59 protein-coding genes (2 of these 59 only partly in view) are annotated in these 56,582 nt (G+C 45.5%); 25 read left to right on the top strand and 34 right to left on the bottom strand.

Annotation, left to right across the window (positions count from 1 at the left end; genetic code table 11):
- From AC1DCV_RS06495 to AC1DCV_RS06485, 3 genes are all read right to left on the bottom strand, one after another.
- Positions 1-924, bottom strand: the 5' portion of a protein-coding gene (locus tag AC1DCV_RS06495; protein WP_477022421.1) for a SusC/RagA family TonB-linked outer membrane protein. It extends 2,418 nt beyond the left edge of the window; 924 of the gene's 3,342 nt are visible here — the first part of the coding sequence; its start codon is at positions 922-924; its stop codon lies beyond the left edge, outside the window.
- 205 nt (positions 925-1,129) lie between these two features.
- On the bottom strand, positions 1,130-2,101 hold the full coding sequence (locus AC1DCV_RS06490; protein ID WP_477022420.1) for a FecR family protein: 972 nt from the start codon (positions 2,099-2,101) through the stop codon (positions 1,130-1,132).
- Positions 2,102-2,170: 69 nt separating this feature from the next.
- Entirely contained in the window at positions 2,171-2,728 is a 558-nt protein-coding gene (locus tag AC1DCV_RS06485) for an RNA polymerase sigma factor (protein WP_477022419.1), read from the bottom strand.
- Positions 2,729-3,136: 408 nt separating this feature from the next.
- Here AC1DCV_RS06485 and AC1DCV_RS06480 point away from each other — a divergent pair, with 408 nt between their 5' ends.
- Positions 3,137-5,917, top strand: a complete 2,781-nt coding sequence (locus AC1DCV_RS06480) for a T9SS type A sorting domain-containing protein (RefSeq protein WP_477022418.1) — start codon at positions 3,137-3,139, stop codon at positions 5,915-5,917.
- A gap of 35 nt (positions 5,918-5,952) precedes the next feature.
- Here the strand turns inward: AC1DCV_RS06480 and AC1DCV_RS06475 are convergent, their stop codons facing one another.
- From AC1DCV_RS06475 to AC1DCV_RS06435, 9 genes are all read right to left on the bottom strand, one after another.
- A complete protein-coding gene (locus AC1DCV_RS06475) occupies positions 5,953-6,435 on the bottom strand; it encodes an RDD family protein (RefSeq protein WP_441575620.1) in 483 nt (160 codons plus the stop codon).
- A gap of 365 nt (positions 6,436-6,800) precedes the next feature.
- Positions 6,801-7,544 carry a hypothetical protein gene (locus AC1DCV_RS06470; RefSeq protein ID WP_477022417.1) on the bottom strand — a complete coding sequence of 248 codons (744 nt, stop codon included), beginning with the start codon at positions 7,542-7,544 and terminating at the stop codon, positions 6,801-6,803.
- A gap of 403 nt (positions 7,545-7,947) precedes the next feature.
- A complete protein-coding gene (locus tag AC1DCV_RS06465) occupies positions 7,948-8,529 on the bottom strand; it encodes a YdeI/OmpD-associated family protein (RefSeq protein WP_477022416.1) in 582 nt (193 codons plus the stop codon).
- Positions 8,530-8,534: 5 nt separating this feature from the next.
- A complete protein-coding gene (locus AC1DCV_RS06460; protein ID WP_477022415.1) occupies positions 8,535-8,921 on the bottom strand; it encodes a DoxX family protein in 387 nt (128 codons plus the stop codon).
- Between the two features lie 6 nt (positions 8,922-8,927).
- Positions 8,928-9,392 carry an SRPBCC domain-containing protein gene (locus AC1DCV_RS06455; RefSeq protein WP_477022414.1) on the bottom strand — a complete coding sequence of 155 codons (465 nt, stop codon included), beginning with the start codon at positions 9,390-9,392 and terminating at the stop codon, positions 8,928-8,930.
- Between the two features lie 2 nt (positions 9,393-9,394).
- On the bottom strand, positions 9,395-9,724 hold the full coding sequence (locus tag AC1DCV_RS06450) for an ArsR/SmtB family transcription factor (RefSeq protein ID WP_441575625.1): 330 nt from the start codon (positions 9,722-9,724) through the stop codon (positions 9,395-9,397).
- Between the two features lie 101 nt (positions 9,725-9,825).
- The gene (locus tag AC1DCV_RS06445) at positions 9,826-11,016 is read right to left on the bottom strand and encodes an alpha/beta hydrolase family protein (protein WP_477022413.1); all 1,191 of its coding nucleotides are present in this window, start codon (positions 11,014-11,016) and stop codon (positions 9,826-9,828) included.
- An 88-nt stretch (positions 11,017-11,104) separates the two neighbouring features.
- Positions 11,105-11,638 (bottom strand): GNAT family N-acetyltransferase, encoded by a 534-nt coding sequence (locus AC1DCV_RS06440; protein WP_477022412.1) that lies wholly within the window; start codon positions 11,636-11,638, stop codon positions 11,105-11,107.
- Between the two features lie 90 nt (positions 11,639-11,728).
- Complete coding sequence (locus AC1DCV_RS06435) at positions 11,729-12,706, bottom strand: helix-turn-helix transcriptional regulator (RefSeq protein ID WP_477022411.1); 978 nt, start codon at positions 12,704-12,706, stop codon at positions 11,729-11,731.
- 94 nt (positions 12,707-12,800) lie between these two features.
- Here AC1DCV_RS06435 and AC1DCV_RS06430 point away from each other — a divergent pair, with 94 nt between their 5' ends.
- Positions 12,801-13,436 (top strand): hypothetical protein, encoded by a 636-nt coding sequence (locus tag AC1DCV_RS06430; protein WP_477022410.1) that lies wholly within the window; start codon positions 12,801-12,803, stop codon positions 13,434-13,436.
- Here the strand turns inward: AC1DCV_RS06430 and AC1DCV_RS06425 are convergent.
- Both AC1DCV_RS06425 and AC1DCV_RS06420 read right to left on the bottom strand, forming a co-directional pair.
- Positions 13,404-13,673, bottom strand: coding sequence for a hypothetical protein (locus AC1DCV_RS06425; RefSeq protein ID WP_477022409.1), 270 nt, complete (start codon positions 13,671-13,673; stop codon positions 13,404-13,406). The two genes, AC1DCV_RS06430 and AC1DCV_RS06425, sit on opposite strands and share 33 nt — an antisense overlap.
- Positions 13,670-14,209: a hypothetical protein gene (locus tag AC1DCV_RS06420; RefSeq protein ID WP_477022408.1), complete on the bottom strand. Its 540-nt coding sequence runs from the start codon at positions 14,207-14,209 to the stop codon at positions 13,670-13,672. The genes AC1DCV_RS06425 and AC1DCV_RS06420 overlap by 4 nt, the downstream gene beginning before the upstream one ends.
- Positions 14,210-14,303: 94 nt before the next feature.
- Here AC1DCV_RS06420 and AC1DCV_RS06415 point away from each other — a divergent pair, with 94 nt between their 5' ends.
- The 3 genes from AC1DCV_RS06415 (at position 14,304) to AC1DCV_RS06405 (ending at position 17,446) form a co-directional block, all read left to right on the top strand.
- Complete coding sequence (locus AC1DCV_RS06415) at positions 14,304-14,846, top strand: hypothetical protein (protein ID WP_477022407.1); 543 nt, start codon at positions 14,304-14,306, stop codon at positions 14,844-14,846.
- A gap of 166 nt (positions 14,847-15,012) precedes the next feature.
- Positions 15,013-15,318 (top strand): DUF6660 family protein, encoded by a 306-nt coding sequence (locus tag AC1DCV_RS06410; protein ID WP_477022406.1) that lies wholly within the window; start codon positions 15,013-15,015, stop codon positions 15,316-15,318.
- A gap of 85 nt (positions 15,319-15,403) precedes the next feature.
- Complete coding sequence (locus tag AC1DCV_RS06405) at positions 15,404-17,446, top strand: heavy metal translocating P-type ATPase (RefSeq protein ID WP_477022405.1); 2,043 nt, start codon at positions 15,404-15,406, stop codon at positions 17,444-17,446.
- Positions 17,447-17,501: 55 nt separating this feature from the next.
- Here the strand turns inward: AC1DCV_RS06405 and AC1DCV_RS06400 are convergent, their stop codons facing one another.
- From AC1DCV_RS06400 to AC1DCV_RS06390, 3 genes are all read right to left on the bottom strand, one after another.
- Entirely contained in the window at positions 17,502-18,314 is an 813-nt protein-coding gene (locus tag AC1DCV_RS06400) for an SDR family NAD(P)-dependent oxidoreductase (protein WP_477022404.1), read from the bottom strand.
- Positions 18,315-18,422: 108 nt separating this feature from the next.
- Positions 18,423-19,010: a TMEM175 family protein gene (locus AC1DCV_RS06395; RefSeq protein ID WP_441575636.1), complete on the bottom strand. Its 588-nt coding sequence runs from the start codon at positions 19,008-19,010 to the stop codon at positions 18,423-18,425.
- A 71-nt stretch (positions 19,011-19,081) separates the two neighbouring features.
- Positions 19,082-19,969 carry an alpha/beta fold hydrolase gene (locus tag AC1DCV_RS06390; protein WP_477022403.1) on the bottom strand — a complete coding sequence of 296 codons (888 nt, stop codon included), beginning with the start codon at positions 19,967-19,969 and terminating at the stop codon, positions 19,082-19,084.
- 95 nt (positions 19,970-20,064) lie between these two features.
- On the opposite strand from AC1DCV_RS06390, the gene AC1DCV_RS06385 reads away from it, so the two are divergent.
- From AC1DCV_RS06385 to AC1DCV_RS06365, 5 genes are all read left to right on the top strand, one after another.
- A complete protein-coding gene (locus tag AC1DCV_RS06385) occupies positions 20,065-21,042 on the top strand; it encodes a helix-turn-helix domain-containing protein (RefSeq protein ID WP_477022402.1) in 978 nt (325 codons plus the stop codon).
- A gap of 197 nt (positions 21,043-21,239) precedes the next feature.
- The gene (locus tag AC1DCV_RS06380; RefSeq protein ID WP_477022401.1) at positions 21,240-21,650 is read left to right on the top strand and encodes an NUDIX hydrolase; all 411 of its coding nucleotides are present in this window, start codon (positions 21,240-21,242) and stop codon (positions 21,648-21,650) included.
- A 24-nt stretch (positions 21,651-21,674) separates the two neighbouring features.
- On the top strand, positions 21,675-22,607 hold the full coding sequence (locus AC1DCV_RS06375) for a glycoside hydrolase family 43 protein (protein ID WP_477022400.1): 933 nt from the start codon (positions 21,675-21,677) through the stop codon (positions 22,605-22,607).
- Between the two features lie 90 nt (positions 22,608-22,697).
- Complete coding sequence (locus AC1DCV_RS06370) at positions 22,698-23,201, top strand: anthrone oxygenase family protein (RefSeq protein WP_441575641.1); 504 nt, start codon at positions 22,698-22,700, stop codon at positions 23,199-23,201.
- Positions 23,198-23,533 carry a hypothetical protein gene (locus AC1DCV_RS06365; RefSeq protein ID WP_477022399.1) on the top strand — a complete coding sequence of 112 codons (336 nt, stop codon included), beginning with the start codon at positions 23,198-23,200 and terminating at the stop codon, positions 23,531-23,533. Before AC1DCV_RS06370 ends, AC1DCV_RS06365 begins: the two co-directional genes overlap by 4 nt.
- A gap of 98 nt (positions 23,534-23,631) precedes the next feature.
- Here the strand turns inward: AC1DCV_RS06365 and AC1DCV_RS06360 are convergent, their stop codons facing one another.
- From AC1DCV_RS06360 to AC1DCV_RS06350, 3 genes are all read right to left on the bottom strand, one after another.
- Positions 23,632-24,807: an FAD-dependent monooxygenase gene (locus AC1DCV_RS06360; RefSeq protein ID WP_477022398.1), complete on the bottom strand. Its 1,176-nt coding sequence runs from the start codon at positions 24,805-24,807 to the stop codon at positions 23,632-23,634.
- Between the two features lie 190 nt (positions 24,808-24,997).
- Entirely contained in the window at positions 24,998-26,581 is a 1,584-nt protein-coding gene (locus AC1DCV_RS06355) for a flavin monoamine oxidase family protein (RefSeq protein WP_477022397.1), read from the bottom strand.
- A gap of 36 nt (positions 26,582-26,617) precedes the next feature.
- Complete coding sequence (locus AC1DCV_RS06350) at positions 26,618-28,555, bottom strand: thiamine pyrophosphate-binding protein (RefSeq protein ID WP_477022396.1); 1,938 nt, start codon at positions 28,553-28,555, stop codon at positions 26,618-26,620.
- Positions 28,556-28,815: 260 nt separating this feature from the next.
- On the opposite strand from AC1DCV_RS06350, the gene AC1DCV_RS06345 reads away from it, so the two are divergent.
- Complete coding sequence (locus tag AC1DCV_RS06345) at positions 28,816-29,166, top strand: hypothetical protein (protein ID WP_477022395.1); 351 nt, start codon at positions 28,816-28,818, stop codon at positions 29,164-29,166.
- Between the two features lie 26 nt (positions 29,167-29,192).
- On the opposite strand, the gene AC1DCV_RS06340 is transcribed toward AC1DCV_RS06345, so the two are convergent.
- Complete coding sequence (locus AC1DCV_RS06340; protein WP_477022394.1) at positions 29,193-29,726, bottom strand: methylated-DNA--[protein]-cysteine S-methyltransferase; 534 nt, start codon at positions 29,724-29,726, stop codon at positions 29,193-29,195.
- A gap of 147 nt (positions 29,727-29,873) precedes the next feature.
- Entirely contained in the window at positions 29,874-30,233 is a 360-nt protein-coding gene (locus AC1DCV_RS06335) for a hypothetical protein (RefSeq protein WP_441575655.1), read from the bottom strand.
- 175 nt (positions 30,234-30,408) lie between these two features.
- On the opposite strand from AC1DCV_RS06335, the gene AC1DCV_RS06330 reads away from it, so the two are divergent.
- The gene (locus AC1DCV_RS06330) at positions 30,409-30,984 is read left to right on the top strand and encodes a hypothetical protein (RefSeq protein WP_477022393.1); all 576 of its coding nucleotides are present in this window, start codon (positions 30,409-30,411) and stop codon (positions 30,982-30,984) included.
- 82 nt (positions 30,985-31,066) lie between these two features.
- Positions 31,067-31,618: a hypothetical protein gene (locus AC1DCV_RS06325; protein ID WP_477022392.1), complete on the top strand. Its 552-nt coding sequence runs from the start codon at positions 31,067-31,069 to the stop codon at positions 31,616-31,618.
- Positions 31,619-31,676: 58 nt separating this feature from the next.
- On the opposite strand, the gene AC1DCV_RS06320 is transcribed toward AC1DCV_RS06325, so the two are convergent.
- The gene (locus tag AC1DCV_RS06320) at positions 31,677-32,183 is read right to left on the bottom strand and encodes an RNA polymerase sigma factor (protein WP_477022391.1); all 507 of its coding nucleotides are present in this window, start codon (positions 32,181-32,183) and stop codon (positions 31,677-31,679) included.
- Between the two features lie 164 nt (positions 32,184-32,347).
- Here AC1DCV_RS06320 and AC1DCV_RS06315 point away from each other — a divergent pair, with 164 nt between their 5' ends.
- The 4 genes from AC1DCV_RS06315 to AC1DCV_RS06300 are packed head-to-tail and all read left to right on the top strand — an operon-like array spanning position 32,348 to position 39,412.
- Positions 32,348-33,361 (top strand): FecR family protein, encoded by a 1,014-nt coding sequence (locus tag AC1DCV_RS06315; protein ID WP_477022390.1) that lies wholly within the window; start codon positions 32,348-32,350, stop codon positions 33,359-33,361.
- A 44-nt stretch (positions 33,362-33,405) separates the two neighbouring features.
- Positions 33,406-36,828 carry a TonB-dependent receptor gene (locus AC1DCV_RS06310; RefSeq protein ID WP_477022389.1) on the top strand — a complete coding sequence of 1,141 codons (3,423 nt, stop codon included), beginning with the start codon at positions 33,406-33,408 and terminating at the stop codon, positions 36,826-36,828.
- Between the two features lie 24 nt (positions 36,829-36,852).
- Positions 36,853-37,668: a hypothetical protein gene (locus AC1DCV_RS06305; RefSeq protein ID WP_477022388.1), complete on the top strand. Its 816-nt coding sequence runs from the start codon at positions 36,853-36,855 to the stop codon at positions 37,666-37,668.
- A gap of 34 nt (positions 37,669-37,702) precedes the next feature.
- Positions 37,703-39,412, top strand: coding sequence for a hypothetical protein (locus AC1DCV_RS06300; protein WP_477022387.1), 1,710 nt, complete (start codon positions 37,703-37,705; stop codon positions 39,410-39,412).
- Positions 39,413-39,518: 106 nt separating this feature from the next.
- On the opposite strand, the gene AC1DCV_RS06295 is transcribed toward AC1DCV_RS06300, so the two are convergent.
- Positions 39,519-40,403, bottom strand: coding sequence for a PhzF family phenazine biosynthesis protein (locus AC1DCV_RS06295; protein ID WP_477022386.1), 885 nt, complete (start codon positions 40,401-40,403; stop codon positions 39,519-39,521).
- Positions 40,404-40,516: 113 nt separating this feature from the next.
- Here AC1DCV_RS06295 and AC1DCV_RS06290 point away from each other — a divergent pair, with 113 nt between their 5' ends.
- The 4 genes from AC1DCV_RS06290 (at position 40,517) to AC1DCV_RS06275 (ending at position 42,555) form a co-directional block, all read left to right on the top strand.
- The gene (locus AC1DCV_RS06290) at positions 40,517-40,879 is read left to right on the top strand and encodes a winged helix-turn-helix transcriptional regulator (RefSeq protein ID WP_477022385.1); all 363 of its coding nucleotides are present in this window, start codon (positions 40,517-40,519) and stop codon (positions 40,877-40,879) included.
- 86 nt (positions 40,880-40,965) lie between these two features.
- A complete protein-coding gene (locus AC1DCV_RS06285) occupies positions 40,966-41,421 on the top strand; it encodes a YqgE/AlgH family protein (RefSeq protein WP_477022384.1) in 456 nt (151 codons plus the stop codon).
- Positions 41,422-41,445: 24 nt separating this feature from the next.
- On the top strand, positions 41,446-41,751 hold the full coding sequence (locus tag AC1DCV_RS06280) for a DUF493 domain-containing protein (protein WP_477022383.1): 306 nt from the start codon (positions 41,446-41,448) through the stop codon (positions 41,749-41,751).
- Between the two features lie 132 nt (positions 41,752-41,883).
- On the top strand, positions 41,884-42,555 hold the full coding sequence (locus AC1DCV_RS06275; RefSeq protein ID WP_477022382.1) for a YceI family protein: 672 nt from the start codon (positions 41,884-41,886) through the stop codon (positions 42,553-42,555).
- Positions 42,556-42,661: 106 nt separating this feature from the next.
- Here AC1DCV_RS06275 and AC1DCV_RS06270 read toward each other — a convergent pair whose 3' ends face one another.
- The 9 genes from AC1DCV_RS06270 to AC1DCV_RS06230 form a co-directional block, all read right to left on the bottom strand.
- A complete protein-coding gene (locus tag AC1DCV_RS06270) occupies positions 42,662-43,180 on the bottom strand; it encodes a hypothetical protein (protein WP_477022381.1) in 519 nt (172 codons plus the stop codon).
- An 89-nt stretch (positions 43,181-43,269) separates the two neighbouring features.
- The gene (locus AC1DCV_RS06265) at positions 43,270-44,262 is read right to left on the bottom strand and encodes a phosphotransferase (RefSeq protein ID WP_477022380.1); all 993 of its coding nucleotides are present in this window, start codon (positions 44,260-44,262) and stop codon (positions 43,270-43,272) included.
- A gap of 178 nt (positions 44,263-44,440) precedes the next feature.
- Positions 44,441-45,526: an NAD(P)H-dependent flavin oxidoreductase gene (locus AC1DCV_RS06260; RefSeq protein WP_477022379.1), complete on the bottom strand. Its 1,086-nt coding sequence runs from the start codon at positions 45,524-45,526 to the stop codon at positions 44,441-44,443.
- 100 nt (positions 45,527-45,626) lie between these two features.
- Complete coding sequence (locus tag AC1DCV_RS06255) at positions 45,627-46,205, bottom strand: Crp/Fnr family transcriptional regulator (RefSeq protein ID WP_477022378.1); 579 nt, start codon at positions 46,203-46,205, stop codon at positions 45,627-45,629.
- Positions 46,206-46,310: 105 nt separating this feature from the next.
- Positions 46,311-47,153 carry an SDR family NAD(P)-dependent oxidoreductase gene (locus AC1DCV_RS06250; RefSeq protein WP_477022377.1) on the bottom strand — a complete coding sequence of 281 codons (843 nt, stop codon included), beginning with the start codon at positions 47,151-47,153 and terminating at the stop codon, positions 46,311-46,313.
- A 24-nt stretch (positions 47,154-47,177) separates the two neighbouring features.
- Positions 47,178-47,630: a nuclear transport factor 2 family protein gene (locus AC1DCV_RS06245; RefSeq protein WP_477022376.1), complete on the bottom strand. Its 453-nt coding sequence runs from the start codon at positions 47,628-47,630 to the stop codon at positions 47,178-47,180.
- A gap of 1 nt (position 47,631) precedes the next feature.
- Positions 47,632-48,366, bottom strand: a complete 735-nt coding sequence (locus AC1DCV_RS06240; RefSeq protein WP_477022375.1) for an SDR family NAD(P)-dependent oxidoreductase — start codon at positions 48,364-48,366, stop codon at positions 47,632-47,634.
- Between the two features lie 4 nt (positions 48,367-48,370).
- Positions 48,371-48,589 (bottom strand): tautomerase family protein, encoded by a 219-nt coding sequence (locus AC1DCV_RS06235; RefSeq protein ID WP_477022374.1) that lies wholly within the window; start codon positions 48,587-48,589, stop codon positions 48,371-48,373.
- Between the two features lie 27 nt (positions 48,590-48,616).
- Positions 48,617-49,135, bottom strand: a complete 519-nt coding sequence (locus AC1DCV_RS06230; RefSeq protein WP_477022373.1) for a YceI family protein — start codon at positions 49,133-49,135, stop codon at positions 48,617-48,619.
- 294 nt (positions 49,136-49,429) lie between these two features.
- Here AC1DCV_RS06230 and AC1DCV_RS06225 point away from each other — a divergent pair, with 294 nt between their 5' ends.
- The 3 genes from AC1DCV_RS06225 (at position 49,430) to AC1DCV_RS06215 (ending at position 53,594) form a co-directional block, all read left to right on the top strand.
- Complete coding sequence (locus AC1DCV_RS06225) at positions 49,430-51,946, top strand: DUF5686 and carboxypeptidase-like regulatory domain-containing protein (protein ID WP_477022372.1); 2,517 nt, start codon at positions 49,430-49,432, stop codon at positions 51,944-51,946.
- 199 nt (positions 51,947-52,145) lie between these two features.
- Positions 52,146-52,985: a hypothetical protein gene (locus AC1DCV_RS06220; protein ID WP_477022371.1), complete on the top strand. Its 840-nt coding sequence runs from the start codon at positions 52,146-52,148 to the stop codon at positions 52,983-52,985.
- Between the two features lie 186 nt (positions 52,986-53,171).
- A complete protein-coding gene (locus AC1DCV_RS06215; RefSeq protein WP_477022370.1) occupies positions 53,172-53,594 on the top strand; it encodes a VOC family protein in 423 nt (140 codons plus the stop codon).
- Positions 53,595-53,786: 192 nt separating this feature from the next.
- Here AC1DCV_RS06215 and AC1DCV_RS06210 read toward each other — a convergent pair whose 3' ends face one another.
- Positions 53,787-55,733 (bottom strand): acyltransferase family protein, encoded by a 1,947-nt coding sequence (locus tag AC1DCV_RS06210; protein ID WP_477022369.1) that lies wholly within the window; start codon positions 55,731-55,733, stop codon positions 53,787-53,789.
- Positions 55,734-56,505: 772 nt separating this feature from the next.
- Between AC1DCV_RS06210 and AC1DCV_RS06205 the strand changes: the two genes are divergently transcribed.
- A protein-coding gene (locus AC1DCV_RS06205; RefSeq protein WP_477022368.1) for a reprolysin-like metallopeptidase crosses the window boundary here: on the top strand, positions 56,506-56,582 show its start. Its footprint extends 3,115 nt past the window's final position; 77 of the gene's 3,192 nt are visible here — the first part of the coding sequence; it begins with the start codon at positions 56,506-56,508; its stop codon lies off the right edge, out of view.

Here is a 56,582-nt window from a genome sequence, read left to right as displayed (position 1 = left end):
TTCAATATCCTCCGGATTAATCAGGTTTAAATCTCCTGCGCCAATCAATCCATCTATTACATATAGTGGTTCATTGTCTGCATTCACAGAGTTGCCACCCCTGATACGTATAGACGTGCCCGTACCTGGTGCACCACTGATGGACGTAATCTGTACACCGGCGGCCTTACCTTGTAGCATCTGGTCTACACGTGTCACCGGCACATTTTTAAATACATCACTTTTAACGGTAGTTACCGCGCCGGTGAGATCTTTTTTGCGGGTAGTACCATAGCCTACTATTACCACATCTTCGAGGTTGGACACGGCTGCTTCCAGTGTTATCTTCAGGGGACTGCCCGGTGTGGGCTGTATACTGTACGGCTGGTAACCAATCATACTGCAATCCAGTGTTTCGCCTTCATTTACCCGTAACGAAAAACGGCCCTGTGCATCGGTGGTAGTACCGCGACTGGTTTTCTTAACTCCTACAGTAGCTCCCGGCATCGGATGCCCATCTTTATCCACTACGGTACCTTTTACGATGAAAGTATCTGTTACAGCGGCATTTACAATGGGAGCAGGCGCGATATCGGCGTTGTTAAGCGTCGCTTTTGGGAGCGGCTTTACTTTGAGGATAATAAATTTATCATCTACCAGTTCAAAACTAATCTGATCTGCCGGTAGCAGGCTGCTGAGTACCTGTTGCAGGGTAGACTCCCGGAAGGTGGCCGTTACGGGTTTACTTTTTCCCAGCACCTGGTCATTGTATACAAAACGTACACCGGCTTTTTTACCCAGTTGTTGCAGCACGGCCGACAAAGGTTGTTCCTTAAAGGTGGCGCTGACTTTTTTCTCCAATGCACTCTGGGCAGCCAGTGGCGAAGCCCAGCAAAGGGTAGCCGTAATGGTGACCAATAGTAGTTGCAGCAGGCTAACGCGCATAATAGTTTTGATTGATGATGCTAATCCGGAAGAAAGATAATCCGGCTTTTCACTGTCCTGAAATACCTTGCCCGGAAAGGAACAGACATGACATTCCCTTTTACATTTTTTCATGTAACTTTGGTTGAGTTTAAATAATAAATAGCTGTTTGTTGTTTGGACTTATTATACAGGGATGTTCGCGCATCCCTGTTTTTATTTGTATTTATTTACATCCGCTTCCTGTAATCATGATAGTACCGTCGTTAATTTGATACTCCGCATTGATGGCCATGGTAAGGAGTTTTAGAGAATTAGATAATGATTGATCAGTAATATCTGCTGTAATACGGCAGGCTTCAAATGATTGATAGCTGCCGGTAAATTTCACGTCAAATTTATGTTCGACCCGTTTGATGATATCCGGGAATGCTGTACGGTTAAAGTTCATGTCGTATTCCGTACCATTCACTGATTGCGCTCTCTCTGTGCTGCTGGCCTTATTCACGGATGACTGGCGGTTGTTACTAATGAACTCATAATCCGGGGTAATAAGCAATGGAGCTGTATTGTCTTTACTGTTTTTCTTTGCTACCTGTACCTTGCCCGTTAATACCAGCAGGGAGAAGGAGTTGTGGGGTGTTTGTTCTTTTATATTGAAGCTGGTGCCCAATACCCGCGTAGTGTACTGGCCACTTTCCACGATAAAAGGATGGGCCGCATCTTTCTTTATCTCAAATAGCCCTTCTCCTTTTAGTTCTACCTGCCGGTCTTTTTTTCCAAAGCTGGCATGGTAGGAGAGGGAGCTATTGCCTTTCAGCCACACAATACTGCTGTCGGGCAGAATCATTTTTTTAATACCGCCATCTGCCGAAACGATCACCATATTACTTTGCTGCCATTTATGGATGCCTGCCCACCCTGCGACGATGAGTAGTAATACGGCTGCTGCCTGCATCAGTCGTTTACGCAGGTGGCCTTTAACCGGCTGTAAGCGGGGCGATAGCTTATGTTGCAACGCAGCAAACAATCGTTCTTCCATGTCACTTTCATGCGCATCTGCCGAATCCCAGGTAATTTCGGCAGGAGTTTGCTGCGCATACCATTCCAACAAAATGTCTCTTTCTGCTGCGGTGATCGTTCCTCTTATCCATTTATCGGCCAGTTGCCTGATGTTGTCCGGTATTTGTGGCTGCATATCAATGCCCTTTGTTATATAGTGGGTGAAAAAATGTGCTTACCCTTAGTGGTGCAGAAAAAATATTTTTCAGAGAGAATAAAACAGGCAGCGGAAGTGACTGACGGCCCCTCTTAATATGCGCAATGCCTTGCTCATGTGTGATTCTACTGTTTTGTGAGATATCTGCAGGGTGTGTGCAATTTGTTTTTCGGTCAGGCCCTGTTCCCTGCTTAACCGGAATACCAGCTGACATTTTTCGGGAAGTGTACCAATCACGCTTTCTATAGCTGCTTTCAGCGCTTCACCCTCCAGCCATTGTTCGGTAGAATGATCGGAAACAATACAATCGGCGGCATCTTCCGTTACCGGTAGCCGTTTATTGGCAGCTATCCGCTCAAATATTTTATAACGGGTAACGGCAGAGATATAAGTATGGAAGCTGTATTTGATTTGCAGAGATTGGCGGCGGTGCCAGATATTCACAAACACGTCCTGTACCAATTCTTCCKCATCTGCATGGGATTGCAGCTGCGTATAAGCTTTGGCAAGCAGTTTTTTCCAGTATCTTTTGTAGAGTTGGCGAAATGCCACTTCATTGTTCTGCATCAACAGTTGTAGCAGCTCTTCATCCGTGTATTGCTCCATTGCCACCGGAATTACAGTTGATAAGGTGATACGTACGTGCAACCAAATAAACTCCTTTTTTTTCAATTGGCAAATTACCCCCGGCTAAAAGTAGCAGTCAAACAGAAGGTAGGAGAAAATACCAGGGGAATGAGATAAAATACTACTAGCGATACCCTCTGAAAAAAATATTTCCTCCGGGTAAGGGTAAGCAGGAAATTATACCCACTATATAAAGGGAGGCTTTATGGCTTTCCAACTATGAAAACGAATGAACCACGATAGCTGATGATCCCGAAACAGTGCAATGAAAGAAGATTCAACCAAAAAGAAACAAAAAACGTGTAACCGTTAAGGTTACCTCACAAGATATACTGCCGGCCGCTCGGGCGCAGTACTGTTTTCTCTGATCACTAAATACATATTTGTATGCAACTGAATTTTAAAAACAGCCGTGTACCCCTGTGGGGTACCATCGGGTTGCTGTTGCTGGCGGGCAGCTCCCGGTCACAAACCATGACGCGGCAGGACAAAATCTTTATTCAGAAAGGTATTCAGTACCAAAGCTGGATCCGGGTAGATGGCGCCTCCGAAGATCATCCCGTTCCGGCGCTGACAACGATTAATATCAGCAGAACCGGCCGCTATGTAAAGATTCAGCTACCTGCCACGGACCCGCTGAGTCTTGCAGAAGTGCAGGTATTCAGCGGTGGCGTGAATGTAGCGCTGGGTAAAACCACGCAGCAGTCATCTGATAACAGCCCCGGCAGCGGATTGAGCAGCAAGGCGGTAGATGGTAATACCAACGGCAGCTTTGCTGCGGGCTCGGTGACACATACCCTCGACGGTAATGCTGCCATGGAACCCTGGTGGCAGGTAGACCTGGGCAGTATTGTTACCATCGACTCTGTCCGCATCTGGAACCGGACCGACTGTTGCGATCAGCGACTGAAAGGGTTTTATTTGTTTGTATCCAATGCGGCATTTACCAACAACTCCCTGGTCAGCACTTTTGCGCAAAGCGGTGTTAGCTGGTATATGCAGCCGGGAGCAGATCATTATCCAAGTGGCAATGAATTAGCAAACAGCCATTTTGCGCCTACCTATTATGAACGCCCTATGTACAACTACACCATTCATCAGCAAAATCCTACCGCGCAATGGGGACTGGTGAAAGGACCTTTTGGTACACAGGTAAGCCGCGGCCCTACTGCCTTTGAACAGTCGAATGGATTTTTGAATACCCTGCAGGCGGCAGACAGTAACTTGTTATCCAGCATTTGTTTTGGCGATGAAGAAGGTTATAGCACTACAGTACAAAACTATATGCGTGACTGGTTTACGGTGTCCAGGAATAAATACCCCAATGTACTGGTACATAATAATCAGTATACCGGTCAATGGTCTGAAGCCAATCTCCGGACCTATCTGCAAACAGCCAGGCCTGATTTGCTGACCTACGATTATTACTATTTTTATGTAAACAGAAATCCCGCAGCGGGAGGCTCCCAGGCCGCGATCCTGCAGGACATGTACACCTACCGCAAACTGGCATTGGAAGGTTATGATGGCAGTGGTACTTCGCCTATTGCTTTTGGGGCCTATCTGCAGGGATATAAAGGCAGCAGAAACGGTGGTTCCTATAACTACTATCCATCTGAATCAGAATTTAATATCGGCGTATATGCGTTCCTGATTATGGGCGCCAAATGGATGAACAGCTTCCGCTACGTTGGTGGTAATGATACCTTCTTCTGGACAGATCAGAATGGTACGCCTACTGCCCAATACTGGCAAAATGCGCGACTGGGTGATGAAGTGGGGCACCTGTCTCCACATTTATCGCGTTTGCGTACCCGCGATATACGCTTCATCGCCGGGCAACATCTATCCGGCAGCACTGCGGTGAATAATACAGCTCCTGCCAGCATTGCTGCCTGGGATTCAACAGCAGGACCCTATATTACCAGCATTGGCGCTACCAACCTGGTAAGCGCTGCCAACAACGGTTTAAGAGGAGATGTAGCCATCGGGTACTTTAAGCCGGTACCAGGTATCGATAATACCAGTGGTATTACCATGGCGCCTGTGACCAGTACCAGCGCCGCCTATTTCATGATCCTGAATGGCCTGACGGTTTCCAACGGCTGTTGCAATGCTCCGGGCACCACAGGGATCTTAACGGATACTATCCAGGGCAAAGCAAACCTGGCTAAGCAGAAAATTACACTGAGTATTAATTTCGGTACTTATCCTGTAGATACTTTATACCGGGTAAGAAGGAAAGATGGCGTGGTGGAAAAGGTGAACCTGACATTGATCAGTGGCAAAAAATATCAGCTCAATGATACACTGGATGGCGGTTTGGCTGACCTGTTTTACTGGAAAAATGCAGGTGCGGTAGTGGTTCCTGCCAGCAACCTGGCCCTGAATAAGGCGGCTACCCAATCGAGCGATCATAGCAGTACCAGCGGTCTTGCGCCACTGGCAGTAGATGGTAATACCAACGGTGATTACTTCGGCAACTCTGTTACCCATACTGCCGAGTCCTTAACCAATCAGCCCTGGTGGCAGGTGGATCTGGGCGCTTCCGCCAACATCCAGACTATCAGTATCTATAATCGAACGGACTGTTGTGGTAGTCGTCTTGCTAATTACCATATTTTTATTTCCGATGTTCCCTTTACCTCCTCCACGGTGAGCGGTACACAGGCACAGGCCGGCGTGCAGGATTACTTTCAAACAGCTGCTGCGGGCAGCCCTTCAGTGATTGCTATCAACAATACGGGCCGGTATGTGCGGGTACAACTGCAAAGCACCGATGTAGTGTTGAGTCTGGCGGAAGTGCAGGTAATGGGTAATTTCAATATAGCACCATTGCAGCAGTCAGCGGTGGCTGTTGTACATCCGGAGAGGTTGACCACCTTGAAAGGAAATGAAGATTTGTCGGGCAGCGTATATCCGAACCCGTTATCCGGAGAAGAAATTACCATTTCACTGGTAGCGCCGGTAACGGAGATGACTACACTAAAAGTATATGACCTGAAAGGGCAACTGGTGCTGACAAAGCCCGGTATCTCTTTACGTAAAGGCAATAATAGTATCCGTGTGCAGCTAGGCAATCTTACACCGGGCATTTACCTTTTACGCATGGGCATACAACAAAAGGAAATGGTGAAGAAGCTGGTGGTGATGAGCCGACAGGATTAACTAAAAAAAGCAGGACTGACCGTCCTGCTTTTTTATTATGCGCCTATTGGTAATATAGAGTTCTTAATTTCAATTACGCAGGTGTCTGTCCACCGGTCATGCCAGGGGTTGCAGGTTCCTGTTCCCAGTCCGCTCATCGGATTAAAAGGAACGGCACGGATAATTCCCCTGTAGAAAGCTTTGAGCGGAGTAATGGCGGTGCCGTCCATATTTACTGCCCTGGTACCCGTGATCAGTTTACCGAGTGTTCTGCCGCGGAAGATGGCTTCTACTATGCCCATATAGATCCCGAAAAATACTAATGCTAAGACTCTCTCCAGGAGCTCATTATCCAGTGAGGATAGCATAGCGTCTGATGTGTCGGGAGATACCATGGCAAGAAAGAAAAAGAAAAGGAATATGACGGCATAAAAACTTAATAAATCGATGACGTAGTTGCCCAGGCGTTTTCCAGAACTGGCGTTACTCAGATGTATTTCATTCTCAAAAATGGATGTTTCTGTTGTTTGTTGTTCCATGGGTACAAGTATAGGTGTGCGCAAAGGTATAAAAAATAGCGAATTGGTATCAAGTTGAAAACCTGGGAGGTAACCATGAATTATTAACTTGAAAAGTATATTTTCATTACGTTGATACTGTCTATGTTATGCTTAGCACCCGCTATGCACATAGAGAAGCACTGCAGGAGAGGTGGACTTGATGCGGGGGTGAGTTCCGGATGTATAACCCCGATGAAATTGAATGAGAAGAAGTAGGGAGGTCAGAAGTGGCCATAGCAAGGCTACTTCAGGACCAGGCTGTAGTTGCGGAAAAAGATATATTATTTAAAGGAAGCAGGTATAAAGGGTTTATTTATCAAAATATCTCCGGGGGCAAGGTGACTTTATTCCAGTTGAATAACGGATGGATATGCGTGTGTATAGGTAAGTTTGGGAAGCAATTTCGTCCGCTTTGGGTACCTACGTTTATTTGCATATTTGGGCACCTGTGGCGCTGCCACCGCAATAATGTCTGCGGCCATATATTGCCTGTTGCCCGATGGGCCGTCTTTGTATAGGGCTCTTACCTGGAAAACGACTACCAGTGAACCTTCCCCGGGTACCTCCAGCGAAACATTTGTTTCCTGGAAAGTGGTATCCGTATCTATCATGAGCGTCACCGTTTCGCTACCCGTCACCTGACGTGATATAAAGTCAATGCGCGTTGCGATCACTTTTACTTCCAGGGCAGCAATACCTTTATACCCGGCGATGGTTTGTGCGGGAATATTTAATATTCCGTTAGCGAAAAGCCGGGGAGCTACCGGAAAGAAACGATCTACCCCGGTATGCTGATTGAAGCGGAAGCCTGTGATGGCCGCATGATGGTCGCCGGCAGCAATGAGTAGTTTATTGAGCCGATTGATGTGGCCGCCATCACAATGGATACCCAGGTGGGGATAGAAAGCATGCCGGATAAAAGCGCCTTTCCTGCTGGCGATGCCAAAGCGCCGGGATGCGCGACGTGTTGCAGCCGTTTGCTGCACGCTTTCAGGCATGGTGCGCAGGAAGTAGTTGCCATTGCGCTTATACCCAATGAGATTGCCGAGTTTTCCCGTGAAGGAAATGACAGACATTTGTTTTGCCATAGGAGATGATTTTGATAAGATAAATATAAGATAATCCGGGGAACCTGTTTGAGGGGTAGATTGAAGATTAGCTAAAGGGAGTGTATGGCGTATTGCATAATATTCAAAGAGAGTGTATTGGGTATTTGAGAATGACAAATGCGAGTGTATGGGCATTTAGAGGATATTGAAAAAAGGATATTCCCCAGGGTGAAAACCTGATCCCAAATTGTACATATGGCGGTATACTTGTGATGTTGCGGCAGGACTTACATCAGCGGGCAAATAACAACCGTATTGGGAAACGAAAGTTTATGGGATACCCTACTTATAAACGGTTTTTCCCGGTATCCCTGAGATAGGGTACCGGTAACCGTGTTGCAGCTGTAGTTATTTTAAAGTTTAATTGATTTAGTCTTGGAAATTACAGATCGTTCAATCCTTTTCCATCGAGGATTTGCGGGATATATTTTTCTACTCTTGACTCCCTGGTTTTGGGTAGTTTGGCGGAAGTGAAATAAAGATTGTAGGCTCTCTGCCGTCCTGGTGTCAGCGCTTCAAATGCGGCTTTCAGGGCAGGCATTTTATTTAATTTCTTTTGAAATTCTTCCGCCACTTTAAAATCTTCGGTCTTTTTGAGCTTCACTTTCAAACCGGCTTTTTCCACTTCAATGGCTTCGAAAACATAAGTCTTCAAGATAGATTTCAGCTGCGTTATTTCTTTCACGCTGGTGAACCGGACCTGGCGTCCTGCCTGTACATTTTCGGATTGCCGGATAAGGATACCATTGGGATCACTTAACAGCGCACCTTTGAAAAACAACACCGCACAGTATTCTTTAAACACATGTATTAATGCGACGTTACCATCCTGGTACGTATAACAGGGACAGCCCCATTTCAATTCTTCCGTCAGCATACAATCAAGAAGGATGATTCTCAATTTCTTGATTTCTTCCTGCCATTTATTGTCGTTCTCAAAATAAAAATCAACTTTCGGATTCATGCTGTTTATTTATTGATGTTAACCAAAACGAGTCTTCTATCTGCGGGCCTGAAATACCAGGATATCACGGTTAGTGCCAGTAATAGCAAACAAGGTCCTATTTCCTTCGTGGTGCCTGCTGCGATATGGGAAAATGCAGCTCCGGTCATGGCAAAGAAAAAGCCTGCATATGCCCATTCCTTTAATAAGGCAAATTTAGGAATAAGTATCGCTACAACTCCCAGCATTTTCCAGGTGCCCAGTAGCGGTAGCAGGTAGTCAGGATAGCCCAGGTGAGCCGTGAAATCTGCTTCGCCTTTCACTTTCATCAGCTGCACTATTCCGGTAGATACCATGCCCAGTGACAGCCAGAGCGTGGCTATCCAATAGATGATTTTATTTCTCTTTGACATGATGTGTTATTTTAGTTTGTTAACAATTTCCTGTAAACGGTTATGTGCCATATTCATGCCTTTAGACATACCAATCTGTAAATACTGGTCTCTTTGTGCTATAGATCTGTATACGATATGCATGCTGAGTTTGCTGGTATCGTCCGTGAGAGCTTCAAATTCCAGGAATTCAAGCTGAATGCCAAACCCTGTATTCTCCATTTCAAAGGTCCGGGTGATTTTCTGGTCCGGAACAAACTCGTGGATGGTGCCACTGAATCCGTGCTTGTTGCCCCTAGGATCGGTTGTTTCAAATTGATAGCCGCCCTGCTTTTGGTTATCGAGTTTCAGCACTTTGGTACTCATCCATTGCTCCACAATTTCGGGATCTACGTAGGCCCGGAACAATAACTCCAATGGGAGGTCGAATTCCCTGGTTATTGTTAATTCCTGTTTGCCGTCTTCGGCATGTACTTTTGTTTTAGGCTCCATAGTTATTCCGGTTTTTTGGTTTTATATTTTTTCATGATGGATTCTAATTTATTAAAACGTTCATCCCACATTTGGCGGAATGGTTCAATAAAGTCTGCTATGGCTTTCATTTTTTTGGCATTGATATAATAGTGAATTTCCCTGCCCGTCTGCTTTTGCTCCAGCAATTCGCATTCGGTGAGTATTTGCAGGTGTTTTGAAACGGTCGGTCTTGCTGTGTCAAAATTGGCAGCAATGGCGCCTGCAGTCATGCCCTGTGTGGCTACTAATAGCAGTATTGCCCTCCTTGTAGGGTCTGCTATGGCTTGAAATACATCTCTACGCAAATTCATTATGTAGCTATTTGACTACAAATATAAGCGTAGTTATTTAACTACACAAATTTTTTTGAGAAAGTTTTCCTGGTTATTAAATGTTGTAACACGTTATAGCGCTATGGAATAAAATTGATGTCCCCTGAACTCTGCATACCCCGTTGATCCGTGACCGATAGGAACCAGATCTGCGTTCCGGCAGGTGGCAGGGGCGCCTTGAGGTACCGGCCCTGTATATCGGCTTTCGCCGTTTGCCATACTTTATCCTTTAAGCGTGTAGTCGTATCTGTGGTATAATGAATAAATGCGGCTGTAAGGGGAGTTGCTGACTGTACACGGGCACTGACCCCTGTTTTGGTAGTGATGCTTTTTTTGATCAGCGCTAACGGAGGCGTATGATTCAGATAGCTGTTGATGAAGCAGAAAATTTCTTCATTATCCCAGCCTGCATGGTGGCTGTGTTTCAGCCCCACTTTAACACAGAGGTTCCTGTTTTTTACCTGTTCATATGTTTTTTTATAACTGTCCAGGTAGAAATGTCCATCATTGGTTCCATTCACAAATAGCATGGGCATAACGGCCTTGCTGATATACTGTGAGGGATCATATTGTTGTACCCAGGTTTGCCGGTCTGCCGCGGGGAGCAAATCCAGTTCCTGGCGCATGGAACTGTTTTCAAACAGGTATCCGCAGCCATATACCGGCACCACCACCTGGTAGCGGTTATCCACGCCTGCCAGCAGAGAAGAAATGATACCACCCCAGCTGATACCGGTGAGGGCTATACGATTACTATCTACCTCCGGCTTGCTGCGTAACAGGTTATGCGCCAGGATTACATCTGCCACGGCCTGGTACATCCATTGTCCAGAGAGGGCAGGGGTGATGGTGAAATAGGGTGTTTTATTGTCGGGCTCCACAAAGCCATGTTCCAGGTGTACTTTACCCGGACCATTACCCCGCAGGTCCATGGCGATGGCGGCATAGCCTTTCTTCGCCCACATAATGGCCCATTCTTTAAATGCTGTACCGCCCCCGCCATGCACCAGCACTACCCCTGGCAGATCATGATCCAGACTTTTATTGCCGGTAACAGTGCCGGGAGTGGCGTAGTAGGCAAATACCTGCTGGGTGCTGTCATGATAAGGAAGTCCCTTATAAAGAATGCCTATCGCGGAATCCCTGCTGATCACTTCATAAGCAGGTGTTTGATAAATAGCAGGTACATCCCAGAGGGTATGACGGAGCTGACTTTTACCCGGCAGGGAGATCACAGCCAGGAGGAAAAACAGGATAGCATGTTTGTGCATAGGAGAGCAGATGATATCTCTAATATAGCGCAAACAGGGATGAAAACGAATCCCGCTGAATTTAGTACCGGTATTGGTGAAAATGTTGTTACAGCATCTTTCGCATCCACAGGGCAAGCTGCGGATCACTGCCCCGCATCATCACAGAGCTATCTGCTATTTCAAAATGATGTTGCCGGTAAAAGGCAATGGCCCGGGCATTCTTTTCCCATACGTTCAGCCATAGCTGATCATAACCATGATCGGTGGCGTAGCGGATGCAGTAGTCCATCAGCATCGCGCCAATCTTTTTTCCCTGTTGTTGTGTAAGCAGGTACAGTCTTTCCAGTTCAATGTAATTTTCCACCTCCTGCCGCTCCGGCCTGCCCTGCATATTCATTTTGGCATAACCTGCCCATTCACCTTCGCAGGTGGCAATCAGGAAGATGGTATGTGGCTGCTGCCATTCCCGGAGGAATTGATCTGGGTGAAATGCTTTGCCGATATAGGCTGTCAGATCGTCTTCCGGCATTTGCCCGGTAAATGCTTCCCAGAAGGACTGTCCGGCCATTTGGGATAATGCAGGCATGTCTTCATAGCATGCTTCCCGAAGCGTAATTTTTCCATCAGTCGTTGTATTCATCTCTCGAAAAGTGATTAGAATAACAAAGCTGAGGTATCCTGCGGGATGACACCCGGAAAATCAGGATTAAAACTTGTAAAATCGGGAGCATTATAATTGCTTCGGGCTTACCCCATACTTTTTTTTGAATGCCTTGCTGAAGTAAGCAGGGGAGGCGTACCCGGTTTCATAGGCTACTTCGCTGACATTTTTGGTACTACTCCGCAGCAACTCCCTGGCCCGTTCCAGCCGGTAATGAATGAGGAAGTCTATCACGGAAGTATTGAACAGCGCTTTAAAGCCGGTCTTCAGTTTAAATTCATTGAGGCCGGCGAGCCTGGCTAAACCAGAAAACTGAACCGGATCTGCGTAATGGCGGGTGAGGTAGTCTTTGATGAAATAAAGTTTCTCTTTGTCTGCCGCACTCTTTACAACCGTATTTTTTTCGGGAGATATTCCTGCGCTGGCATCTGCAAATAATAAAAATAATTCCACTGCTTTTGAGCGCAGGTAGATCTTTTTCATGTTGGAATGAAAGCGGCAGTGGAGGATGTCGTCAATACATTTTTCCATGGCATCATTCATGGACAGCCACTGGTTGGAAAACAGTGCAGGCTGACTGTTAGCCGCCTTGCCGGCAAATTGATCCATGGTAATGCGCCCTTCTGCAATCAGGTCCTGGAAACAGTTTTGGGTAATTTGCAGGGAGAAGATTTCCGAGTGATCGTCTATATGCGACATGCTGCTATCCAGTTCTGCTGTATACAACATATTGTATTGTCCCCGTTCTATGGAAAAGCTTTTTGATAACTGCCGGTAGTTGATCCGGGTACGGCCTCTCCGGTTGAAATAGATCTTTACAGCGTCAATATCATTTTTGATACCATAGGTGGTGGCCTGTTGCTGCCCCAGTACTGCATGCGCGAGCCGGAAGCCTTCAAAGCACCAGTTTTGAAAGGTCATGTCCGCATGCTCCATACCTATGTTGTCTATGCTTTCTACCAGGTCGGCTGAATTGAGATCTGTACCGGAAATAGCGTTCCGGTAAAAGGCGGTTGGTTGTTGCGGATTATTGAAGAGCAGCGGCATATGGTGCAATTAAGGAATAAATTTACAATAATTTCCGGGGTCTGTTTTTCAGTAGCTTTACTATGGTATCCATCTCCCGGAAAATCATTTATGTATGTTACAAAACAGAGTAGATCCATTTGGGAATATTATCCGCAGCAGCGCCCGTGGCACCTGGATGGGCAACCGCGGCATCCTGCATGATGAGCAACAGCATATTCAGCGGTCTTTTAAGTTGAAGGCCTGGATCACCTGTGTGCTGCAGTTCAAAAACCGGAAAAGAACGGTGATGGCGCCACATCGCTATACGGAGCTGTTTTTCCGCGATGAGGCCACCGCCTTTGCCGCTGGTCACCGACCCTGTTTTGAATGCCGCAGAGCTGATTACAATCGTTTTAAAACCTATTGGCTGAAAGGTAATGCGGAATATGGCTTTGAAGCAGGTGTATCTATTCAGCAAATAGATAAAATATTACACGGGGAAAGAATAGACCGGCAAGGAGTAAAAGTGACGTATACGGCTTCCATCCATGATTTGCCGGATGGTTGCTTTATTGTATACCACGACCAGCCGTACGTGGTTTTTAAACAGGCGTTGTTTTTATGGTCTCCCGAAGGGTATACGAAAAAAGAAATGTTTCCTGAAGAGGAAATGGTGCAGGTACTCACGCCCAAATCTATTGTCAACGCATTCCTTGCGGGTTATGTGCCGGAGGTGTTATTGCCTGAGAAATTTATACAGGCGGAGTAAATAGAAAACAACGACGAATACAAGTACCATGTCTATCGCCATGACCAACCATTTGAAGGTAATATGATCTTCCATCTGCTGTGTAGCAGCATTCATTCCAACGCTATGCCGGTAAAAAGTAAACGGAAAGCCCATGGTGGTAGCGCCATCATAAGCCAGGCCCCCATGGTAGGAAATGCCGGTGATGATGCAGCATACAATGACGGAAAGTATCAGCCAGGTAGTGGTGGATTTCATTCACTGTATTTTTTAAAAGATCGGATAATCCGGTCTACAGTGGCATCCTTTTCTTTACTATTCTTTCCACCAGCGTTAAATGTAGCCGAATAGGTTTTCCCATCCAGGTTAAAAACGGTGAAGGAGCCTGCGATGAGTTGCTCCTGTATCAGACATTCAAAGTAGACTCTCAGTGCCTGCAGACTGCCTATTCTGAGGGCTTTCATCTTTGATACCAGTTTAAGGGATATATCCCGTTTAGTCATAGATTCCGTGGTGTTGCGTATCAGTATTTCCATGTAAACGTTTAAATCCAAGGTGTCATTAAGTCTGGAAATGATCAGGTCTCCACCTGTATTATCGGGATTCTTATCCTCAATGGTGATCAGTCGGGTGCCCACTGTGGTGTCGGTTTTATCTTTGGTAACGTTCCAGTTGGGCGGTAGGTTCATGGTGAGCCCCTCGGAGGTATACGGGTGATCACGCTCAGGCCCGTTTGAGCAGGCTGCGAATAAAAGGAACAGGCAGATGAATATTTTACCGGGAGTCATTTTCATTGAATTAAACAAAAGCTACGTGCAACAATATACGGTGGCAAAATGTTACCATAGAGCTAAGTACAGCACTCAAGGTAAATAGAAAATACGTACTATGAAAAAGATACTTTTTTTTGGGCTGTTCCTGCCGCTTTTCAGCGCCGCCCAGAGTGGAAAATTACTGAATGGTTATATCTACGGTATGGTTAATGACGGGGCTGTAGGCGGTGGTATTATCGGTAATGTGTCGTTGTTGCACAATACGATTGCAGTAGGACCAGGGGTAGAAGTAACCTCCTATAATGATCATGTAATGATTCCCGTATTTGCAGACCTTAAAATCAAACATCAGTTCCTCCATATCGAACCCTATATTACCGGCCAGTTTGGCCGCAACGCTTATAATGTAAGTCGCACTGAAAATATTAACGCCGCTGCCGGCGGACAACAAGCCATTACGTTTAATGAATCCGGAAAATACTTTTATGGAGTGGGGGCTGGTCTTGCATGGCACTTTCCCAAAATAGGCATTTTTGCGTCCTATATCTATCGCGGCTATAAATACCGTTATCCTGACCGGATTGAATCAGATGGGCAGGTTAATTTCGGTGATAAATCAGTGAACGTAAGTGTGATCGCTGCCGGTATTGTATTTTGAAGAATTATCTTTTTACAGACAAAGACTTTACCCGATAAATTATGCACGCGTTTAAAATAAGTGCATCGCTGTATCAATTATCTGTAGGGCATTTACAACGGAGTTGCAATCTTTTTTAACGAAAGCGTTACCTATTTTTTTACCTTTATGCTATCGGATAATTAGCATGAGATTGATTTCTTATATATTGACCCTCCTGGTTTTGGTGCTGAGCTGTATTCCCTGCAGCGACAAGGCAACAACGAGGGTGACTGCTATCCAATATACTGCTCCTGCGGGAGCGCAACACGCACATATAGATGCATGTTCACCCTTTTGTATCTGTGCGTGCTGTGCTACGAATCCGGTGCTGTCTGAGCACATTGTTTATTCGCTCTACCACCCGGATCTTTCTGTCACACATCCTGTATTCTGTTGCTCGTTTGTGCAGGAACTCCCTTTTGCTGTATGGCAACCTCCTCAATTGGTGTAGTGTAGTATAGTCGTCATCGTTATAATGTCCTTATCTCTTCACGTGATAAAAGGGCTCCCCATTTTTCCTATCTAAAAAAAGTATTATGATGAAGTCAACAGCAGCAGAACAGCAGACGGATAAAGAGATTGTAACAGTCACCAACGCTTCCCAAAACGGTCATCAGCATGATGCGGACCATGATCATAACCATGAGCATGGCGGCGTATTTGGAAAGAATACAGAACTTTTTTTCAGTATCATCTGTGGCGTATTACTGGGACTGGGATTTGCTATCAGTTTTATTCATTCACTGCCGGCATGGCTTAGTTTATCTTTATATATAGGCGCCTACTTTTTTGGTGGATTTTACACCACGAAAGAAGCCGTTGAATCTATTGCCAAAGGGAAATTTGAAATAGATTTCCTGATGCTGGTAGCCGCCATAGGCGCCGCCATTCTGGGCGACTGGGAGGAAGGGGCTTTATTGCTTTTCCTGTTCAGCATGGGCCATGCACTGGAACATTATGCCATGAATAAAGCGCGTAAATCAATTGCTGCGCTGGCAGAACTGGCGCCTAAAACAGCCATTGTAAGACGTAACAATGAAGAGAAAGAAATTGCTATTGAAGAACTGCTGGCCAATGATATTATCATTGTAAAACCCAACAGTAAAATATCTGCCGATGGTATTGTTATAAAAGGTAGCAGTAGTGTGAATCAGGCGCCTATTACCGGCGAAAGTATTCCGGTAGATAAAACACCGGTAGCAGATCCGCAGCAGGCCGATAAAAATGTGAGTGCCGAACATAAAGTTTTTGCCGGCACCATCAACGGCAGCCAGGTGCTGGAAATAAAAGTTACCAGCGTGGCCGCAGATTCAACACTGGCCAGACTAATCAGGCTGGTGAATGAAACGGAAGCACAGAAATCTCCCACACAATTATTTACCGATAAATTTGAAAGATATTTTGTGCCGATAGTATTGATACTGGTGGTATCGTTACTGTTCGCTTTCCTGGTGATCGATGAAACATTCAGTCAGAGTTTTTACCGCGCTATCTCCGTACTGGTGGCTGCCAGTCCTTGTGCATTGGCTATTTCCACGCCCAGCGCGGTGTTAAGCGGTATTGCGCGCGCTGCCAGGAGTGGGGTGTTAATCAAAGGCGGTGGCCCACTGGAAGAACTGGGCAGTTTAACGGCGCTGGCATTTGATAAAACAGGTACGCTGACAGAAGGTAAGCCGCAGTTAACTGCTGTGGTAGCGTTAAACGGCGTTACAGAAGAAGAAGTATTACAGGTAGTCATAGCCGTAGAGAAGTTAAGTGATCATCCGTTGGCTGCCGCCATTGTGAAAGGCGGGCAGGAAAAACTGAAACGGGAAGTAGCCGCTGCGGATGGACTGATGGCCGTTTCCGGCCGTGGTGTAAAGGCTACCTGTCAGGGCAAACAAATTGTGATCGGCAACGCGGGGTTATTTGAGCAGGAGGGCAAAAAATTGCCGGCAGGTGTGATCAGCCAGATTGATCAGCTGGAGAAGGAAGGTAATACTACTATGGTTGTTCAGCAGAACGAACAAATCATAGGACTGATTGCCCTGATGGATGTACCCCGTAAAGAAGCGGCAGCTACGCTGGCGCAGTTGAAAGAAATAGGGATCAAAAAAATAGTGATGCTCACCGGCGACAACCAGCAGGTAGCTACTGCTGTGGCTAATAAAATCGGTATCGCAGATGCCTGGGGTAGTTTGCTGCCGGAACAAAAAGTGAAGGCCATCGAGGATTTAAGTCAGCAGGAAGGAAAAGTAGCGATGATCGGCGATGGTGTAAATGATGCGCCGGCGATGGCGAAAAGCACCGTGGGTATTGCGATGGGGGCTGCAGGATCTGCGGTAGCATTGGAAACGGCGGACATTGCACTGATGGCGGATAAACTGGATAACCTGCCTTTTGCCATTGCCTTGAGCAGGAAATCGAAAGGTATTATCCGTCAGAATTTGTGGATGAGTTTAGGTATGGTGGCGGTGTTGATTCCGCTGACGATCATAGGTGTGGCTTCCATAGGAGTAGCCGTGATTGCACATGAAGGATCTACATTGCTGGTGGTGTTTAATGGATTACGACTACTGGCATTTCAAATGAAGAAGTAATAAATCAGGAAACGGGAAACGCCACAGGTATTTATCTGTGGCGTTTCCCGTTTTATTATTGCAGGAAAGGGATCGTCATCATTTTATAATTCAGCGCGGCAGTAGTTCCTGCAGTTACATCGATGGTGACGCCGGTAATTTTACCGGCCATTTCTGAAGCCAGGAATACGGCGGTATTCGCGATATCTGCCATGAGTGGAAGTGCTTTGAGCATGGTATCATCTTTCAGCTTTTCTAAAAATGCAGGTACTTCCGGAGCGCCGGAGTTGATGGCATCGAGGAAGGGGTGAGAGTCCGGGGAACCGGCAGAACGTATATTTACTACGCGCACACCGTTGGGTCCCAGCTCAGATGCCAGCCCTTTTACAAAGCTTTCTATGGCGCAACAGGCAGGTCCAAAACCACCTACCAGTGGATAGCCGATGCCTCCCGGGGTAGCCGTTAGCGTTAAGATGGTACCGGATCGTTGTTTACTCATTTGTTTGCCGGCAGCGGTGGCGGTGATGAAGTGTGTGCGCATTGCTGTTTTTACCGGATGCACAAAATCGTCCGGGTCCATATCCAACAGGGGGATATTCTGTTTGGCTTCTATGCCGATCAGGTTAAAGGAGATATCCACTGCGCCGGTTTGGGCCACCACCATGTCCAGGTGGGCGTTGACTGCCTGCTGATCCAGCGCGTCTACTACGGCCACTTCTGCCAGGCCACCGGCAGCAATGATCTCGTCTGCTACTTTTTGCACCGGCGCCAGGCGATGTCCGGTCAGGAATACGTGGGCACCCGCCCGGGCAAAGGCACGGGCTACTGCGCCGCCAAGGGAATCGCTTACACCATATACAATGGCGGTTTTGTGTTGTAGAAGGAGCATCCGGATTTATTTTGTTACCACAAACGTAACGCAAAACGGATGCTTGTATGGTGTGTGAAAAGGACAATAACAGCGGCGTATTGCGCCAATTTTTCCATAGGAGAACAACTATTCCCCTTCTTCTTCCAGTGCACGGGCAATATTCTCATCCGGCACCAACCAGATAATAGCTACCAACAGGATTAAGGCGCCTGAAACGGGGGTGCTGACATAAGCCATGGGAATAGCCAGTATATATAATCCTACTGATATCATCCCTTTCCTGCGCTGCCGGTTCAATACCGTTGCCATCACGGCTTCATGAGGATTGGATTTCATAATGGCCTGTTGAAGGATCGTAAAGGAAGCCCCGCAGAGCATGAGGAGTACCGCATACAGGACAAGCGTATGTGGCGCAAAATGATTTTCTCCCATCCATGCCGTGGCAAAAGGAATGAGGGACAGGCAGAACAGCAGAAACATATTGGCCCAGATAATACCGGGTGTTACTTTTCTGACGGTGTGACAGAGGTGGTGATGGTTACCCCAGTAAATACCAACATATATAAAGCTCATGATATAACTGAGTACAACAGGATATAATGGTAGTAAATCTTTCCACTCCCCGCCATGTGGTGTTTTAATTTCCAGCACCATAATGGTGATAATAATAGCGAGTACACCATCGCTAAAAGCTTCCAGCCGACTTTTGTTCATATAGGTGATTAATTCCGGATTAAATATCAGGCTTAAATAAACGACTTTGCATTCAAAATAGGAAATATCTGTCAGTTAGTAATTGGTAAACGACCTTGAAATTTAAAAAAATTCAACAGCACTTCCGCCACTTTTAACGGTTGCTCACTGTTGTCGGCCGCGATATGGCCAAGTCCTTTCAGATAAATACGCCTGGCTTTGGGGATGATTTGCTGTAAACTGTCAAGCGCTTTCTCTAAATAATCTATGCTTTTTGTGCCGCCCAACAGCAGTATGCTTGCTTGTATATCTTTGATCTCCGGCAACAGCCGTGCGGAGTCGTTAATAACAATGCGGTCCTGACTGAAGTTCTCCACCAGTACCCGCAACGGAATTTCGTCTTCAGCAGGTTTTTTCAGCTGGCTTTTCATTTGCCAGTTGATCAATGGCGCGGTGATGAATGCCGGAAGTTTACTAAATAATGAATTATCGCCTGTGTCTTTAAGGATAGCGACAAAGGCCCGGCCATAATTATTATCCTTCAGGGCATTTTGATAAGGCCCTTCTATTTTATTGAATGGGTTTTCGGCAATCGCCAATGGCGGCTCGTAAAGCGCTATTTTTTGCAAACCGTTTTCCAGCAACAAAGCCTGCAATGTAATAACCGCGCCGGAACTTAGCCCGAAAATGTTAACTGTTTTCGTCTGGTGGATGATGGCAAGGAGGTCATTAGCTTCCGTTAGCAGGTCGTCACCGGCCTGATAGGGCCCGCTTAAGCCCCGGCCACGGCGATCCGGCAGATAAACGGTGAAATCAGCTGCCAACGCCTTAGCCAGTTCCGTGAAGTTCAGGGAGGATTGCAGCGCGCCATGTAGTAATATCAGACCAGGGCCATTTCCAATTTGCCGGTAACCAATACGGGTGCCATCAGCAGAGATCACCCAGTCGTTTTTAAATCCTTCCGTAAGTTTTGTTTGCATTTCTGACTTCTTATGTCTATTTTATCCTTAAAGAAACAAATGTAAGGGTTGGGTATCTAATAGCAGGGCATCAAACGGAGCAATATGTACCATTTATGGAAACCAGGAAAAAACTCAGCAATTGCGCAGAAATGCCGCCGGTTAATATGGAGTCCGTTCTTGCCGTAGCGCGTGGGACGACACAGCAGTTCACTGTTTCCACTCAGGGGAACGAGCAAAAGTTAAAATTTGTTGTAACCGACACCATGGGTATCGTCGACAGGACTATTATTACCGATACCGAAACAGCAGCTGTCCGTTATAAAAACTGGCTGCCAATGGTTGAACTCAATTTTATGCTGGCGGGTACAGCAGGCTTCGTTTATGATAGTCAATTACCCGCCAACACGATGACAGCAGGAGATCATCAACTATTATTCAACCCATCGGGGGAGGAAACGAACCAGGTGATGCATGGCGGCACCCATCGCTTATTTTCAGCCCATCTGTTACCGGATTATATGGCTGGTCTTTTTTCCGGTTATTTGCCGGAATTGATGCCATTAGCAGAAAAGATCGCTAACAGGGAACCCTTTGTTTTGCAATCGCCTTCAAAGGCACTAAGCCAGGATTTTAAATATTTCTTCACTACATTCTGGGATGCGCCCTCAGCTCCCGGATTAGGTAAACTATATTTTGATGCGAAGATCCTTGACCTGTTATGCCGTCAATGCGAAATATTGATCGGGCATCCCCCCAAAGACAGCCAGATATCCAAAACAGACCTGGAAAAGGTATATCATGCACATGCCCTGGTGTTGGAGCGGCTTGGTGATCCGCTTTCACTATCCGCACTTTCCCTGCTTTGCGGGCTCAATGAATTTAAATTAAAAAAGTATTTTAAACAGGTTTTCGGCACCACTGTTTTTGGCATGTTACAGGAAGAAAGATTGAAAGCGGCCCGGTACCTGATCAAAGAGGGTGAAAAAAACATTTCCCAGATCGCTTATGAACTGGGCTATGCCCATCCACAGCATTTTCAGCGGGCTTTTAAAAAACGTTTCGGACTAACGCCGACGGAACTATTGAAATAGTTTTCCAGTCGATGTATATCTAAAGTCTACATCATTTCCGGTTACGCAGAAAGCCACTTACTTTGGCGCTACTGTGACGGACCTGACTACCTGCTTCCGGTAAATAACTGTTTTTAAATATTAAGCCCTGCTTTATTGTAAGGAAGGGCTTTCTGCTATTTTACTTTTTAATACGCCGGCTTTATTATTTTTGCGAGATGAGTTACATAGATTGTGCCGGCCTTATCGTAGTTAAGGATCGCAAACTATTACTGGCATTCAGTAAAAATAAAGGCGCCTGGTATTTGCCGGGAGGGAAGATAGATGCCGGCGAAACGCCGCTGGCAGCATTACAGCGCGAAATCCATGAAGAGTTGAATATGGAATTGGCGGCGGATAGTCTCCAATGGTATTATCATATCACGGCGCCGGCTTTTGGTGAAATTAATCTGCAGATGAGACAGGATTGTTTCCTGCATGAGTTGCAACAAGTACCCCGTCCTTCTGCTGAAATAGGCGCGATCCGTTATTTCAGTTTGGAAGACTATCTGAAAGAAGCGCAACAGGTGCCGGGTGTGCTGACAGCATTTAAAAAGCTGCAGGAAGATGGGCTGGTGGATGCCGTTTAATTTCATCTTTCTTTAAATATGGTTATGAAACAAATCTTTCTTTTTATTTTCCTGTGTGGGCTACTGAAAAGCGCCGCAGGCCAACAACCTGTATATATCTTTTCCTTTTTTAAAGATAACGGGCAGGATGGCCTGCACCTGGCGTATAGTCATGATGGTTATAACTGGAAAGAGCTGAATAATGGTCATTCTCTGCTGCAACCAACCGCCGGTGACGATAAACTGATGCGGGACCCCTGCATTATCCGGGGAGCCGACAGCTTATTCCATATGGTATGGACCGTGAGCTGGAAGGAGAAAAGCATTGGCTATGCATCTTCTCCGGACCTGATCCATTGGTCGGCGCAACGGGAAATCCCGGTAATGGCGCAGGAAGCAGGTGCGTTGAACTGCTGGGCGCCTGAAATTACCTATGATGCCCGGCATAAGGAATATATGATCTACTGGGCCACCACCATACCGGGGCGCTTTACTGCGGGCGAGACAACCGGTGATGACAAATACAATCACCGGTTGTATTATGTTACTACAAAAGACTTTCAGCAGTTCAGTTCTGCAAAATTGTTATATGATCAGGGGTTCAATGTAATTGACGCCACCATTGTTCCGGATCATGGCCGGTATATGATGTTCCTGAAAGATGAAACCAAAACGCCGGCGCAGAAGAATATCCGGATAGCCGTGAGTAAGTCGCTTACCAGTGGCTATGGCAAGCCTTCAGCGCCTATTACCGGAGCTTATTGGGCGGAAGGGCCTACTACCCTGAGGCAGGGCAATAAATGGATCGTGTATTTTGACAAGTATACCCAGCACAGTTATGGTGCGGTGGAATCTACAGATCTGAAAACGTGGAAAGACGTTTCCGGTAAATTATCGATGCCGGCCGGTTTACGGCATGGCACCGTGGTACCCATCTCGGCAAAGGAATTTGATTACTTACTTAAAAGTATCCCGTAAAAAGGGGATTTCTGCCCCGCTGTCGGTTTTGTTCTATTTTCAGGTGCCTGCCAGTAGTAATTTGCACCAAGAAATAAAAATAACGCCGATATGTTTAAGTTTTCCACTGTACTGCTGATTATCACAGCCACTTCTACCGCCCTGATGGCGGGTCTCTTCTACGCCTGGTCCTGTTCTGTGACTATTGGTATTGCGCGCCTCCCGGATAGTGCCTATTTAGCCGCTATGCAGGTCATGAACCGGGCCATCCTGAATGGTTTCTTTCTGAGCCTTTTTATGGGCACACTGATATTATTGCCGGTTTGTACCTATATGCACTACCAGCAGCCCCTGAGCGGTGCTTTCTGGTGCCTGCTGATTGCCACCTTTGCCTACGGCATCGGGGTGTTTGGGGTAACCATGGTGGGTAATGTACCCATGAATGATGCCCTGGACGTTTTTAATATCCAGGCAGCTTCCGCCCAGGAACTGGCGGCGCAACGGCTCCGGTTTGAAGGTCCGTGGAACAGCCTGAACCTGGTAAGGGCCATCTGTGGCACCATCGCTGTGATATTCGTCATTATTGCCTGTATCCTTACAAACAAAAACAAATGAAAACATACGCTATTGTAGCCATCCTGCTGCTGGTAGCCGCCCTGGCCAGCTTCCCCTTTCATCCCAACCGTGCTGCCACCAGAGGCGTACCTTCTGATAACGCCCGGTTGAAACAAACCGCTTTATCCGTGTTGACGCAGAAATGTAATGTTTGTCATAGTGTATACAACCCCGGAAAAGTATTTACGGCAGACAATATGGAATCCCTGGCACCGAAGATCTATAAACAGGTATTTGTGAAAAGACGGATGCCTAAAGGAAGGGATATCAAATTAACGCCGGAGGAAGAGCAGCTGTTGAAAGGATGGCTGGAAACAAAAGTGCCGATGTAACCGTAGCTGCCAACAACGGAGATCATGAACGTTGGGTATTACAGGTACCATAAGTAATAGATTTAAAGAGATGAATGGTCGTGGTACTATTCATCTCTTTAATAACTTTTCAATGTAACCGTGTTGGCTACTTTCCGGGGCATTTCGATCATCATATTTTTCCATGGTGTATACGGCAGGATCTTCCATATTTTCTCGCTCATCCAGTGTTTGAAACGGGTGGTAGGCACAAACCATTCCGCGCCATCTGCCAGCTTCTGGCTGGCTGCCACAAAATCGCGCATTTGCGCTTCATAGCGGGCAAAAGCTATCGTGTGTTCACCTTGCGCCGCTTTGAGTTCACCCGCTAAAATGTAGGCGCCTACAACGGCCATACTGGTTCCCATACCAGACATGGGAGAGGCGCAGCCGGCGGCATCACCCAGCAACGTAACGCGGCCCTTCGACCAGTTATCCATTTTAATCTGGCTGGCGGAATCGAAATAAAAATCCGTGGCATTGTCCATGTATTGCAACAGTTGTGGTACCTGCCATTCTTCGTTGGTGAAACGTTCACGAATCATTTGTTGCTGTGCTTTAATATCCCGGTAGTCATAATCTAGCTTGGGTGCTGCAAAATAAAAGCTGGCCCTGGCTTCCGTATCTTGTTTAGCGCTGAAGATGCCCACACGTTTTCCTAATGTACCATAGAAAACGCCTGCCATATCTTTGAGCTGCATAAAATTGGGGACAGTGAAAACGGCGAGATAAATGCCCAGGTGATGCATGAAATTGGATTCATCGCCGAAGGCTACTGACCTGACTTTGGAATGTAATCCGTCTGCACCCACTACCAGATCAAAACGGCGGGTATTCCCGCTCAGGAATGTGACAGTGGCGCCGGTAGCGTCCTGTGAGATAGTAGAGACAGAGTCATCGAAGATATATTCCGTATCCTGTTTACTCGCTTCATACAATACATTGGCGAGGTCGCCGCGAAGTATTTCCAGTTCACCGCTGGTGAAGCCGTCCGGCATCCGCGCCACTTCTTTATTTTTTTTGTCCACGATGCTGATCTTACCGGAGCGGGTTTCGTACTTGCGTATTTCTTCCAGCAGGTTCATTTGCGCTAACACCTGCATGGCGGTGCCGCGAAAGTCTATGGCATAGCCGCCGGGACGGATGTGCGGGGCGCGTTCCACAATAGTTACTTTAAAGCCATAACGGTTTAGCCAGAAGGCGAGTGCAGGGCCGGCGATACTTGCGCCGGAGATGAGGATGTGTGTTGTTTTCATACCGTCAAAGCTATAACGGCAGATAAGGAAGGACAATTTCAAACAGGTAAGTCCACCGGATAAGTCGGTGAAAACGGGAATGTTTCAGGTAAATGTGTGGGCTTCTTCAAAAGTAAAAGCTGGTGGCTGACAAATCATAAAGCCACCCTGAAACAAGTGAGGATGCTTGTTTCAGAGTGGCGGGTATTCATTATAATTTTTTCAGCATGATCTGTGCCGTTTGCAGTGCGCCTTCTACCCAACCCTGGGCATCGGAGTAGGCTTCCCCGCAAATGAACAGGGGACAGTTGTCAATAGGATGCACGATTTTATCTCTTACCTCCCAGCTTTTTACGCCGATGTTCCAACTGTTCCATCCGCCACCGTATGGATCTTCTCCCCAATCGCGGAAGGCGGCGCTTTTTACTTCAGGTGTTGCTTGAATATCATGTACCTGGCTTAGCTGCCGGGATATTTCATCCACCATACGTTTGGGTGCTTCGTAATCACTCCATTTCTGGTTAAGGCCATATTTGCCGGTGGCAGCTTTAACGGGTAGTTTATCATCTGCTCCGCGGAAAGCATCCACGATTGTTTTTGGGCGGCCCAGTCTCCAGGCGAGGCTGCGCTTAGGTCTGAGGCCATCCCAGAAGCCGGTGTTATTGCCGTCATCATAACTGGCCAGCAGCATGGACTTGCCCTGGGTGGGTGGAGTACCATCGTCTTTAGGCCAGTAGTAGGTTTGTCGTACGGGTATGTCCGTTACTGTGCGTCCGGTTTCAATAGGAGGAGTGCCTTCTACTTTAGTCCACCAGGGTTCATCATAAGTGGTGAACAGTTTAAACAGCGGACGACCGGTAACGCTGTTGATCAGCGTATTGATTTCCTGCAGCTTGGGGCTTTGGGGCGCCAACAGTTCCAGGGAGCGGCGTGGCATTGCCAGGATCAGTTGATTGGCCGTGATGTTTTCATCGTTGAAAATGAGATGAAAAACATCGCCTTTCCAGTCGAAGCGTTCCAGTTTTTTATTGAGTGAAATGCTGCCACCCAGTTCTTCGAAGAATTTTCCGAGTGTGATAGGTACCTGTTGAAAACCATTTTTAAAGCCCATGTAATGAGGGGTGATACCAAAGTCTGATAAGAACCAGGGAATGGCATCTGCGGCATTCCAGTTGACGAGCGTGGTATCGTAACCGCCGGCATCTAAGCTGAACTGGTATCCTTCGCTGCTGACTACACGGTACAACAGGTTCCAGAAGCCCCACTGATAAAGCGGTAGTCCTTCGAAGGTGGCTGTTTGTACCATTTTACGGCGTTCTTCATCCGTGGCTGCACCGATGCCGGGGACTACTTTTTCGATGGCATCTACGATGATGGTACCGGGGCCTTTACCGTATTCGTTTTTAGAAAGTCGGTACGGTACTTTTGCGGGATCTTTTATGAAATCAGCGAGCCGCATATGAATACCGCGGAGGTAAGCGATGTTTTGGTCTTCATCTACCGGAAAATCAAATAATGTAATTTTTTCTTCTGGTGGTAATTGCAGGTTGAGTTCCGTTATCAGCGTCATGGCCCTTTCCTGAATGTCTTCCAGCACCCGCATCCCGCCGAGTTCTGCTACCATGTTATCGATGCCTGGTGGGCGCACGGAAAGCAGGCGGCCACCGATATGGCCGGAACCTTCATACAATGCAATTTTTTTGCTCTCTCCATATTTCTGTTTCAGTTTCCAGGCGCTATATACTCCGGAAACTCCACCGCCGATGATGGCGATGTCGACATGTGCATTTGCCATAAAATGTTTGTTTTGGGTTTATAGGAAATTGTGGTGTTAGAAAATGGAAGGCATGTTAGCCGGAAGCGGCGCGGCGCCTGTTGCTGCAGTGTAAAGTGCCACATCGTTATGATGGAAGATATCCAGCGCCGGTTGTTCCAGGTAGTGCTGCGTGATCGCCGCCTGGCTGCCTGCTGCGGCTTTGCCTGCCGGTGGGGGCGGGGTATCCTGTGCAATGCGCATATCCAGTATGTACGAGGTTTTGTTGTTCAGCACATGATCAATGCCTCTTTCAATGGCTGCTTTCGCATCGCCGGGTGTTTTTACCTGTTCACCTGTATCCACACCAAATCCTTTCGCCAGGTTTACGTAGTCGATGTAGGGGCGTTCCAGCCGCAGATAGCTGGGGTCCATAGTGGAAGGATGCCAGCCATATCCCGGAGCAGATCCGTAGGCGGCTACTACCTGTTGTAAACCCAATTGCAACGTATGGTATTCCTGGTTGTTGGTGATGATATAAAGAATGGGTAGCTGTTCATGTGTGGCCGTCCACCATACCTGTGGATAGAAAAGGGCGGAGCCATCACCCACTGCATTGATCACCAGTTGCGTGGTGATGCCCTGCGCGGCATTGGCCTCGAGTTTTATGCCCAGCGATGCCGGCATAGACCAGCCCAGCGATCCGCCGGCTACACAATAATAGCTCACTGGTTTGGCGCCGGTGCCTAACGGCAGGAAGTATTGCAGCGGGGCGCCATCAGAAACGGCTTCGTGCACGTACACATATTTATCGATAAGTTGGCGTTGTTCGATGGCATCTTTCAATGCTTTCGCAATGACTACTGTCCATATTTTCTCCTGCTGCATGGCTTGTTGCAGGTAGGCGTCCCATTTTGCTGCACGGGTTTCAAAGAGCGCTTGCAGCGTTTCATTTCTTTTGTCAGCTCCTTGTGGGGGCTTTGCTTTTATGTAGCTGTTGAGAATGGGGAGCGTTGCTTTTACGTCTCCGAAAATGGCCGCTTCGCCATAATAGTTTTTGGCGATATCCCAGGTGTTGTTGGTGAGATATATTTGTTTGAGGCTATCGGGAAACAGGGGCCCGTCTGCGTATTTGAATACAGCCAGTTGTGCCTGTGCGCCAAAGCCAACGAGGAAGGCCACATCATGTTTCTGGAAGACACCTTGTATGGCAGCCTGACCACCGGGTAATTCTCCCTGCCAGTGATAATCATCGTTAGGGAAGTTAGCTACGCTGCTGAAGGTTTGCAGTACCACCGGCGCTCCGATGAGTGCTGCCAGTTCCCGCAATTCACTCCATGCATCGGCATAGCCCACCGCATCTCCTGCCACGATCACGGGATTTTGAGCTGCAGAAAGAAGATCTGCTGCCTGCCGGATAGTAGCATCATCACCGGTGAAGTGCGGGGAGATACGGGTAACGCCTTTTACTTTGTTGTTATCGCCGATGGCCACCATGGTAAAGTCCCATGGAATTGAAACAAACACAGGGCCATTAGGAGGCGCCATAGCTTCTTTAAATGCACGTTGTAATACCAGTGGAATTTCAGAAGGGGTACGTACTTCGTGGGCCCATTTGGTATATTGTTTAGCCAGGTCCACCAGGTTGGACGCCAGCAATGGTTCCTGGGTGATCAGCTCATTTTGCTGCTGACAGCAAAGGATGACCAGGGGCATTTCTGATCGCCATGCATTGAACAGATTGCCGATGCAGTGGGCAATACCCGGGGTAACGTGTACAACCAGTACACCGGGCTTACCTGTCATGCGGGCCGATCCCATGGCCGCACCGATTGCAATATTTTCATGTAAGCATTCAATGTACCTTACACCGTTAGCTTCGTAGCTGGTGCCATCAATAATAGGAATTTCGTTTGTGCCGGGTACGCCAAAAATGTAGTGAATACCGAGGTCTTTGAGGATGTCGAACACGTAATCCCGCGTCCAACGCGTAGGGCTGGAAGGTAACTTAGTCATAAAAGGGAAATGATTAGGGTGAGTGTTAATTACATAGTGATTAGTAACTTGTTATTTTGAGTTATTACGATTGTTATTTTGAGATTTAATTACTGTAAGGATAGTCTATTCAATGAAAGGGTTAGGAGTCCGATGTATATCGGTTTGCTAATATAGGGATCATTTCAGTAATGAACCAAAAATTTTTTTGGTGGGAGTAGACGTGACTGTAACATCCGGTAGCTGTGAAACGTTGAACAGGGAAATTCAACCCTATGAAAATGATGTACTATATTTTTGCTGTAGCGTTATTAACCCAGGCCTGTAAGAAAGATAAAAACGAAGACAAGGTAAAAGCCTGTGGCATAGAAAATCCTGCTACCAACATAGCCTGGCTGAAACATACGATAGACAGTTTCATGAGCATCAAACAGGGAGGAGATGTGCGGGTGCTTACCTATAACGGTCAGGACTATATTAATGTGCAGCAGGTGGGGTTGTCTTGCTGGGCTTGTGGTTTGCATACCTGTGATGGCCGTCGCTTAACTTATCCTGTTGACAGCGCCCTGATCAGAGAAGTTTCCTCTGTTGGTTATGAAAATTCAAAGCTGATTTTAAGTTTTGGTTACTGATCTCTTCTGAATGCCTCAGGCAGGGATTAACTATTTGATTCCTGCCAGGCAATTTCCATTTGAGTATCCACTTTTTTCGCCCCTTCCAGGGATAACAGCGCCGCCTTTGCATGGAGACCACCAGCAAATCCGGTGAGCGCTCCTGATGTGGCAATTACCCGGTGACAGGGAAGGATAATAGAAATAGGATTTCTGCCGTTGGCAGCGCCTACTGCGCGTACTGCTTTGGGATTTCCCAACTGATTTGCTATCTGCAGATAGCTGCGGGTTTCGCCATAAGGTATGGTAGATAGCGCCGTCCACACTTCTTTTTGGAAGGAAGTACCTATCGGGTCGAGTTCCAGGGAAAAATCATGACGTTTTCCTTCAAAATATTCTTTTAACTGTCGTTCTGTTTCCAGTAATACAGGATGGGTATCATTTTTAATATCAGTTGTTGCATGTACCCTGCCAGGACGGTCATTTTCCCAAAGTATAGCGGCGAGGCCCTTGTCGCTGGCAATCAGCGTCAATTGTCCTACGGGAGAGTCCATATATTTGTAAGCGTATGCGGTTGCCATGAGTGCTATGAATTAATGGCAAGTTATAACACTTTTCGCTTTCGCGGTGCAGGCCGTAATTTAAATACCTTCCTGCAAAAGCACCTGCTATTTTCAGCTACCTCTGCTAATAATGCCCGGTAATGCTTTCGCAGGAAGGGTCACTGATTAATAAATGGAAGCAAACACAGTACCGGTAATATTAACACTGGAGAAGGTGGCACTTCCCGTAGAAGTAGTAACAGACTGTGAGCCGAAAGTAAAGGTATGCGAACCGGGTGCAGACGTATACATGTTCACCGTATAATTTCCGGCCGTCAACGGGCCGTAGGAAGAACCACTATTAGGATTCAGATAGGCGCTGACGTTAGTAGGCCCATACAGGTAGATAGCGCCTGTATAGGAGGTACCGTTATTCACGTTCAGACCAATACTGAAAAAGGAAGAAATGCTCTTTTCCGCGTGCAGGATCTGTAAAGGCAATAAAGCGATAGAACAAACGATCAGAAGACAAAATAGTTTTTTCATAACAGTAGTTTGTGTGATTAGAGGTAGCTGCCAACGGCAGAGGGTTACAGAATTCATAACAATATAATGCGGAGGACTTATAAATGCAAGCATATTCTTGTGTAACAAATTTTAATCATTTACTATTGCATTATCCGGAGGGATTTACCTAAATTAAAGTCTTATTTAAAAAACTATGATGCGTCACCTGTTCAGACTATGCCTGCTACTTTTTATTGGCCTGCCCGCAATGGCACAGAAGTCAGCAAACGAATTACATTATACCAGCAGCCAGCGGCAGTTAATTACTGTGTATAAGGGTACTATTTTCGTGAATGGCAATAAAGCTTTTATATTTCATGAAGACATTATCAATTATCCCAGCAAGCGTAACAAGCTGGTAGAAAATGGATCTTCTGTTTTTCTCTTCCTGGAGGTAAACGGCGCACCGAAAAAGAACAGGATGTATGTATTCAAGATAGACCATTCCCTGGCAGATTCTGTTGTGAATGCCATCAGTTCAGACGTAAAAGATTATGACCGGGACGGTAACCTGGAGTTTGGAGGAAGTGATTTGACCCCAACCTATCCTGCTGCAGACTCTATGTATTATGTTTCTTCCAGGTTTTATGAAATAAAGAAAGGGAAAATTACTTTTGATGCGGAGTTGACAGCAACTACTGACAAAAAAGTAAATGGTATTTATCTCGATGAACCATTCGATAGCAAAGGAAATCCGAAAGTGATCCCCAAATCAAAGAAACGTTATTAGGTATAATTTCTCCCGAAAAGATATTTTATAGATAGAGGCTTTGAGTATCGTTACTCAAAGCCTTTTATGTAAATTCAGTATTATGAAAGGAAAAGAGTTGTTATCCTTTTTAGGGTATAGCGTGGATCACCCTGATTTTATGGCCTTTCTGCAGGCACATGATCTGGATATTCAGCAGTTGCCGGATCCACAGTTGCCGCAGAAGAAAGTAAGTAAATATTTGAATCCCCGCTTTAAGCAGGGGATAGGTTTTACATTTGACCGGGATCGTCCGGAAGCAGCAGCTGCACTAAAGAAAGCAGATCCGGAAGGACGTACCATTTTTTCTCCGGAAGATCACCGGATTAAAAATCGCGTTGGAAATGGCCCGCTTTATTTAACCCGGGTAGCATTTTTTAAGCCCGAATTACTGGATACGCCTGTTGTTCAACTGCCTTTTGGTTTGCAGTTACAGGATAACTATCACACGGTAGCCAAAAGATTAGGAGAGAAAAATTTACATGGTCCGGAGAATAGTCGCTATTATGAGGAAGATGAGAGCGATTTTTATTATGAACGTTATCACGTTTATGTATATTTCGAAAGAGGAGATCCGGAGGAGAAATTGCAGCAGCTGGCTGTTATGCTGAAGTAGGGGAGGGAGATATTATCTCCCTGATAACTATCGTTTATTGGTGGTTGGAGAGATATCATCAGCAAAAAAAAGTCAGCATTTTTCGTAATGCCCGTAAGCTGCCGGAAACGCGTTTCTCCAGTGTGCTTACTGGTACATTCAGTAATTGAGCTGCTTCCCGGTAAGATTTTTCTTCTTCTTTGATGAGGTGAAAGGCGACTCTTTTTTCTGGTGTTAAAAGCTGCATGCCTTGTTGTAACAGCTGTTGTGTTTCCTTGAACTGGTATTGTTGTTCCGGGTTCATTTCTCCTGGCCTGTTGTCCGCATCTGCAGGAAGCTCTATCACGGCGATGGCTGTACGTATTTTTTTCCGGTGATATACTTTCACCATATTATAAGCAATGCCGAACACATAATTAACAGGATCCTGTAGTCCTTCCCATTTCTTCCACAATTCGAGATAACATTCCTGTATCAGGTCTTCCACCTGATATTCATCCTGGATTTGCTTCCGGAAAATCCGGTATAGTCCGTCCCGGGTAGTTTCAAATACTTGTAAGAATGCTGCTTCTTCGTTCCTGGACATAGATAGGGCAGTTGCGGCAACAAAACTATAGCATTCCCCTCCACATCTGTATTCTGTTAACAATAAGTTCACATTGAACATTGGCGGAAAACGATTCATAACGACAGTTTATTGGAAAGCACCGGGTAATTACATCCGGATGATAGTAAATAAACAATCAACAGATGAAGCCGCCTGTATCGATCTGGAAAAAATATCAGGACGCCACTGCCTCCCGGGAGGAGCTGGAAGCGCTCGACACCTGGTTGCAACAAGCCAACAGCGATGAATTAGCTGCCTTGTTTCAGGCAGATACTGCCGATGTTGCGGGTGAAGAAGGCATTCCAACGGAAATGGCTATACGCTTACAGGCGAGGCTGCAGGAAATGCTGCCATCAGGCAGGCGGATATATTCGTTGCGTAACTATGCCGTTCGCTGGGCCGCCGCTTCAGTGCTGATTGCAGGTATCTCCAGCTTGTTACTGTATCTGCCCCGGCATAAGAGGGCCGGATCAGAAATGGGGCAGATCCCGGCTGTGTGGGACAGCATCGCCAATACATCGGCCGGTGTAAAGGTGCTTACCCTGCCGGATCAGACCAGGATATGGCTCAACAAACAGGCGGTACTCTATATCCGGAAAGATTATAGCAACAGCCGGGAAGTACGTTTGCAGGGTGAAGGTTATTTTGATGTTGCCCATGATGAAGCGCATCCTTTCAGGGTTACTACCGGTAACGTACAAACGCTGGTGCTGGGTACCGCCTTCAATATTGATAATACACCCGGACAGCGTGCAGTATATATCAGTTTGGTGAAAGGTAGCGTAAAGGTACAGCATCAGGCGGCCCGGCAGGCATCAACCGACACCGTGGCTGTGATCCTGCAGCCGGGGGAAATGCTGACAGCCGACCACCAGGGCGGTCATATTCCGGTCAGCAAAATAGGGATAGCAGATGTAGGTGCCTGGATGAAAGGCAACCTGGTCTTTAACCAGCTGCCGCTGTCGGAAGCACTGCCTAAACTGGCGGCCTACTATGGTATCCGGATACAGGCTGCTCCCGCGCTGCTGCAAAATAAAACAGTAACGGCTTTGTACCGGCAGGACGAAACCTGGCAGCAGGTATTACATCACCTGTTATTTATTTACCAGTTATCTTATAAAATAGGACCGGATAAGGAGATCATTATACACTCCTGAGTTACCACCAGCTTCTTGTAGCTAAAGATTCAAACAACACATACATGATGAACGTATTCTCCGGATGGAGGCGCCACCGCCCCATCTGCCAGCATCTGTTGCTGCTGCTATTGCTATGCCTGTCAACAACCAGGCTTTCTGCCCAGGTGGCCAGACTTGCAGGTGATGTAACCCTGCAGTCAGACAGGATCACCGTAGCCGATATAATTGCCAGTCTGCAAAAACAAACCAGCTATGTTTTTTCTTATGATAAAAACAGGTTGTCGGCCATTACCGTACAGGACATTCACTGGAAACAGATTCCTTTGGGAAAGGCCCTGACAGCACTACAGGAAAAAGCAGGGCTGGAATATACCCTGTTGAATAATAATATAGGCGTTACTGTTAGGTTGCACAGCCAACAGACTAAGCCCGCAGGTAATGGCGGAGCAAAAGGCCGTATCGTTGATTTTGAAAGCGCGCAACCATTGCCCGGCGCCACCGTGAGTATTCCGGAGGTAGGGCAAACCGTGATATCAGATGAAAAAGGATTCTATCAGTTCAAAAAAGTGCCCGCAGGCATTTATTCTTTAGTAATTACCTACACCGGTTATCAGAAGAAAACGATACCCGGTATACATCTGCAGGAAGACCGGGAAACGGTCACCGACATTAAAATGCAGGCAGGAAAAAACCTGGATGAAGTGGTGATACAATCCGGCCCCCGCAAAGTAAAATCCGTTACACATTCTACAGAAAGAGAACTGCTGACGGAGTTGCGGGGAGCAACCGGTGTCGTGTCGGGCATCTCCAACGAAATGATCAACCGCACATCCGACCGCAATGCTGCGGAAATAGTGAAGCGGATATCAGGTGTAACGGTGGTGGATAATCGTTTTATTGTAGTACGCGGCATGAACGAACGCTATAACCTTACTTACCTGAACGATAACCTGGCACCTTCTACAGAAATGTACAGCAAGGCATTTGCATACGACCTGTTGCCAAGCAGCATTATAGACAAGATACTGGTGTACAAATCGCCACGTCCTGATCTGAACGGTGAATTTGCCGGTGCTGCCGTAAAAGTATATACGAAAAACGCGGTGCCGGTAAGGCATATCGATATTGGTATACAGCTGGCCCATCGCCCGGGTTCCACCATGACAGACATCAACAGCTACAAAGGCGGTAAGCTGGATTGGCTGGGCTTTGATGATGGTACCCGTAAGCTGCCGGGCTTTTCACCGGCCTATTTCCAATCGGATAAAAGCGCGGGAAATATTTCACAGGCCGACATGCTGAAGTCATTTACGTCCACGCTGACTACACAAAAAATGACCAGCACGCCGGATATGCAGTTATTCTTCAACTACTATAATGGCTTTCACCTCGGGAAGGCGTGGCTGTATAACCTGAGCTCCATTACCTACACAAAAGAAACCACCAGTTTTGACGTATACCGGCAAACGGGTAATACTGATGCTTTCGGAACCGCGAGGGAAGACCAGAACATAGGTGGCAATAACCAGCGGGGACACTCTGCACAGAGTATGGAAACCGGGAAAATCAACCTGCTGGAGAACCTGACGCTGAAACTAAGTCCCCATCATACCCTGCAATTCAAAAATTTCTTTGTGAATGATGGCCGTAGAGCCAGCAGCATCAATGATCTGCAGGCGAATGTTACGCCCCGCGCAGATACTGCTTTGTTTTCCGCCAACAGGCAAAAAAACATCCTGCTCTCTTTTCAGCAACGCATATTGTATTCCGGTAACCTGGGTGGCATTCATGACTGGGGCAGGCGCTATCAGCAGCGACTGGACTGGAACCTGGGGTACACCTACAACCAGCAGAATGTACCCGATCAACGCATCAGCCGTTTTCAGACTTCTGCCGGCCAGCTGCCCTTTGATGCCCCCGGACTGAGTTATACAGCGAATGGCTCCAATAGTGCGGAAAAAGAAGCTTTCCTAGGTATGATCTCCCGGCTTTATGTAAAAAACAATGAGCATTTATTCAATGGTGCCGTTGATTATACTTTTCATGCATCCAATCAATGGCTGTTGAGGGCAGGTACCTTTCAGTCGTTCAAGCAGCGCAATGTAAGCCGCCGCTTTTTGCGCGTGAACAGGGCAGGACTGGCGACCGGAGAGGTAAGTATACCCTCTAATGAAGGTGCTTCCGGCGGATGGCCTCAGGGATATGGTGTAAGCAATCCGGCGCTGATCAATTTTCATTTGCAGGATCTGAGCAATGTATGGAGTACCACCTACTTCCCGGAAAATAAGAGTGGATTGCAGTTATATGATGCCACCAGCCCGGTAGATAAGTATGTGGCCAGTGAGCAGTATAACGCTTTCTATGGAATGACAGAATGGAAAACACCGGATGAAAAACTTACGCTGAATGGTGGTGTACGAATAGAATATGACCGGCAGCAACTATCTGGTGCCACGGCTTCCGATAATGGAGCTATCAACCTGGTATACATAGATCATCCTAAAACATCCGTCTTACCTTCTGTGAATTTCAGCTACCGTCCAACCAGTAGTTATGTAATCCGCACAGGGTGGGGGCGCACGGTAAACCGGCCCGAGTTCCGCGAACTTACACCGTATAATGATTTTGATTTTGTAAATAATGAACTGATCAAGGGAGATGAACATGTGGTGACCGCTACGATAGATAACTATGATCTGCGACTTGAATATTATCCACGTAATGCAGAGCAACAGGAAACCTTCAGTCTGGGGGTATTCTACAAAAAACTACAGGATCCGATAGAGCGTATACGGTCAGAGAAAAGTGGATATGCAGATGGCCTGGGCTTTACCAGCATCAGTTTTGCAAACGCGAAAGATGCCAGGGTATACGGATTGGAAGCAGAAATAAAGAAAAGCCTGTCTTTCCTGGGTGGTTCCTTTTCCAAGCGACTGAGCGTTGTGTTGAATGGTACCCTGGTAAAGAGCAGTACACGGCGCATCATTACCAATCACTATAATCCTGTAGCAGGCAGGGATACACTTGTTGTATCCGGAAGACCTTTACAGGGACAGGCGCCTTACGTATTCAACATGGGGCTTTTTTATGAACACCCGGCTACAGGTACCAAGATTGGTCTTACCTATAACGTAAGTGGTCCGGTGATCTATGCCAAATCATCCGCCTCCAAAGATGTGATGTATACCAAACAGGATACGCTCGAGTTTACCAGCACACGCCCGGATCTGTTACAGTTGCCCATGCATCTGCTGGATCTGTCCATTACCCAGCGTATTATCAAATCACTGAAAGTGAAATTCAGCATACAAAATCTGTTGGATAAAGAATACCGTATTGTGGAAGACTATGGTTACGATCAGCATTACAACAAAGAATATCCGGTGCAGAACAACACCGGGGCAACCTACTACAAGGGAGACAATATCTATAACCGGTACAAGCCCGGTCGATATTTCTTATTGGCATTAACGTATGCTTTTTAAAGGCGCTTAAAAAAAATGAGTCCAATGAATTTCATTTATACAAGTATAAGAATAGCTGTGATCGCAGTCCTGTTATTACTTTCTGCCTGTCGTCATCAGGATGATCTGCAACCCGTGGATGCACAGATCGGATTTTACAATGCTTCGGAATATGTGCGGCTGCAATTGCGTAATAATTACAAGTCCAGCTATGTGTTCATAGATACAAAAGACACAGTAGGTTCAGTGACTATCTCACGTTTTGCCACGGGGAATTATATCAGCCAGTTTCCTAATCAGTCTTACTACGCAAATCATCCACAGCCGTGGCTTAGTTATATTCGTATTACACCCGGCACGCATCAGTTGTTGCTCATGGATACCAGCGTGCATCGTGTACTCGTAAAAGATACGGTGGTTTCCCGGCATGGAGCGCCCATGACAGTGTATTTTGCGGATAACCTGGGGGAGTTCCGTACCTGGAAGCTGTCTGATGAAGTGAATGTGCAAAGTGATGCCATCCATCTGCGCGTACTGGACCTGAGCCCGGATGCGGGAAAGATATACCTTACTATCAACGGACACGCGCCTGCCGGCTTTCCATCTTCTTTTCAATACGGAGATGTGGCTGGTTTTATTCCTATGCCAGTCAACGGCCCGGATACTTTGCGTATCCGCTTTTATCATCCGGAAACACCAGGTGAGCCTATACTTAGCACTACACTGCTGACTACACCCGGAGGTGCTTACAACATTGTGGTAAAAGGGTATGAGAACGCCCAGGGATTCGTAGATCCGGCGAGTGGCAGTTACCTCAGCTTTGACGCAAGTCTCAAAGTGGCGTTGACGCAGGTCAGGTAAAACCGTTTCAATCATCAACTTTTAAATTAACATCATGCTATTCATACACAATTTTCTCTGCCGGACCTGCCTTTTATTATTGCTGGTGGCATTGCTTTTTTCCTGTAAAAAAACAGAAGAATATGCTAAAGAGGTGAATGATTATCCTTACCTGATTACGGGTGAAATTCAGTTGGAGAGCATCGGCAAGGGCTTGTACAAGGGCTTACAACGTTCCTATCTGATAGGAGATACACTGACGTTGGTCGGGAAATTTTTTGTGGACAGACCCGGTTCGCAGATCCGGGTGGGTAACCAAACGATACAACCACTGGAAAAATACCTGCTGCCACATGGTATTAACAGTTATACAAAAAAGACAGAATACCTGGATGTACTGCGTTTCGTCATTACTAAAGACATGGGATCAGGTGCTCATATTCCGCTAAGCATTATTGCAAATGGTCAAACGCTGCAGGCGCCGGACATCTCCATCCGGCAGTTCTCTGGTAGTATGCATCGTACTGATACTACTTTGTATGTAGAGCAGCTGGTCAACTGGAAACCTCATAACGCTGATTTTTATCGTAACAATGGTTTACCTATGATCAATAATTACAGTGTTACCGCTGATGGCGCCATTTATTTTGGTAACCAGATGGAGATAGATGTTTACAGAGGAGGAAAGATCATCAACCTGATAAATGCAGGAGATAAATTCCAGGGAAATGGCCTTCTCTTCACGATAAAAATGATAGCAGGCAATGTGGTAGCCTATGATGGGAGCACACTTACTTTTTCCGCGGAAGTGGCGGAGGAAGTTCCCGAATCGGCCACTTCTTACATTTTCAGATTGTGCAAAATGGATCTCGCCACCAGAAAAGTCACCACCCTTAATCGTACCCTGGTAACCAAAGGCCCTGTTACGATCAATGAAAATGGCGGTCCGTTTGAAGGGGCTGTAGGTGGCTTGAAGATAGTAGCTGCTGTGTTGAAAACAGATGTTAATGGGGCCGTGTATTTTGTCAATAATTATTCAACCGCCGGAACGGATCATGTCAATGAATTCAATTGGTATAAGAATGGTCTGGGGCCATCTTCCTATCTTATAGGTCAACCGTCGGTATATTCTAATCTCTGCCGGGTGGATGCCGGGGGCACTGTAAAATCTCTTTTCAAACAGGAAGATCTGTGGATGGGGCCTTCGCCGTACAATATCCCGGGATTTTCGGTGCAGATGACTTTTGATTACGTGATCAGCCCGGATGGAAAGTTGGCTTTCTGTAATAATCAGATAAACCTGAGCATGCAGTATAGCTTTGCGTCTTATGACCTGGAGCACGATGAAATCCAGGCGATTACCGGGTTTACCTCACCGCCATATCATTTCTTTTCCTACGATACTTCGGCTGTAACCGGTATTCATGACCCAGCGTTTTTTCCCTATTTCGGTTTGGCCAATACCAACTATTTAAGCAATTTTTTATATACGCCCGATGGAGATCTGTTGGTCATCAACAGCAATTCTATTGCTGCCATTAACCTGGCAAGCAAGACCATGTATTGTTATGCAGGAACGGAGATGGGGCTACTCACCGCTGTGCCTTCACAGGATAAAATTACAGGCCCTGCTAAAGAGATATATTTTAGTGAACCCGGAACACGGATGATCGGGCAGGACAAACAGGGGAATCTCTTTTACACCGCGCAATTGGATGACTATGCGAACGGCGTTAAATTTTACCGGCTGTATTCCCGTAAATAGCAGCTGTTGCTTTATTTCTCTTTTCGCTATTTTAATACCATATCGTAAAAGGTCGTCTCATTTGCAGGAGACGACCTTTTAATTTCAATATTCAGCTTACCCGTGGTTATATATAAATCTGTCCTTCCATTACAATGGTAGAAGATCCACTCACCCAGATACCATCTTCTACTACCTGAACGCGGATGGTAGAAGGATGTTCCACATATTCTCCCTGGAGGATCAGGAAATGCTGGTCTTTGGGGATATGGCCCAGCATCGCAAGATATCCTGCCAATGGTCCCGCAGCGGTACCTGTAGCCGGGTCTTCATCAATACCCATTCCCGGATTAAAAAATCTTGCTTCCGCGAGGTATTTATCATTTGAAGGATGGGTAGTAAATAAGTAGCAGCCTTCAAAGCCAAATTCCTCTGAGATTCCTTTTAATAAAGATTTATGTGAAATGGCTTTTTGAAGAACTGCGGCATCTTTTACAGGAACCATTAAATGAGGGACCTCTGTTTGTACCACATTAATGGGCCAGTCGTTCAGGGAAAGGTCATTGATGCTTAATCCAACAGCGGCGGAAATGATATCGATGGGAACGGTGCGGATGATTGCTGCGGGGCTTTGTTTCATGGCCACATAAGGCAATCCGTTTTCTTCCGTAATGCGCAGTGGAATCTTTGTGTCTTTTATCAATACCCAGGGTTGTTCTCCCTGGCCTTTGAAAATATCCCATTTTTTTAATAGCGCAAGACAAACCGMGCCCAGCAGGTTATGGCCGGCACCGGCTACTTCAAATCTGGCGGGCGTAAATGACCGCACTTTGAAAGCATTTTGTGCTGTTGAATAATGCACGAAAGAAGTTTCTGAGTAGCCGAATTCACGGGAAATATCATGGTATTGTTCGATAGTAAGCTCGTTTTCGATATTTACTACGGAGAGCTGATTGCCCTTATATCGCTGGTCGGTAAATACGTCTAATACGTAGTAATCCAATTTTTTCATTTGCTTTTTTGATTTATGGATTGGTAACTGCTCAAAATTAGCATCAAATAGTTTACTTTAGTTATTGGTTAACTAATGGTAACTAGTAACCTTTTGTTAACCGATCAATAAAAATGGAAGATCAACATAAACAGGAAGCTACCTGCGAACAGGAGTTAAATGCCATCCGCGACAGCCTGGAAGTATTGGGTGGGAAATGGAAATTGAGGATTATGCGCCATCTGAACATTCACATGGATGAAATCAATACGTTCAAAAAAATCCAGCGTGGTGTAGAGGGCATATCTGCCAAAATGTTGTCAAAGGAATTACAGGATCTGGAAATCAACCTGCTTGTTTCCCGTACGGTGTTGGATACCAAGCCAATTACTGTGCAGTATGCCATCACCGCTTATGGCCAGAGTGTTTTTCCCGTTACGGAAAGCCTGGTTAACTGGGGATTAAATCATCTTCAAAAGATAAAGCAAAAGGCATAAACTGCTGAAAGCGGGAGGGGAGTTTCCTTTTCACATCCCGTGGCCTAACAACTAACCATTCCCTACACTACAGCTTTTACCAGATTATGAATGCAGGAATATTTATCAGCAGCACATCGCTATTGGATGATAGCTTTTTTGAAAAAGCGATCTTATTTATCACGGAGTATAATGACAAAGGAGCGATGGGGTTTGTGGTCAACAAGGAGTTTCCCCGTAAGTTTAACGAACTGGAAGAGTTCAGGTACAGCATTCCGTTTCCGATATATGACGGAGGTCCGGTAGACCGGGAACACCTTTATTTTGTGCATCGGCGGCCCGAATTAATAACGGGAGGGGAGCTGGTAGCGGATAATATCTACCTTGGAGGCGACTTTAAGGCGGCGGTAATGCACATGAATAATAAAACCATAACAGAAAAAGATATGAGATTATTCATCGGGTATTGTGGCTGGGACCTCCATGAACTCGAATCAGAAATAGCGGAAGGCAGTTGGGAGATTTTGGAAAAAGGGCGCTATTTTGCAGGATTATTTAGTTAAACAAAATTGATAAATAGTATTAATATGTCTACAGGTGAAAATGGAAATGCCAACTTAAGCGGAGATCCATATGAAAATTTTCGTTCATTGTTACAGCAGTCAATTGTATTCCCCACTGAATATACCTTTAAGTTCATTATTAAGGCAGACGAGGATAAGATAGCGGAGCTGATGGCGATGTTTGCGGATGTTCAGGCAAAAATTACCACCACTGAGTCATCCGGAGGAAAATATAAGTCATTTACTGTAGTGGTGCCCGTTAAGGATGAAGAAGAAGTAATTTCATATTATAAAGAGGTGTCAACGATCAATTCAGTCATTATGCTATAGGGATGGCTTGTATATACGTCATATGTATATACATGAATTGTTATAATATTGACATATTTCGATGTGTTGCATCGTTGAATAGGTCCAATGCATTAATTTCGTGGACTTATATATACTACTTAATTGAAATTTATGAAGCAAACAGTTCCTGCTTTTATCCTGCTGCTCACATTGGCAGCATGTGGTGGTGCTTCGACCGATCAGGCGAAGACCGAAGACAAAAAAGAAGCAGCTGTGGCCGCGGGCACAGCTTATGCAATTGACACTACAACTACAGCTGTTCAATGGCGCGCTACTCACAAAGGTGGATTTGCTCCACGCTTTGGCACTATCAAAGTAGCAGATGGTAGCCTCAACGTTGAAAACGGCGCTGTTACCGGTGGTAGCTTTGACGTAAACCTGGCTACACTGGCTGCGGATCCGGCTTCTGTTACTGAGCCTGATAAAAAGGCTGCTGATCTGGAAGGTCACCTGAAAAGCCCTGATTTCTTCGACGTGGCGAAGTATCCAACGGCTAAATTCGTTATCACAGGTGTAGCTGCTTATGACAGCACCAAGCAGAAAAGCCTGCTTGCCGGCGCTACCAATCTTATCAGCGGCAACCTGACCTTGAAAGACAGCACCCTGAACATCACTTTCCCTGCACAAATCACTGTTGGCGCAAACGACGTTACTGCAAATGCAAAATTTGTAATTGACAGATCAGCCTGGGGTATCAGCTACAAAACTGAAGGCAGCCCTGAAAACTGGATGATCAGCAAAGATGTTGAAATTGGTTTCAGCCTGAAAGCAGTAAAGAAATAAATGCTTTATGATCGCTTAAGGTCCTGATCTATCAGTATCAAAAAAAAGCAGCCTGGCAATATTATTTGCCAGGCTGCTTTTTTTATTTGTCAACGCATTTTCTATATCATAAATCATGGGCTTTGTTAAATTCCTCACCGGCTTTATGAAGTAAATCATTTTTTTCACGAACCTCCCCGTTCATCTTCAGCTTTTCTTCACTCAGCTTTATTTGTTGGTCCTGTGCGTTTTTTATTTTTTCAGGGTTTGTATCGTGGGAAGCTTCCTGCGCCGCAATTTCCTGCCGGTCGAACAGTTGCAAATCTCTGAGGCTGGTATAAAAATTCAAGGCGGCTGTTTTTAGTTCAGCTCCCTGGCTGATTCCATCTGTCGACAAGGCGGTTATCTCCTTAATGATTTGATTAAATGCCTGTTCTTCTTTATCTATAGCGCGGTAGGCTCCTTTGAAATCGTTTTTTATCAGGCAGTTTAATTTCTCTTCGCCCGGCCCTCCTTCGGTCACCAGGATATTGAGTGCTGCATGTTCTTTCTGATCAATAACGGCTTTAAATTCAATGGCCTTCCTGGGTTTACAGGAGCAGAGACTGGTTAGCAAAAAGATAACAATGGCAATGGGTTGTTTCATTTCGATTTCTTTTAACGATGATGTTCATCGGAGGAAATCCCCGGAAAAGGCTAAAACTAAATATTTTTCCCTTCTTTGTAATCATCTTATTAAAGCCATTGGTAATTAGCCACCAGCTGCAATGAATCCTCCCATCGTTTCAGCTGTAAATTATGCAGCAACCTTTCCATATGAACAAACGCATACTGTTGCCTGGCGTCACTGTCTGCCAAACTTATTTCACCTGCCCGGATACCATCGTGAAATGTTTTGAAATCTGCCGGAACCTGGCCCGGATCAATGGACACACCTGCATTGGAGCATATTAACAGGAAATACGTAAAGTAAAACAGGTGAAGTAACTGGGACATTAGAAAGAAGCGGGCATGATGATATTCGTTTAACCCTTCACCAAAATAGGTGGTAAGATATTCTTTTTCTTCCTGCTCGTTGGTAACCACAAAGTTGGCAACAATGGCGAGGTCCAGGTAGCGATCGTTCAGGAACGCGGCTTCCCAGTCCACCAGCCATACCTTGTTTCCATCGAAAAGGATGTTTTCCGGCTTCAGATCATTGTGACAAGCTACCATGTCCTGAGCGTTGCGGGGATAAATACTTATTAGCCTGGCATACTGACGGAATAGTTCTGCCGTCATCTGCTCCGGGAGGATGTTGGCTGCCTGAAATTTTTTAAAGAAGCCATCGGCAGCATCCAGGTAATTTACCCGGAAAGGAAAGGGCGGCAGCGAATGCAACCGCTTCAGTAAATCAGGCAGCTTTATTCTCGCTTCCTCCAGCGGGAACGGTGTTGTTTCCACGAAACCGGTGATGGCGATTCTATCGGTGATGTTTGTGTACAGTACCTTTGGCGCAATACCCGCTTCTGCAGCGGCCTGCATGCAGGCATATTCATGCGTGGGATCACCCATAGGATCCGTACGGGTAATGATGCGGAGCAAATATGGTTTTCCCAAAACGAGTATCCGAAAAACAAGTGCAGTGGAAAGTCCGGTAGTCAGTTGACGGATGTCTTCAAATTCATTTACGCCAAATGTAGCATGCAGTGCATGTTTCACGGCAGTTTCTCTAGTTGCTGGAATCATAAAAGTTGGAAAGAAATGATTGAAAGCTGCTCAAATATATAGGAGCTTTTGCAATTTCCTTCACCTGAAAAAATATATTTTTTTGACTGAACTTTTATGGTGAAATGAATGTTATTCCAATACTATGGCTCGCCTTCGACAGGTGAAAATTCCAACCTTCCTTTCCTTTTAATGGTAATTATTTTTTCAGCTGATCGAAGTAGGCGGTCGTTTCTTCCTGTATGCTTTTCATCAGATCAGCCGCCTTTGTATGTTTTAATACCGGCGCTATCTGTCCGCCCCAGAAATAGATCATATCCCATTTTTCCTGTGCGATAGCTTCCTTTCTTACATGCGATATGAATTGGGTTTGAAGTGGGAAAGGGAGAAATCCATTTTCGGTATACATTAACTCTTCCGCGATGCGATTGGCGATTCCTCTGCCAAGTCTTCCTGTAAACGATCGTGATAAGGTGGTGTGCCGTGCAGCCTCTGAAAACAGCATTTGCTTATGAATAGCGGTCGCATTGGACTCTTCGCAGGCCAGGAAAGCGGTGCCTATTTGCACCGCATCTGCGCCGAGCGCAAGTGCGGCTGCAACACCTTTGCCATTGGCAATGCCGCCCGCAGCGATCACCGGTATTTTTACTTTTTCCCTGATGACCTGGATCAATACAAATGTTCCCATGGTAGATGATTCGGCGGATGCAAGGAATGACGGGCGATGTCCCCCGGCTTCAAAACCCGAGGCAATGATGAGATCTACTCCCGCTGATTCCAGTGCGATGGCTTCATCAAGTGTAGTGGCAGCTCCAATGGTAACGATGCCGAGCCGGTGGCACTGTTCCAGGATGTCTGCCGATGGGATGCCAAACACAAAGCTGAATACAGGTGGTTTCTGATACAGGATAACATCTACCTGGTTTTCAAAACGGGATTTGAACGGTGGCGGTTTTTCCGGCAATGGGATGCCCAACTCATCAAAGTAAGGTTTGAATAAAGTCCGGACTTGTTTAAACCGGTCATCTGAAACGGTGTCCTCCTGTACATCAGTATCCGATATCCACAGATTGATATTGTAAGGCTTATTGGTAGCTGCTTTTATTTGTTGATCTATCTGAATGATTTCCTGCGGACTTAATGTATAGGCGCCATAACCACCGAGTCCGCCGGCGTTGGAGACGGTAGATACCAGTTTCACAGAAGACAGGTTTCCGCCGAATGGCCCCTGTAGAACAGGATATTCAATACCCAGCATGTCCGATGCTTTTGTTTGATACCACATAATGCTAAATTTATTACACGACAAAGTACGGAAGGAAAATCGGGGTGATGGTGTGACCTGCATCACATTCGCGGGAGTGTTTATAGGTGCCGGTTACTGCTCAATCATTATACAACCGGCTGAGCGTTTCTCTTGAAACACCGAGATAAGCAGCGATCAGTTTTTTAGGAACCATATTATAAAGTTCGGGATAGAGTTTTAACAACTCTTCATACCGTTGTTTCACATTATTATTCATCAAAGACAACAATCTTTTTTGAGAGGCCACATATCCTTTATTGGTCCGCCACCGGAAAAAATGTTCCACTGCATGAATTTCACTACATAGTTTTTCCCGGTCACTATTCGTAAGACAAAGCACTTCTGCATCGGTAATACAGTCAACGTTGATAGTGGCATTGGTGTGATTGTATAACGCATTATAATCAGAGGTCCACCAGGTGGGCATGGCAAACTGCAGGATAAACATTTTCAGATCGTCATTGATGAAGAAAGATTTTAAACAACCGGAGATCACGAAGTATTCGCCATCTACCTGGGCACCTTCCGTAATGATGGCCTGTCCTTTTTTAAAATGCTGGCTTTTAAAATGAGAGAAGAAATAATCAAACTGCTCCTGCGGAAGCACGCTCATTCTATCTATATGAGTCTTTAAAATATCTTTAGCGTCTATTGCCATATAAGTGGTATTTCATACTACTTTTTTAAAGTTAAAGATTTTCAGATAGAAAATTATTATTGGCCTGGCGTTGATGCAAACCTGGTACCCGGCTTGCATCGCTGCTTATGATGGAAAGTCGGCTTTGATGGTAACTGATTTCCACTGTTCCAGTTCTGCCGACATGGCCGACAGTTTTTCTGATGCCCTGTTATAAGCATCTTTTCCCAGGAACAGGTGCATGGGGGGCTCGGGGTTTTCTGCCAGCTCTATGAAAATCCGGGCAGCCCGATCCGGATCACCTGCCTGTTGGCCGTTCATGGACAGGTAACGTTCCTGCGTATTTTTTACGGCCTCGTATCCCTCGATCCCGGAGGCGTTTAACGCAAGGGAGGTTGGTGTCAGGAAGCCGGTCCGGAAACCGGAGGGCTCCACTACGGTGACTTTAATGCCAAATTCTTTTACATCCAGTGCGATCACTTCAGAAAATGCCGCCACCGCTGCTTTAGTGGCCGCATAAACGGACCAGCCATGGGCGCCCGAAAACCCGGCTACAGAGCCGATATTGAGGATATAACCTGATCGCTGGCGGCGCATGACCGGCAGGATACTTTTGGTTACATTGATGATGGCCAGTACGTTTGTATTGAAGATGTTCTTCACCTCCTGTTCCGGTATTTCCTCCACTGTTCCCACCATGCCATAGCCGGCGTTGTTCACCACTACATTGATGCGCCCGAATGCCGACAGTGTTTGTTGAATAGCATCACTGATACAGTCCGTGTTATTCAAATCTACCGCCAATGGAAGAAAGCGCTCCCGGTCTATTAAGCCAACAGCCTGGCTTAGCTGATGTGCATTCCTGGAGGTGGCCGCCACCTGGTATCCGTTATCGAGCAGCTCTTTCACAAGGCTGAGTCCCAGTCCCTGGGAGGCGCCGGTTACAAACCATACTTTTGAAGTGTTCATCACTTAAATGTTAAGGTGTTTAATTTATTCCGTCACGTCAGTCAGCATTTTGTTCACGATCACCCAGCGGTTATCAATTTTGTGAAACGAAAGCAGATCGTAATAATTGAAATCATACATTTTGATATTGACTTTGGCAAATGCGATGGAGTTGATCACATCAACCGATAAGGTCGTTCCTTTAAAGGGCTTTCCGGAGTCCTTAGGGGGCTGACGATGCGCCACACCATCCAGGTATTGTTCAAGTGTTTTGGCGTAAGGCTGCCCTTTAATATCCCCGAATAATAAGGTGCCTGGATATAGAATTTTGCGCAGGGTGCTGATATCTCCGTTATAGAGCCCCTTGAAGTAGTAATCTTCCAGGGCCTGGGTGATGGCTGCTGAATCTTGTTGATGAGTGTCCATTTTCTTTGGGTTTTGCGCTTTTGCTACCAAAAATGCCAGTGATAGAAAAGCCGTCAATAAGTGTGTTTTCATATTAATTCAGATGATGACCAGCTGCCATACCACCGTCTACATTGATGATGGCGCCGCTGATAAAGTTACTCCTGGAAACGGTATATACCATTTGTGCGATGTCTGTTACTTCGCCTACCCGGTTGAGCAGGTGTAGGCCCGCGCTTTGGTCCGCATGCTCACCGTGCATAGGTGTGCGTATCACACCAGGGGCAATGGTATTCACTCTTATATTGTGTTTTCCGAATTCCGCTGCCAGTTGCAGGGTAAGTGCATGGATCGCTCCTTTGGAGGAAATCGGTGCTGTAGAAGGACCGCCACCAAGTGCATGGTTTACTAAGGGCGTACCGATATTGATCACTACACCATTATGCTGTTTGAGCATCTGCGGAATAATAGCCTGGGTGGTAAAGAAGGTACCTTTCAGGTTTGTATTCAGGAACCGGTCGAGATAGGCTTCATCTACCTCTAGGAATGGTCTGGTTTCATAGATGCCGGCGTTGTTTACCAGCACGTCTACCGCGCCAAATTTTTCTATGGCGGTTGCCAAAAGCCTGTCGCCGGTGCTTTTATTTGCCACAGTGCCTGCTACCATGGCCAGGTTGGGGCCTGCACCCAGCTCCTGGTACACCTGCGCGAGCTTTTCGGTGGTGGAAGAATTGATGATTACGTTGTCGCCGTTTTCGAGGAAATGACGGGCTATTTCTTTACCGATGCCAGAGGAGGCGCCGGTTACTATTACTGTCAGCTTTTTCATACTATTATTTTTTATCGGCGGTTATACCTTTTTCTCTCAGTACAGACACTTGTTCTCCGGCGTATCCCCAGTCATCCAGGTCAATTTCCTGGATCACCACATGGGTTAACAGGGGATCTTTATTTAACACTTCAGTGATCAGATTGGTTATCCCTTTGATCAGTGCCTGTTTTTGTTGTTTGGTTACACCTTCCCGGGTTACTTCTATTTTAACGTAGGGCATGGTTTAAATTTTTGTGCCGGCCACTGCTTATGCAGCTTTGGCGGTGATGTTGATGTTTAATTCAAAATCGTTGTAGATCAGGGTATCGCCCAAATCCCTGAAGAAATTCCCTGAGCGGAATCTTATCCCGTATTTGGTGCGATCAATGATCAGTTTGCCGGTGGCGGTTAACAGGTCGCCGTTTACCTGGAGCGTTGCATCAAATTCAACAGGATGAGTAATCCCTTTGATGGTCAGCGCGCCAGTCACATGATTGCCGGCAACAGACGTGATTTCCAGCGATGCTTCCGGGTAGGTGTCAATAGAGAAGAAGTCATCAGAAGCCAGGTGACCAGCGAATTGCGCATTGGTGGCGGGATCAGTTACGTCCAGTATTTTGATAGAGGTGGTATCGATAATGAATTTACCACCGGTGAGCTGGCCCTCATTCAAAATGATCTCACCTTCTTTTATGGCAATGGTACCATTGTGTGCCCCGGTTACCTTTTTGCCCACCCAGTCAATATTGCTTTGGGTATTTACGATGTCAAATTTTTGATTTTTCATTTTTGTAGTTTTTAATTGTACAGCAAAGATGAAAAGGATTTCTCAGGCGGTAGTGTGATCTGCATCACTATTAAAAAGCGTCATCGCGTATGTGATCCAGGTCACATAAGTGCACAACGCCATTGCGGGAGCAGTGGCGTTGCTGTATCGTAAGCTTTTTAAAGAGTCAGGGCCGGATTTTGGAAGGAAGGAGGGATACTATGCTGGCCCCTCATAGGGGGATATCTCGTTTCAAGCGTCATGCATATAACATCGTGGAATAAGTGGAATTTATGTGAGCTTCAAATTTTATGAATGTTTATTACCTGCAACTGTGCTGTAAATCGTTGGATTTTCTGTTGTTACCTGCTGCTTATTATTTTCCGTGTTGATGCGCAAAGCCCGGCCATCATCACCGGAAGGGTAGTTTCCGCTTTCTCGCAGGAGCCATTGCCTTATGCTACCGTATACTGGAAAGGAGGCGGCTACGGCTGTATGACCGACAGTGTGGGGTACTTCCATTTGAAGAAAAGTCATTATAACAACGATACGCTGATTGTCCGCTATGTAGGGCACCAGGTGTTATTGGTGCGTCCGGAAATAACCAGTAAGCCGGAGACCTTGTTAATTCAACTGGAACCTGCGGTGAAAGCCGGAGTGGAAGTAAAAGGGAAAACAAACAGGGGGCTGGTATGGTGGCGGCAGATTGTAGCGCACAAGCGGGAAAATGCGCCGGGATATTATGATACCTATTATGCAGAATTGTATAACAAGCTGGAAATAGACATTGCCAATCTCGACAAAACAAAATGGCAGCATTCAGGCACCATGAAGCCATTTAAATTTCTACTGGATCGGGTGGACAGCATTTCTGAAAGCCGGTCTTTTCTGCCTGTCTTTTTAAGCGAAACCATTTCCGACTATTATGTCACCACGTCGCCGCCGCGGGTAAGGGAAGAAATTAAGGCATTGCACAGTGGAGGGATCAGGAATGAATCAGTGATGGAATACCTTGGTGGCATCAACCAGAAAATTAATTCCTACCAGGACTATATGCAGATTTTCGGGAGGGAGTTTATAAGTCCGGTAGGTGCTACCGGCGACAAATACTATCATTATAAAGCATTGGATACAATGCTGGTGAATGGCGTGCCTTATTTTCATCTGGCCTTTACGCCTAAACGGGAAGGAGAAAATCTCTTTGACGGAGATTGCTGGATTCATGCTCCTACCTGGGCTTTATCGAAAATCAGCATGAATGTGAATGGAGCGGTGAACATTAATTTTGTTAAACGATTGGAGATAATCCAGGAATTCGGAAAAGGGAATGAAAAGGAGTGGATTGTATCGAAAGATAAATTTATTGTAGAGTTGGCGCCACTGGGAAAGGAAAAAAATACCTTTATTGCCCGCAAAACAACGCATTATCAGCAGGTAAAAATAAATGACCCTGGTGCCAGGATAAAGATTTCAGCAGGCCGCAATAAGGAGGACGTAGTGATTGCAGATAGCGCAGCTACTGCCGGCAGTGCTTACTGGAATCAGCACCGGCCGGAGACCCTCAGCAGCAACGAGGCGCTGGCGATGACATTGGTAGATACACTCAGAGCAATGCCGGCCTTTAAAAGTCTCAGTGATAAAATAACTTTTCTGTTAGACGGCCACTTAAAACTGGGTAAGGTGGAAATAGGCCCCTGGTATAAGTGGGTAAGCCGTAATCGGGTGGAAGGTGTTCGTTTGCGTTTTGATCTTGGCACCACGCCGGAATTTAACCGCAATCTGCGCTTTTCGGGCTACCTGGCTTATGGCACGGGTGACAAGGCACTCAAAGGAAAAGTAGCCATGGCCTGGAATCTTCCCGGGAAAAATTCATATAGTATATTTACTTCTTTCAAAGATGATCTGGACAACCGGCAGCGTGGATTTAACGGGGAGGAGGTTTCCCTGGATAATATCTTCGGGCAGGTAGTCAGACGCCGGGGTATTCCACAGAAGTTCATCCGGGAACGCGAAATGAAATTCAGCGTATCCAAAAAGTTGCCGATGAATTTTTCGGTGGAAGGTACTTTCCTGCATAGCAGCTTCAGTACCATGTCGCCGTTACCGCCTCACAAAATATTTCTGCCTGAAAATAAAGCCGGGAATGTTGTCAATGCTGAATGGCAGCTGAAGTTGAGGTATGCACTGGGGGAACATGAAATACGTACACCACGTAAAATACGGCGGATAAAAGGTAATCTTCCGGTAGTAGAACTTTTGGGTGGAGTAGCTGCTGCCGGCGTGTTTGGCAGCCAGTATGGATATGAAAGGGTTAGTCTCAGTATCAATCAGCGCTTCCGTATTCCGCGGTGGGGGCAGGTAACTTACCAGGTGTATGGAGGCCGGATTTTCGCAGATAAATTACCGTTTATGCTGTTACAGATACATCCTGGTAACGAGACTTATTACTATAATAAGGAGTCCTTTAGTTTGATGAATAAATATGAATTCATCAGCGACAGGTATGCAGGCTTTAACCTGGAACATAATTTCGATGGTAAATTGCTTAACCTGTTGCCATTTATGAGAAGAACTGGTATACGACAGTTCTGGAATGTGAAGTCTGTTGTCGGAGATCTCTCACGTGAAAATATTATTTATAATAAAATGGAATTCCCGGGTTATGGTATGCATTCCTTTAAAGGAAAGACTTACATGGAAATAGGAACCGGCTTTGACAATATCTTTCATTTCTTTCGGATAGATGCAGTCTGGCGCTTGTATCCGAATGGAGCAAGCAGCTCACAACGGTCAGGGTTTGGTGTTTTTGGAAGCTTCAGGCTGCAGTTTTAGACGGTGCAGGTTTTAGTCAAAAAAATCATAAATGCGGGACTCCGGTTCACGGACCCACTTTTTGTTGAAGAGATCCCATCTCCTGGCCAATTTACATGATCTCCCGGCCCCTCTCTTGAAATTTTTTTTACGCCGCGCATAGGGGTAAAGTAATTTCACAAACGTGTACTATTGGTAACCATAAATATTTTAGTACATCATGAAAAAGTATGTTAATCTGTTAGGGGCAGTGCTATGTCTTCTGATCGCTTCCCGCATTCCTTTAATGGCCCAGAAAGCCTCATTGACAAAAAGCAGCGTGGCAAAGGAAGACAGTGTACTAATGCTGAACGGCGAAACCAAACACGGTAAAATAACCGGTGTAGGAACAGATGTTGTTTTATTTGTACACAGCGGAGAAAAATTGGAATATTCTTTAAAAAGAGCAGACATCCATAAAATTGTGTTTGCCAGCGGCAGAACAGAAATTGTAACTGCTCCTGCCGTGGCGAAGTCTCCTTCCGACAACTATCCTCCCATGGAACATAACCTGATCGCTATATTGCCTTTTAAATACCGTAGTGTGGGAGAACCGCTGGAACAGATCAATGCAACCAAAGAAAAGCTGCAGGACGATACCTATTCTTACCTGAGCAAGCGCAATGGCATGTACAAATTCCAGGATCCACAAACCACCAATGCCTTGCTGATCCGGAAAGGTATTGACGAAAATACGATCAAGGCCTATACTTTTGATGAGCTGTGTAAAATACTGGGAACAGAATACATAGTACAGGGAGGTTTGTCACGCAGCAGCAAGGAAAATGTATCCAGTGCGGAAACGAAAACCGTCAATAAAGACGATGACCGCTTAAGACAGAACAAAGCCGCCAGCACGGTAGTGGAAAAGACTTACCAAAATGAGGTGTCTGTACTTATTTACAACCGGCAGAACGATAAAATATTCGACAATCACCGTACGGCCATTTTATCACAGGAAGATTCTTATAAAGATGCATTATTCTATATGCTGAAAAGATGCCCGATCTATAATAAATAGGAACCATGTATAAGAGAACGTCCCCCGGAAAGTGTCTGACTTTCCGGGGGCGTTTTTTTGATTAGCCTGGCAGTAGATCAGTTACACCATCCGGAAAATAATAAAGGGTATAAATAATATTTCGGTTTAGGCTGCTGACATAGGGTTGTCACATGGGCAGAATAGCTTTGTGTTATTCTAAACAAAATGAACAGTCATATGAATCTTTCTTCTATCCGTATTATTACCGCTGATATTAAACGCCTTGTTCAGTTTTATGAGAACGTCACCGGAATGCCATTTACCTGGTATACAGATGATTTTGCCGAGGTACGTACACCTCTTGGGGCTCTGGCTATCGGAAGTACACGCACCCTGGCCCTTTTTGGAGGAGATATGGTAGCCAGTCCGGCCAGCAACAGGTCGGTTATCATTGAATTCCAGGTGGAGGATGTGGACAAAAAATACGAGCAGTTGGCCGGCATACTGGGCGAGGAGGTTGTGCAACAACCAACGACTATGCCCTGGGGTAATCGTTCGCTGTTATTCAGGGATACGGATGGCAACCTGGTTAATTTCTTTACTCCGCTGTCGCAGGAAGCAAAGCAAAGAGTTGAAACAAAGTTGTAGAGAAGGTCTTACCTCTTATCGGATTCGAACTATCAATATTTGATAAAAAACCTGTAGTAGTTTATTGGATGCCCTTATAATATAAAAGCCGCTACTATAGCGGCTTTTATATTATAAGGACAACTGGAGATAACCAGTATAGTATGCTTTAAGCTCAAGTATGGGTAAAATATATCAGCATTTTTGTCGGCTTTAATTGTTCTTGAGCGATGTTTTTTCTGCATTTATATTTTCAGCAAGATGAGAATTGGGCAATATTTTTTTCTCGCTATTTCTAATTGCGGTTATAAATTTTGAACCTATTGAGTCAGCAAGTATTTTTTCTACTGCAATCTTTGCTCCATAACTAGTAATATGATTATAATCAAACATGTAAGGCTCAGCGTTTGGAGACGGTTGAGGCGCTGAATTATTGTAAATATTAACGTAAGAGGATTTCAGATGTTCCTTTAAGAAAATGTTGGTTTCAGTAGACTGCGCGAGTATATATTTCTTAGATAATTCTGTGTTAAATTCATTTTCCCAAGCCGCAATGTATGGGTATGACATGGTATATACTTCGCTTTGCCCTATTACAATGTATTTCAGATGAAGACTATCAAGAAAATGTAATGTAGTTTCAATTCTTTTTAATAATGTAACCTGATCTGACTCGTTTATCCACTTGGCGGTTATAATAACCCCATCAATTTCACTTGCATGTTTAACGAGATAGTCATAGTAGATATACGTCATAAAGTCTTTGCATCCTTCCAGTCCGTCAAATGGAATAAGGGGTCTGCAGCCCGTAGCTGTTGCCTGGTTTAACTGGATGCCCATTTTTGCAAAAGTTTTCCCCAGAATATATGTAAGGCCGGCAGCATGGCTATCACCTATCAGCAATACGTTTTTTGTGCTATCATTTATACCTAAACAGGTTTTACAGTTGAAATCATTTATTGTATTACCATTTAGTAAGAAACATTCTCCAACCCTTAACTCTTTATCCAATTGTTGTCTGTGATCATGCTCATATTGGGAAAGTTGGATACTTCTTGATTTGAACATAATACTATTGGCATTAGTGAACATTACCATTGTAGCTACTGCAGATAATGCCCCCATAGAGAGCAGGATCTTTTTGCTTCCGGAGTATTTTATTGTTTCGACATATCTATATGATAGAAAAGCCAATACGAAAGACAAAAGTATCTCTGCTGAAAGATTGGTCCAATTCCTGGGAATACCAATATACAAGGCAATTACAAAAACAGGCCAATGCCATAAATAAAGTGAATAGGAAATTTTTCCTATAAATTGAACAACTGCCGATTTCATTAGGTCAAGCCCAAGAATGGTGAGTTTGTTCATATTGGCAAAAATCACGAGGAAGGTGCCGATAACGGGTATTAACGTGTAAAATCCTGGCCAGGCCAGGCTCTTATTCATGAGTACCGCACTATATAGAATGAATATATATCCAGATATGGCGACTAATACTTTTTTCCTGTTGTCTTTCAATACGCCTTCGGTAAAGAACGCTATTCCTCCAACAAGCATTTCCCAGGATCTTGTAGGGAAGAAATAAAAAGAAGCACTTAAATCATACCTTGTAACAGCGAAGGAAATGAGGGTTAATAGCAGGGTTATCCCTGAAAATATCCATATAAATGTCCGATGGCTTTTCGTTATCTTACGCAGATAAACTAAAAAAACAGGGTATAGTAAATAGAATTGCCATTCAACTGATAAAGACCAGGTATGAAGTAGAACATTATTCTCAGAAGGTCCGGCAAAGTAGTTGGCATTTTTCCAATACAGCATATTCGAAACAAAGAAAATGCTGGCAATGGAGTTTTTAACTGTTTCCCTGTAATCAATAGGGAATGTAATAAAAAAACCAATTAGCAGAACAGTTCCCACAAGTAAAAGTAATGCCGGGGAAATCCTCTTTAGCCTTTTTGCATAAAAGTCTTTAAGCGAAAAATTACCCTGATCTAATGCCTCTGATATTATTCGTGTCATCAGGTATCCTGAAATAACAAAGAAGACATCCACTCCACTAAACCCACCTTGAAAATGAAGGATTCTATAGTGAAAGAAAACAACTGACAATACCGCAATAGATCTTAATGTGTTTATATCAAGTCTGAATTTCATAAGCTAGTGACAAATAAAAATATAGTATTAGGCAATACAGGACCTATAAGAAATTATTATTTAAGGGGGCGAAGGTAAGCAATTTATTGATTTGCCTACCAATAGGTTAACAGAATTGACGATTGAATATTATGAGTCCAGATAAGTGTGTAGGCATCTAGACTATTTCGGTTGAACGCATCTGTCATGGGCCCTCCCGTAGAAGCCCGAAATACCTGGATGTATCTTGTTTTACCTGCATTAAAAAAGAGTAAATTAAACCTGGGGCTCACTACCTTGCCAGGTAAAAATGAATTATTTTTTTGTGATATATGTATGGTAGAAGATCGCTTATGTATGCAAGCAATGATGTTAAACAGGGATAATCAATGGCCAATTATTAATGGTGATAGCATCATTTGTGGTAATTCGTGTTTTAACCGGTTGCTGCCTGGTAGATCAGGTCTTTCCGATAAAGCTTATACTAACTCGCTGGAAGCAATCGTCCCGGCAACTTTTTTTAACAAATCCACAACCGGATATCATCTCATTATTTTTTGATTCAAGGTGGGTGTCTGCATTATCACTTTTCAATAACCATTTTTCTCTTGCTTCTTTGTATATATCATCTAAATTTTTAAGGGGATATTTCGGTTCATACGAACTTCGTTGGCGTTAAATATTTTATCGCCCTTAACATATAATATCGCATGTCAATAGAATTGCGATCGCAGGGAGTCAAACTACATTTATAATGTTAACCGTTTGTTGAGCATTAAAATCTAAACTATCCATGAGAAAAGTTTTACTCTTCGCAGCAGCGTTGCTGTGCAGTACCGTAGCGTTTGCACAGGACTACTGGAGGGCACA

This window comes from Chitinophaga sp. 10T418, from assembly GCF_056394125.1.
This window is presented reverse-complemented; position numbering and strand designations above follow the sequence as displayed.

What these genes read in the sequence shown, in the direction of transcription:
- AC1DCV_RS06490 (WP_477022420.1), bottom strand. Translation starts at nt 2,101, where the DNA reads ATGCAGCCACAAATACCGGACAACATCAGGCAACTGGCCGATAAATGG.
- AC1DCV_RS06480 (WP_477022418.1), top strand. Translation starts at nt 3,137, where the DNA reads ATGCAACTGAATTTTAAAAACAGCCGTGTACCCCTGTGGGGTACCATC.
- AC1DCV_RS06475 (WP_441575620.1), bottom strand. Translation starts at nt 6,435, where the DNA reads ATGGAACAACAAACAACAGAAACATCCATTTTTGAGAATGAAATACAT.
- AC1DCV_RS06470 (WP_477022417.1), bottom strand. Translation starts at nt 7,544, where the DNA reads ATGGCAAAACAAATGTCTGTCATTTCCTTCACGGGAAAACTCGGCAAT.
- AC1DCV_RS06465 (WP_477022416.1), bottom strand. Translation starts at nt 8,529, where the DNA reads ATGAATCCGAAAGTTGATTTTTATTTTGAGAACGACAATAAATGGCAG.
- AC1DCV_RS06460 (WP_477022415.1), bottom strand. Translation starts at nt 8,921, where the DNA reads ATGTCAAAGAGAAATAAAATCATCTATTGGATAGCCACGCTCTGGCTG.
- AC1DCV_RS06455 (WP_477022414.1), bottom strand. Translation starts at nt 9,392, where the DNA reads ATGGAGCCTAAAACAAAAGTACATGCCGAAGACGGCAAACAGGAATTA.
- AC1DCV_RS06450 (WP_441575625.1), bottom strand. Translation starts at nt 9,724, where the DNA reads ATGAATTTGCGTAGAGATGTATTTCAAGCCATAGCAGACCCTACAAGG.
- AC1DCV_RS06445 (WP_477022413.1), bottom strand. Translation starts at nt 11,016, where the DNA reads ATGCACAAACATGCTATCCTGTTTTTCCTCCTGGCTGTGATCTCCCTG.
- AC1DCV_RS06440 (WP_477022412.1), bottom strand. Translation starts at nt 11,638, where the DNA reads ATGAATACAACGACTGATGGAAAAATTACGCTTCGGGAAGCATGCTAT.
- AC1DCV_RS06435 (WP_477022411.1), bottom strand. Translation starts at nt 12,706, where the DNA reads ATGCCGCTGCTCTTCAATAATCCGCAACAACCAACCGCCTTTTACCGG.
- AC1DCV_RS06430 (WP_477022410.1), top strand. Translation starts at nt 12,801, where the DNA reads ATGTTACAAAACAGAGTAGATCCATTTGGGAATATTATCCGCAGCAGC.
- AC1DCV_RS06425 (WP_477022409.1), bottom strand. Translation starts at nt 13,673, where the DNA reads ATGAAATCCACCACTACCTGGCTGATACTTTCCGTCATTGTATGCTGC.
- AC1DCV_RS06420 (WP_477022408.1), bottom strand. Translation starts at nt 14,209, where the DNA reads ATGAAAATGACTCCCGGTAAAATATTCATCTGCCTGTTCCTTTTATTC.
- AC1DCV_RS06415 (WP_477022407.1), top strand. Translation starts at nt 14,304, where the DNA reads ATGAAAAAGATACTTTTTTTTGGGCTGTTCCTGCCGCTTTTCAGCGCC.
- AC1DCV_RS06410 (WP_477022406.1), top strand. Translation starts at nt 15,013, where the DNA reads ATGAGATTGATTTCTTATATATTGACCCTCCTGGTTTTGGTGCTGAGC.
- AC1DCV_RS06405 (WP_477022405.1), top strand. Translation starts at nt 15,404, where the DNA reads ATGATGAAGTCAACAGCAGCAGAACAGCAGACGGATAAAGAGATTGTA.
- AC1DCV_RS06400 (WP_477022404.1), bottom strand. Translation starts at nt 18,314, where the DNA reads ATGCTCCTTCTACAACACAAAACCGCCATTGTATATGGTGTAAGCGAT.
- AC1DCV_RS06395 (WP_441575636.1), bottom strand. Translation starts at nt 19,010, where the DNA reads ATGAACAAAAGTCGGCTGGAAGCTTTTAGCGATGGTGTACTCGCTATT.
- AC1DCV_RS06390 (WP_477022403.1), bottom strand. Translation starts at nt 19,969, where the DNA reads ATGCAAACAAAACTTACGGAAGGATTTAAAAACGACTGGGTGATCTCT.
- AC1DCV_RS06385 (WP_477022402.1), top strand. Translation starts at nt 20,065, where the DNA reads ATGGAAACCAGGAAAAAACTCAGCAATTGCGCAGAAATGCCGCCGGTT.
- AC1DCV_RS06380 (WP_477022401.1), top strand. Translation starts at nt 21,240, where the DNA reads ATGAGTTACATAGATTGTGCCGGCCTTATCGTAGTTAAGGATCGCAAA.
- AC1DCV_RS06375 (WP_477022400.1), top strand. Translation starts at nt 21,675, where the DNA reads ATGAAACAAATCTTTCTTTTTATTTTCCTGTGTGGGCTACTGAAAAGC.
- AC1DCV_RS06370 (WP_441575641.1), top strand. Translation starts at nt 22,698, where the DNA reads ATGTTTAAGTTTTCCACTGTACTGCTGATTATCACAGCCACTTCTACC.
- AC1DCV_RS06365 (WP_477022399.1), top strand. Translation starts at nt 23,198, where the DNA reads ATGAAAACATACGCTATTGTAGCCATCCTGCTGCTGGTAGCCGCCCTG.
- AC1DCV_RS06360 (WP_477022398.1), bottom strand. Translation starts at nt 24,807, where the DNA reads ATGAAAACAACACACATCCTCATCTCCGGCGCAAGTATCGCCGGCCCT.
- AC1DCV_RS06355 (WP_477022397.1), bottom strand. Translation starts at nt 26,581, where the DNA reads ATGGCAAATGCACATGTCGACATCGCCATCATCGGCGGTGGAGTTTCC.
- AC1DCV_RS06350 (WP_477022396.1), bottom strand. Translation starts at nt 28,555, where the DNA reads ATGACTAAGTTACCTTCCAGCCCTACGCGTTGGACGCGGGATTACGTG.
- AC1DCV_RS06345 (WP_477022395.1), top strand. Translation starts at nt 28,816, where the DNA reads ATGATGTACTATATTTTTGCTGTAGCGTTATTAACCCAGGCCTGTAAG.
- AC1DCV_RS06340 (WP_477022394.1), bottom strand. Translation starts at nt 29,726, where the DNA reads ATGGCAACCGCATACGCTTACAAATATATGGACTCTCCCGTAGGACAA.
- AC1DCV_RS06335 (WP_441575655.1), bottom strand. Translation starts at nt 30,233, where the DNA reads ATGAAAAAACTATTTTGTCTTCTGATCGTTTGTTCTATCGCTTTATTG.
- AC1DCV_RS06330 (WP_477022393.1), top strand. Translation starts at nt 30,409, where the DNA reads ATGATGCGTCACCTGTTCAGACTATGCCTGCTACTTTTTATTGGCCTG.
- AC1DCV_RS06325 (WP_477022392.1), top strand. Translation starts at nt 31,067, where the DNA reads ATGAAAGGAAAAGAGTTGTTATCCTTTTTAGGGTATAGCGTGGATCAC.
- AC1DCV_RS06320 (WP_477022391.1), bottom strand. Translation starts at nt 32,183, where the DNA reads ATGTCCAGGAACGAAGAAGCAGCATTCTTACAAGTATTTGAAACTACC.
- AC1DCV_RS06315 (WP_477022390.1), top strand. Translation starts at nt 32,348, where the DNA reads ATGAAGCCGCCTGTATCGATCTGGAAAAAATATCAGGACGCCACTGCC.
- AC1DCV_RS06310 (WP_477022389.1), top strand. Translation starts at nt 33,406, where the DNA reads ATGATGAACGTATTCTCCGGATGGAGGCGCCACCGCCCCATCTGCCAG.
- AC1DCV_RS06305 (WP_477022388.1), top strand. Translation starts at nt 36,853, where the DNA reads ATGAATTTCATTTATACAAGTATAAGAATAGCTGTGATCGCAGTCCTG.
- AC1DCV_RS06300 (WP_477022387.1), top strand. Translation starts at nt 37,703, where the DNA reads ATGCTATTCATACACAATTTTCTCTGCCGGACCTGCCTTTTATTATTG.
- AC1DCV_RS06290 (WP_477022385.1), top strand. Translation starts at nt 40,517, where the DNA reads ATGGAAGATCAACATAAACAGGAAGCTACCTGCGAACAGGAGTTAAAT.
- AC1DCV_RS06285 (WP_477022384.1), top strand. Translation starts at nt 40,966, where the DNA reads ATGAATGCAGGAATATTTATCAGCAGCACATCGCTATTGGATGATAGC.
- AC1DCV_RS06280 (WP_477022383.1), top strand. Translation starts at nt 41,446, where the DNA reads ATGTCTACAGGTGAAAATGGAAATGCCAACTTAAGCGGAGATCCATAT.
- AC1DCV_RS06275 (WP_477022382.1), top strand. Translation starts at nt 41,884, where the DNA reads ATGAAGCAAACAGTTCCTGCTTTTATCCTGCTGCTCACATTGGCAGCA.
- AC1DCV_RS06270 (WP_477022381.1), bottom strand. Translation starts at nt 43,180, where the DNA reads ATGAAACAACCCATTGCCATTGTTATCTTTTTGCTAACCAGTCTCTGC.
- AC1DCV_RS06265 (WP_477022380.1), bottom strand. Translation starts at nt 44,262, where the DNA reads ATGATTCCAGCAACTAGAGAAACTGCCGTGAAACATGCACTGCATGCT.
- AC1DCV_RS06260 (WP_477022379.1), bottom strand. Translation starts at nt 45,526, where the DNA reads ATGTGGTATCAAACAAAAGCATCGGACATGCTGGGTATTGAATATCCT.
- AC1DCV_RS06255 (WP_477022378.1), bottom strand. Translation starts at nt 46,205, where the DNA reads ATGGCAATAGACGCTAAAGATATTTTAAAGACTCATATAGATAGAATG.
- AC1DCV_RS06250 (WP_477022377.1), bottom strand. Translation starts at nt 47,153, where the DNA reads ATGAACACTTCAAAAGTATGGTTTGTAACCGGCGCCTCCCAGGGACTG.
- AC1DCV_RS06245 (WP_477022376.1), bottom strand. Translation starts at nt 47,630, where the DNA reads ATGAAAACACACTTATTGACGGCTTTTCTATCACTGGCATTTTTGGTA.
- AC1DCV_RS06240 (WP_477022375.1), bottom strand. Translation starts at nt 48,366, where the DNA reads ATGAAAAAGCTGACAGTAATAGTAACCGGCGCCTCCTCTGGCATCGGT.
- AC1DCV_RS06235 (WP_477022374.1), bottom strand. Translation starts at nt 48,589, where the DNA reads ATGCCCTACGTTAAAATAGAAGTAACCCGGGAAGGTGTAACCAAACAA.
- AC1DCV_RS06230 (WP_477022373.1), bottom strand. Translation starts at nt 49,135, where the DNA reads ATGAAAAATCAAAAATTTGACATCGTAAATACCCAAAGCAATATTGAC.
- AC1DCV_RS06225 (WP_477022372.1), top strand. Translation starts at nt 49,430, where the DNA reads ATGTTTATTACCTGCAACTGTGCTGTAAATCGTTGGATTTTCTGTTGT.
- AC1DCV_RS06220 (WP_477022371.1), top strand. Translation starts at nt 52,146, where the DNA reads ATGAAAAAGTATGTTAATCTGTTAGGGGCAGTGCTATGTCTTCTGATC.
- AC1DCV_RS06215 (WP_477022370.1), top strand. Translation starts at nt 53,172, where the DNA reads ATGAACAGTCATATGAATCTTTCTTCTATCCGTATTATTACCGCTGAT.
- AC1DCV_RS06210 (WP_477022369.1), bottom strand. Translation starts at nt 55,733, where the DNA reads ATGAAATTCAGACTTGATATAAACACATTAAGATCTATTGCGGTATTG.